51 protein-coding genes, 2 tRNA genes, 1 pseudogene and 1 riboswitch (1 of these 55 running past the window's edge) are annotated in these 57,671 nt (G+C 56.1%); of the genes and pseudogenes, 23 read left to right on the top strand and 31 right to left on the bottom strand.

The genetic code is table 11. From position 1 onward, the window contains the following. On the bottom strand, window positions 1-761 hold the 5' portion of the coding sequence (locus tag WB402_RS03085) for a glycosyltransferase family 39 protein (protein ID WP_424205450.1). The gene continues 427 nt to the left of window position 1, outside the view; the window shows 761 of its 1,188 coding nt (coding positions 1-761); the start codon lies at window positions 759-761; its stop codon lies off the left edge, out of view. A 399-nt stretch (window positions 762-1,160) separates the two neighbouring features. On the opposite strand from WB402_RS03085, the gene WB402_RS03080 reads away from it, so the two are divergent. Then, window positions 1,161-2,330 carry a glycosyltransferase family 2 protein gene (locus WB402_RS03080; RefSeq protein ID WP_424205449.1) on the top strand — a complete coding sequence of 390 codons (1,170 nt, stop codon included), beginning with the start codon at window positions 1,161-1,163 and terminating at the stop codon, window positions 2,328-2,330. 45 nt (window positions 2,331-2,375) lie between these two features. Further along, window positions 2,376-3,056: a methyltransferase domain-containing protein gene (locus WB402_RS03075; protein ID WP_424205447.1), complete on the top strand. Its 681-nt coding sequence runs from the start codon at window positions 2,376-2,378 to the stop codon at window positions 3,054-3,056. A gap of 373 nt (window positions 3,057-3,429) precedes the next feature. Here WB402_RS03075 and WB402_RS03070 read toward each other — a convergent pair whose 3' ends face one another. The 13 genes from WB402_RS03070 to ispB all read right to left on the bottom strand — a co-directional run bounded on the left by WB402_RS03070 (window position 3,430) and on the right by ispB (window position 19,138). Further along, entirely contained in the window at window positions 3,430-4,371 is a 942-nt protein-coding gene (locus WB402_RS03070) for a lysylphosphatidylglycerol synthase transmembrane domain-containing protein (RefSeq protein WP_424205446.1), read from the bottom strand. A gap of 147 nt (window positions 4,372-4,518) precedes the next feature. Continuing rightward, window positions 4,519-5,349 (bottom strand): glycosyltransferase, encoded by an 831-nt coding sequence (locus WB402_RS03065; RefSeq protein WP_424205445.1) that lies wholly within the window; start codon window positions 5,347-5,349, stop codon window positions 4,519-4,521. Window positions 5,350-5,720: 371 nt separating this feature from the next. After that, complete coding sequence (locus WB402_RS03060) at window positions 5,721-6,449, bottom strand: class I SAM-dependent methyltransferase (protein ID WP_424205444.1); 729 nt, start codon at window positions 6,447-6,449, stop codon at window positions 5,721-5,723. Between the two features lie 67 nt (window positions 6,450-6,516). Further along, window positions 6,517-7,377 carry a glycosyltransferase family 2 protein gene (locus WB402_RS03055; RefSeq protein ID WP_424205443.1) on the bottom strand — a complete coding sequence of 287 codons (861 nt, stop codon included), beginning with the start codon at window positions 7,375-7,377 and terminating at the stop codon, window positions 6,517-6,519. A gap of 17 nt (window positions 7,378-7,394) precedes the next feature. Next, window positions 7,395-9,455, bottom strand: coding sequence for a hypothetical protein (locus WB402_RS03050; protein ID WP_424205442.1), 2,061 nt, complete (start codon window positions 9,453-9,455; stop codon window positions 7,395-7,397). Between the two features lie 38 nt (window positions 9,456-9,493). Beyond that, window positions 9,494-11,440 carry a hypothetical protein gene (locus WB402_RS03045; RefSeq protein ID WP_424205441.1) on the bottom strand — a complete coding sequence of 649 codons (1,947 nt, stop codon included), beginning with the start codon at window positions 11,438-11,440 and terminating at the stop codon, window positions 9,494-9,496. Between the two features lie 68 nt (window positions 11,441-11,508). Next, window positions 11,509-13,473: a tetratricopeptide repeat protein gene (locus tag WB402_RS03040; RefSeq protein WP_424205440.1), complete on the bottom strand. Its 1,965-nt coding sequence runs from the start codon at window positions 13,471-13,473 to the stop codon at window positions 11,509-11,511. A gap of 237 nt (window positions 13,474-13,710) precedes the next feature. Beyond that, complete coding sequence (locus tag WB402_RS03035; protein ID WP_424205439.1) at window positions 13,711-14,157, bottom strand: pilin; 447 nt, start codon at window positions 14,155-14,157, stop codon at window positions 13,711-13,713. Window positions 14,158-14,543: 386 nt separating this feature from the next. Further along, window positions 14,544-15,914: a sigma-54-dependent transcriptional regulator gene (locus WB402_RS03030; protein ID WP_424205438.1), complete on the bottom strand. Its 1,371-nt coding sequence runs from the start codon at window positions 15,912-15,914 to the stop codon at window positions 14,544-14,546. Continuing rightward, entirely contained in the window at window positions 15,911-17,578 is a 1,668-nt protein-coding gene (locus tag WB402_RS03025) for a sensor histidine kinase (protein ID WP_424205437.1), read from the bottom strand. The genes WB402_RS03030 and WB402_RS03025 overlap by 4 nt, the downstream gene beginning before the upstream one ends. Window positions 17,579-17,781: 203 nt before the next feature. Continuing rightward, window positions 17,782-18,012 carry a PP0621 family protein gene (locus WB402_RS03020; RefSeq protein WP_424205436.1) on the bottom strand — a complete coding sequence of 77 codons (231 nt, stop codon included), beginning with the start codon at window positions 18,010-18,012 and terminating at the stop codon, window positions 17,782-17,784. A 66-nt stretch (window positions 18,013-18,078) separates the two neighbouring features. Next, window positions 18,079-18,155, bottom strand: a tRNA-Pro gene (locus WB402_RS03015). Window positions 18,156-18,169: 14 nt separating this feature from the next. Further along, on the bottom strand, window positions 18,170-19,138 hold the full coding sequence (gene ispB / locus WB402_RS03010; RefSeq protein ID WP_424205435.1) for an octaprenyl diphosphate synthase: 969 nt from the start codon (window positions 19,136-19,138) through the stop codon (window positions 18,170-18,172). A 157-nt stretch (window positions 19,139-19,295) separates the two neighbouring features. On the opposite strand from ispB, the gene rplU reads away from it, so the two are divergent. The 4 genes from rplU (at window position 19,296) to proB (ending at window position 22,129) form a co-directional block, all read left to right on the top strand. Then, window positions 19,296-19,604, top strand: coding sequence for a 50S ribosomal protein L21 (rplU, locus tag WB402_RS03005; protein ID WP_424205434.1), 309 nt, complete (start codon window positions 19,296-19,298; stop codon window positions 19,602-19,604). Window positions 19,605-19,618: 14 nt separating this feature from the next. Beyond that, complete coding sequence (rpmA, locus tag WB402_RS03000) at window positions 19,619-19,876, top strand: 50S ribosomal protein L27 (RefSeq protein WP_424205433.1); 258 nt, start codon at window positions 19,619-19,621, stop codon at window positions 19,874-19,876. An 80-nt stretch (window positions 19,877-19,956) separates the two neighbouring features. Further along, the gene (gene cgtA / locus WB402_RS02995) at window positions 19,957-21,012 is read left to right on the top strand and encodes an Obg family GTPase CgtA (protein ID WP_424205432.1); all 1,056 of its coding nucleotides are present in this window, start codon (window positions 19,957-19,959) and stop codon (window positions 21,010-21,012) included. Next, window positions 20,990-22,129, top strand: a complete 1,140-nt coding sequence (proB, locus tag WB402_RS02990) for a glutamate 5-kinase (protein WP_424205431.1) — start codon at window positions 20,990-20,992, stop codon at window positions 22,127-22,129. Before cgtA ends, proB begins: the two co-directional genes overlap by 23 nt. A 62-nt stretch (window positions 22,130-22,191) precedes the next feature. Here the strand turns inward: proB and rpsT are convergent, their stop codons facing one another. Next, the gene (rpsT, locus tag WB402_RS02985; RefSeq protein ID WP_424205430.1) at window positions 22,192-22,455 is read right to left on the bottom strand and encodes a 30S ribosomal protein S20; all 264 of its coding nucleotides are present in this window, start codon (window positions 22,453-22,455) and stop codon (window positions 22,192-22,194) included. A 174-nt stretch (window positions 22,456-22,629) separates the two neighbouring features. On the opposite strand from rpsT, the gene murJ reads away from it, so the two are divergent. The 7 genes from murJ to ispH all read left to right on the top strand — a co-directional run bounded on the left by murJ (window position 22,630) and on the right by ispH (window position 30,463). After that, complete coding sequence (gene murJ / locus WB402_RS02980; protein ID WP_424205429.1) at window positions 22,630-24,204, top strand: murein biosynthesis integral membrane protein MurJ; 1,575 nt, start codon at window positions 22,630-22,632, stop codon at window positions 24,202-24,204. Continuing rightward, entirely contained in the window at window positions 24,197-24,613 is a 417-nt protein-coding gene (locus WB402_RS02975; RefSeq protein ID WP_372521532.1) for a DUF2203 family protein, read from the top strand. Before murJ ends, WB402_RS02975 begins: the two co-directional genes overlap by 8 nt. A 93-nt stretch (window positions 24,614-24,706) precedes the next feature. After that, window positions 24,707-25,690 (top strand): bifunctional riboflavin kinase/FAD synthetase, encoded by a 984-nt coding sequence (gene ribF / locus WB402_RS02970; RefSeq protein WP_424205428.1) that lies wholly within the window; start codon window positions 24,707-24,709, stop codon window positions 25,688-25,690. A 61-nt stretch (window positions 25,691-25,751) separates the two neighbouring features. Beyond that, window positions 25,752-28,568 carry an isoleucine--tRNA ligase gene (gene ileS, locus WB402_RS02965; protein ID WP_424205427.1) on the top strand — a complete coding sequence of 939 codons (2,817 nt, stop codon included), beginning with the start codon at window positions 25,752-25,754 and terminating at the stop codon, window positions 28,566-28,568. Next, a complete protein-coding gene (gene lspA / locus WB402_RS02960; RefSeq protein ID WP_424205426.1) occupies window positions 28,568-29,038 on the top strand; it encodes a signal peptidase II in 471 nt (156 codons plus the stop codon). Before ileS ends, lspA begins: the two co-directional genes overlap by 1 nt. Before the next feature lie 141 nt (window positions 29,039-29,179). Then, complete coding sequence (locus WB402_RS02955; protein ID WP_424205425.1) at window positions 29,180-29,431, top strand: hypothetical protein; 252 nt, start codon at window positions 29,180-29,182, stop codon at window positions 29,429-29,431. A 108-nt stretch (window positions 29,432-29,539) separates the two neighbouring features. After that, window positions 29,540-30,463, top strand: coding sequence for a 4-hydroxy-3-methylbut-2-enyl diphosphate reductase (gene ispH / locus WB402_RS02950; RefSeq protein ID WP_424205424.1), 924 nt, complete (start codon window positions 29,540-29,542; stop codon window positions 30,461-30,463). Window positions 30,464-30,506: 43 nt separating this feature from the next. Here the strand turns inward: ispH and WB402_RS02945 are convergent, their stop codons facing one another. The 7 genes and pseudogenes from WB402_RS02945 to WB402_RS02915 form a co-directional block, all read right to left on the bottom strand. After that, a complete protein-coding gene (locus WB402_RS02945; RefSeq protein WP_424205461.1) occupies window positions 30,507-30,935 on the bottom strand; it encodes a type IV pilin protein in 429 nt (142 codons plus the stop codon). Between the two features lie 29 nt (window positions 30,936-30,964). Beyond that, window positions 30,965-31,070: pseudogene (locus WB402_RS02940) on the bottom strand (type IV pilin protein); the annotation flags it as partial. 84 nt (window positions 31,071-31,154) lie between these two features. Next, entirely contained in the window at window positions 31,155-34,970 is a 3,816-nt protein-coding gene (locus WB402_RS02935; RefSeq protein WP_424205423.1) for a pilus assembly protein, read from the bottom strand. A 13-nt stretch (window positions 34,971-34,983) separates the two neighbouring features. After that, the gene (locus WB402_RS02930; protein WP_424205422.1) at window positions 34,984-35,454 is read right to left on the bottom strand and encodes a pilus assembly PilX family protein; all 471 of its coding nucleotides are present in this window, start codon (window positions 35,452-35,454) and stop codon (window positions 34,984-34,986) included. Beyond that, window positions 35,451-36,530 (bottom strand): PilW family protein, encoded by a 1,080-nt coding sequence (locus WB402_RS02925; protein ID WP_424205421.1) that lies wholly within the window; start codon window positions 36,528-36,530, stop codon window positions 35,451-35,453. The genes WB402_RS02930 and WB402_RS02925 overlap by 4 nt, the downstream gene beginning before the upstream one ends. Beyond that, a complete protein-coding gene (gene pilV, locus WB402_RS02920; protein ID WP_424205420.1) occupies window positions 36,527-37,036 on the bottom strand; it encodes a type IV pilus modification protein PilV in 510 nt (169 codons plus the stop codon). Before pilV ends, WB402_RS02925 begins: the two co-directional genes overlap by 4 nt. Beyond that, window positions 37,030-37,701: a GspH/FimT family pseudopilin gene (locus WB402_RS02915; RefSeq protein ID WP_424205419.1), complete on the bottom strand. Its 672-nt coding sequence runs from the start codon at window positions 37,699-37,701 to the stop codon at window positions 37,030-37,032. The genes pilV and WB402_RS02915 overlap by 7 nt, the downstream gene beginning before the upstream one ends. Window positions 37,702-38,048: 347 nt before the next feature. Between WB402_RS02915 and WB402_RS02910 the strand changes: the two genes are divergently transcribed. Continuing rightward, the gene (locus WB402_RS02910; RefSeq protein WP_424205418.1) at window positions 38,049-38,453 is read left to right on the top strand and encodes a Fur family transcriptional regulator; all 405 of its coding nucleotides are present in this window, start codon (window positions 38,049-38,051) and stop codon (window positions 38,451-38,453) included. A gap of 82 nt (window positions 38,454-38,535) precedes the next feature. Next, window positions 38,536-38,611: transfer RNA gene (locus tag WB402_RS02905), tRNA-Thr, on the top strand. Between the two features lie 537 nt (window positions 38,612-39,148). On the opposite strand, the gene WB402_RS02900 is transcribed toward WB402_RS02905, so the two are convergent. After that, a complete protein-coding gene (locus WB402_RS02900) occupies window positions 39,149-39,856 on the bottom strand; it encodes a Crp/Fnr family transcriptional regulator (protein ID WP_424205417.1) in 708 nt (235 codons plus the stop codon). A gap of 674 nt (window positions 39,857-40,530) precedes the next feature. Here WB402_RS02900 and ampD point away from each other — a divergent pair. The 4 genes from ampD to WB402_RS02880 all read left to right on the top strand — a co-directional run bounded on the left by ampD (window position 40,531) and on the right by WB402_RS02880 (window position 43,698). Further along, complete coding sequence (gene ampD, locus WB402_RS02895; RefSeq protein ID WP_424205416.1) at window positions 40,531-41,079, top strand: 1,6-anhydro-N-acetylmuramyl-L-alanine amidase AmpD; 549 nt, start codon at window positions 40,531-40,533, stop codon at window positions 41,077-41,079. Window positions 41,080-41,143: 64 nt separating this feature from the next. After that, window positions 41,144-42,073: a cobalamin biosynthesis protein CobD/CbiB gene (locus WB402_RS02890; RefSeq protein ID WP_424205415.1), complete on the top strand. Its 930-nt coding sequence runs from the start codon at window positions 41,144-41,146 to the stop codon at window positions 42,071-42,073. An 89-nt stretch (window positions 42,074-42,162) separates the two neighbouring features. Continuing rightward, the gene (cobC, locus tag WB402_RS02885; protein ID WP_424205414.1) at window positions 42,163-42,774 is read left to right on the top strand and encodes an alpha-ribazole phosphatase; all 612 of its coding nucleotides are present in this window, start codon (window positions 42,163-42,165) and stop codon (window positions 42,772-42,774) included. A 96-nt stretch (window positions 42,775-42,870) separates the two neighbouring features. Next, a complete protein-coding gene (locus WB402_RS02880) occupies window positions 42,871-43,698 on the top strand; it encodes a cobalamin-binding protein (RefSeq protein WP_424205413.1) in 828 nt (275 codons plus the stop codon). On the opposite strand, the gene WB402_RS02875 is transcribed toward WB402_RS02880, so the two are convergent. Genes WB402_RS02875 through btuB form a run of 3 tightly spaced genes read right to left on the bottom strand, consistent with a single transcriptional unit; the run spans window position 43,695 to window position 46,709 of the window. Beyond that, the gene (locus WB402_RS02875; RefSeq protein ID WP_424205412.1) at window positions 43,695-44,246 is read right to left on the bottom strand and encodes a cob(I)yrinic acid a,c-diamide adenosyltransferase; all 552 of its coding nucleotides are present in this window, start codon (window positions 44,244-44,246) and stop codon (window positions 43,695-43,697) included. The genes WB402_RS02880 and WB402_RS02875 overlap by 4 nt on opposite strands. Before the next feature lies 1 nt (window position 44,247). Beyond that, complete coding sequence (locus WB402_RS02870) at window positions 44,248-44,913, bottom strand: energy transducer TonB (RefSeq protein WP_424205411.1); 666 nt, start codon at window positions 44,911-44,913, stop codon at window positions 44,248-44,250. Continuing rightward, window positions 44,910-46,709 (bottom strand): TonB-dependent vitamin B12 receptor, encoded by a 1,800-nt coding sequence (gene btuB, locus WB402_RS02865; RefSeq protein ID WP_424205410.1) that lies wholly within the window; start codon window positions 46,707-46,709, stop codon window positions 44,910-44,912. Before btuB ends, WB402_RS02870 begins: the two co-directional genes overlap by 4 nt. 141 nt (window positions 46,710-46,850) lie before the next feature. Further along, a riboswitch (cobalamin riboswitch) is annotated at window positions 46,851-47,096 on the bottom strand. A 39-nt stretch (window positions 47,097-47,135) separates the two neighbouring features. On the opposite strand from btuB, the gene WB402_RS02860 reads away from it, so the two are divergent. Beyond that, window positions 47,136-47,504, top strand: a complete 369-nt coding sequence (locus WB402_RS02860) for a hypothetical protein (RefSeq protein WP_424205409.1) — start codon at window positions 47,136-47,138, stop codon at window positions 47,502-47,504. A gap of 161 nt (window positions 47,505-47,665) precedes the next feature. Here the strand turns inward: WB402_RS02860 and WB402_RS02855 are convergent, their stop codons facing one another. From WB402_RS02855 to WB402_RS02835, 5 genes are all read right to left on the bottom strand, one after another. Continuing rightward, the gene (locus WB402_RS02855) at window positions 47,666-50,029 is read right to left on the bottom strand and encodes a putative bifunctional diguanylate cyclase/phosphodiesterase (protein ID WP_424205408.1); all 2,364 of its coding nucleotides are present in this window, start codon (window positions 50,027-50,029) and stop codon (window positions 47,666-47,668) included. A 322-nt stretch (window positions 50,030-50,351) separates the two neighbouring features. Continuing rightward, complete coding sequence (locus tag WB402_RS02850) at window positions 50,352-51,113, bottom strand: ABC transporter ATP-binding protein (protein WP_424205407.1); 762 nt, start codon at window positions 51,111-51,113, stop codon at window positions 50,352-50,354. Continuing rightward, window positions 51,113-52,084: a FecCD family ABC transporter permease gene (locus WB402_RS02845; protein WP_424205406.1), complete on the bottom strand. Its 972-nt coding sequence runs from the start codon at window positions 52,082-52,084 to the stop codon at window positions 51,113-51,115. The genes WB402_RS02850 and WB402_RS02845 overlap by 1 nt, the downstream gene beginning before the upstream one ends. 11 nt (window positions 52,085-52,095) lie before the next feature. Next, on the bottom strand, window positions 52,096-52,749 hold the full coding sequence (locus WB402_RS02840; protein ID WP_424205405.1) for an HAD family hydrolase: 654 nt from the start codon (window positions 52,747-52,749) through the stop codon (window positions 52,096-52,098). Window positions 52,750-52,857: 108 nt separating this feature from the next. Then, on the bottom strand, window positions 52,858-53,880 hold the full coding sequence (locus tag WB402_RS02835; RefSeq protein WP_424205404.1) for a WD40 repeat domain-containing protein: 1,023 nt from the start codon (window positions 53,878-53,880) through the stop codon (window positions 52,858-52,860). A 39-nt stretch (window positions 53,881-53,919) separates the two neighbouring features. On the opposite strand from WB402_RS02835, the gene WB402_RS02830 reads away from it, so the two are divergent. The 3 genes from WB402_RS02830 (at window position 53,920) to soxZ (ending at window position 57,534) form a co-directional block, all read left to right on the top strand. Beyond that, on the top strand, window positions 53,920-54,408 hold the full coding sequence (locus WB402_RS02830; protein WP_424205403.1) for an RNA pyrophosphohydrolase: 489 nt from the start codon (window positions 53,920-53,922) through the stop codon (window positions 54,406-54,408). A gap of 15 nt (window positions 54,409-54,423) precedes the next feature. Next, window positions 54,424-57,132: an efflux RND transporter permease subunit gene (locus WB402_RS02825; RefSeq protein ID WP_424205402.1), complete on the top strand. Its 2,709-nt coding sequence runs from the start codon at window positions 54,424-54,426 to the stop codon at window positions 57,130-57,132. 78 nt (window positions 57,133-57,210) lie between these two features. Continuing rightward, window positions 57,211-57,534 carry a thiosulfate oxidation carrier complex protein SoxZ gene (gene soxZ, locus WB402_RS02820; RefSeq protein ID WP_424205401.1) on the top strand — a complete coding sequence of 108 codons (324 nt, stop codon included), beginning with the start codon at window positions 57,211-57,213 and terminating at the stop codon, window positions 57,532-57,534. The last annotated feature ends 137 nt before the right edge of the window (window positions 57,535-57,671 follow it).

The raw sequence follows: 57,671 nt of genomic DNA, 5'->3' as shown, positions 1-57,671 counted from the left end.
ATCGGAGCTTCCTTGAACTCATTGACTACTGCTGATATCACTGAAGGCAAATCCTTGGAAGTTTCCTCATAGTGGGGGTCGAATCTATATGGAAAACCGTAGGACCGTGGATCGTTCTGGTACATCATGTTGTTATATGCTCCGATGCGTAGTGTCACCGACATCTGGGTATTATCACCCGGAACACCAAGCGTATTTATGTTTCGCGCAATCCATGCCCCATAGAGGAGACTGAAGCCCAAGACAAGCACAACGGCCTTTCGCCATCCGGTTTTCCAGCCCCAGAAGCAAAGCAGAAAAACCGCGAGCGGCAATACATAATAGAGCAGCATGAGATGCGTAAGTGCGGCGGCTCCGAGCGTCAGTCCCGCCAATGCTGAAGCCACAAGATTCTGTCTCTCTGCCGTTTTTGCTAGCGCATATATTGCGAGCACGAGTAAAAAACAGAATAGGGTCTCGCTTAAGAGATAAATATTCATTGTGACCAGATGTGGACTGATGGCTGTGAAAGCCGAAGCAGCGAGCGCAAACGGTAGAGGAAGGACGCGACGCGCAAGCCAGAAAACAAGCAATACCGTAAACGTGCTTATTACCGCCTGGACTCGGGTAATCGCGGCGATGTTTGCGTCAGTGGGTTGCAGGTCTAGGAATAGTGTGAGGAAGAAAGGATAAAATGGGGGACGTATTGCGTCCGGCTTGGGGGTTGCTTGTCCATTCGTGGACAATGTGTCCGAAAGCGAGTAGGTGCCGTAGTTTTTCAAGTTATGCGCGTATAGGACGTACTGGCGCGCATCGGCTCGTACCGGGGTATCGACGACGCTATGGATTACCGACTGAATGCGCAGATCAAGGGCGACAAGAAGAATGATGGCAAGGACATAACTGTATCGAGGTATGCGTACAACGGATCTAAACAGTCGGTTTACACCACGAAGTAAGGTTTGCATAACGGTTCTAAGTAAGGGGTAACCCGGAGGCGGGTATTTTATGAGTTCGGTTATAAGGTATTTTTGCGTAGCTATACTATCGAAGTATATGTCATGAGTTGAATGACGGCGTTGATAACACGAGTTGAGGTTGGTATGCGCTGAAATAGCCTGTGTTATTGCCACACGTCAAATATTTTACTTGGTCAAGGTTTATGGTTAGAGGAACCAGGAATGAGTCTGCGCACCGGTGAGATAGAGCTCTCGATCGTTATGCCTTGTCTTAACGAGGCCGAGACGCTGAGTGCCTGCATTAAAAAAGCTAAGAGCTATCTTTACCGTGCAGGCATGGCCGGTGAGGTAATTATCGCAGACAATGGCAGCACTGACGGTAGCCAAGAGATTGCGCGCAAGCTGGGAGCGCTGCTGGTTGATGTCAAAGAGCGCGGCTACGGCGCCGCGCTGACGGGAGGGATCTCGGCTGCGCAAGGACGCTATGTGATCATGGGAGATGCCGACGATAGTTACGATTTCTCGCATCTGGATCCATTTGTCGAAAAACTGCGCCAAGGTTTCGATCTGGTCATGGGAAATCGCTTCAAGGGTGGAATCCTTCCGGGAGCCATGCCACCGCTGCACAGGTATCTGGGCAATCCGATACTCTCAGCTATCGGTCGGCTCTTCTTCTCCAGCAAGATAGGGGATTTTCATTGTGGCTTGCGCGGTTTCAACAAAGAGGCTGTCGAGTGTCTCGATCTGCGAACCACGGGGATGGAATACGCCTCGGAAATGGTGGTCAAGGCGACACTTGCTAATTTGAAAATTACTGAGGTACCCACGACTCTATCACCAGATGGGCGGAATCGTCCCCCCCACCTTCAAAGCTGGCGGGACGGTTGGCGCCATCTCCGCTTTCTTCTTATGTATAGCCCGCGCTGGTTGTTTCTATACCCCGGTTTGGCCCTCATCGCTTTTGGTCTTTTGGCCAACGCCCTGGTTTTGCCGGGACCGTTACAAGTGGGATCGGTGATCTTCGACGTGCATACGCTGATTATCGCAATGGGCGCAATTCTGGTGGGCACGCAGATCGTGATCTTCTTTTTATTGGCCAAACAATATGCCACCAAGGCCAGGCTCTTGCCCTTAAGTCCACGATACGGTTGGTTTTTGCGCATCATGTCCCTGGAGCGAGCGGTCATCTTGGGATTGCTGCTATTGGTGATAGGTGTTGCAGGGGTCGTCAGTGCCGTTGTGTTTTGGGAAACCAGGTCATTTGGCGTACTCGACTACAGAGAGATGATGCGCTTGGTTGTCCCCTCCGTTACGCTGCTGGGACTTGGTGTGCAGTTCATCATGGGTGGGTTCCTCTCCAGCATTCTGGACCTGGGAGTGAGGTCGCGCTGAAGGGGCGTGATGTCTTTATCATGTTCGTATGCGTTCGGAGATCCCTTGAATCAAGAACCTAATGCGCAGTACAACGTCGCAGCCGCTGACTCTTTGGCCGTCAGGGTGGCAACCAGAGTGAGGCGACGCATGTTTCGGCGCTTCCTGCACACTATGTCCATCGATCGACATAAGACCTTGCTGGATGTTGGTGTAACCAGCGACCGTAGCTATGAATCCTCGAATTATCTGGAAGCGTGGTACCCCTACAAGGACATGATCACCGCGGTTGGAGTGACTGACGCAAGTTTCTTGGAAGGCCTCTATCCGGGCGTCACCTTTGTCTCGGCAAACGGCTGTCATCTGCCATTTGCCGAAAGTGAATTTGATTTTGTCCATTCAAGTGCGGTCTTGGAGCATGTGGGCAGCGAGGAGAACCAAAAACGTTTCGTGGCCGAGCTTTACAGGGTTGCCCGCCACGGTGTCTGCATCACTACGCCGAACCGATGGTTTCCGGTGGAATTCCACACGGTTCTGCCTCTGGTGCATTGGTTGCCGAAGCGCTATTTCAGGTGTTTGATGCGTAACAGCGGAAGAGAATTTTTCTCCCGGGAAGAGAACCTGAATCTACTCAGCCGAGCGGACCTGCATCGTATTGTCCTAGAATTAGGTCCTGCCAAAGCTAAGGTAGACAGCATCAAATTATGGGGGCTGACTTCCAACTTGCTGTTGTTTCTCTGGAAATAGCCTGCGTCAAATCGTGGACATAGTGCCAGTAGGTTCCTGCATATATAGCATTAAACCATCGGTTGTCGCTTTTTATGCGAACCGTATTAGTATGATTCGACGCTGTGAGTATCTTGATGATGCTGCGTTCAGGTCCTATCTGAATGAAACGAACTGCCGGTACTTCTATTTACTGGGTTTTGCATGCCCTAGCTTCAGCAGATTCTATTATCCGGCGGATAGGCTTCAGAATTCGCTCAAAGTGTTGAGTGCTGCATGATTTTCCAGCAACGCCAACCTGCCTGCAGGTGTATTGGCTGAATTGGCAGTTCAGTAATAAACGCGTCAATTATTTTGGCTTCCATTGGGAACAGTGGCAGGGTGGAATTATGTGTTATTTTTTTCTTGTACGGCCGAATAACAGGACGAGAGCGCCCGGCAACGCGGATAGCCACAGCACCAGGAGGTACACAAGGGAAAGGCTGATGGCGAGTTGCAGGTTTGTGCCGGCGGCGACCAACATACCGACGAGCGTACCTTCTCTAATACCAAGACCGCCGATTGAAACCGGCACGCTCGCCGCCAGGAATACGGCCGGTATGGCGACGAAATAAGTGGCGACCGAGATATCAAGGCCCAGTCCGCGACCAAGTATATAATAGACCAAAGTAATCAAACTTTGTCCGACGGCAGATAATGCATAGGCAACCGCAATGCGTGATTTCGTGGTGCGGTAGGAGTAGCAGGTAAGGACAATATCCAGGAGCCATGCGCGTACTCGCGTGTGGCGGTATTTCAGTGCCAAGTTCCCGACAAACTGGACACAGCGGTTAGACCACATCAGGCCGACGCTCAACAGCCCGACCGCGAAGAGCGTAATCAGAACCGACTTTGTGTGGCTGGAGATGCCTAGCTCCTCGGAAATAAGTGCGCCGCATAAACCCAAAATTGCCACGCTCGATAACCCGATAGCACGATCCATGATAGTCGAACTCACGAGCGCTTTCGTGCTTATGCCACGTACGCGCAGGTGAAGAATGCGCACGGTGTCGCCCCCGAGGCCTGTCGGTAAAAGGTTGTTGAAGAACACCCCGAGATAATAACTGGGAAACGCTTTGTAGAAAGGTGTGGCGGTATGTGTGTGTCTCAGGAGCATCCACCAGCGGAATGCGCCGAGCAAATAGACCACGAAATGAAGCAGTACCCCAGCTAAAATTGGAATCGCACCGAGCTGCATCAAATTAACCTGCAACGTCTTTGTGTCGACGCTGGAGAACAACCAGTAACACAGCGAAGCCGTGATAGCCAGTTTAAGCAGTATGAATGCGAACTTCATTGCCACAACCCTGGAAGCAGAAATGATTTTTCGACGTCGCTTCCCTTCGCGCCTGATTCTTCTGTATCTGAGCACCAAGTGAAGGGTGCACGACCGGGCTTGAAGCGCATTGCAGATAAGTTGATCTTCACTCGCGCTGAGGCAGGGTCATAAATCATCGCTGGAGGCGCAGACCAGATGCGAGACAAGCTGCTTACGCGCAATGCGCGAGCATAAATTCCTGTCGTAGAAAAGGCGGGCGTTTTTAGCGTAGTCTTTTCTTCGCTCAGGATCCTGCGCGAGAGTGACAATAGCGGCGGCCAGCGCTGCGGGGTCACCGTGTGGCACAGTCAGGAACGGCGCGAAATCCGACTCTTGCAGCATGCGCCTGCTGAACAGGCTGTCCCCGGTGATTATGGCGCGCCCGATGGCCATATATGCATAGTTCTTGAGTGGCCAGACGCGTTGCGCCTTTGAGCCCGTGCCGAAAATTCCCAAGCAAATATCAGCTTTTCGGATTTCTTCCGCGAGGCGCTCACTGTCCACCCACTGAGTTATCCACTCGACGTTCTCCGGCCGCCCACCCGCGAAAATGCGCTCCACGGCGTCCGCCGTTTGGCCGGAACCGATGAATCGAAACTGCACGTCGCGGCGCTCCCGCAGGATAACAGCTGCCCGCGCGATAACGTCTGCCCCCTGCAACGGCACAAAGGTGCCGATGAACAGTACGTTGCACGAGTCGCCGCTCGGCAGGTAGGGGGATGGTCGAAAGACCGATTCGTCGATACTTAGTGGCAGCGCTATCACCTTGGATGGCGTGAGCCTGAAGGTTTCCCTGAAGTAACTGGCGTTCAAATCCGTATCAACGACAATAACATCCGCGATTCGATAGGCGCGGGACTCCAGGGATTTCAGCGCGCGCGCCGCCCAGGAACGGGAAGAGATCAGCCCTCTGTCCGTTACAGCCGTGTCATAGAGGGATATGAAACAGTCCGCCACTATATATGTGGGTCGCCAGGCTTTCGGCAGCAGTGACAGACAAAAAAGCACGAGAACAGACGGATAGGGGATATAAAGCCTGTTTGGGCGCCCATGCCAAAAGTACGCGAGGAAAATACCCAGGTGTGCGTAGGTCAACCGCAAGACAGTCCACAGTAATCGCAGCGGCTTCCATGCGCGTGAACGGTTCTCATGGTGCGATGTCTCAGCGCGAAACGGGAAATTGATTTCTCGCGTCCGCAACTGGGATGATTGTTTCAGGTCACGTATCCGGAAGGTGACGTTAGGATACCCTGTGGACTTGACGTGTACTCCCAGAATTGTGATGTTAGCAGGCTCCCGCTGAATTGACTGTGCGTCTTGCCGCGAGCTCATGCCGGGCGTCCCTTTTGCGCCAAAACAAGAAAGCCGTCGCCTAAATCCGTATGCTTCACGCAGTTTTGCAAGAAATAAAAAGGTCGGAGCAGGTGTGCCAACAATATTGCGCGGGTTCTGCCGATAAGCGGTCGTTCGATGCCGCTACGCTTGGTAGCATCTTCTTTCGATAGATGTTGCCTTCGGCGCGACATGCCGTAATAGAGTTCCCGCAGAGGGTAAAGTAGCTGTGTGATCGGGAAGCCGAAGCACCACAACGTGTCGATGTGAAGACCGCTGGCCGTGAACTTTTCGATGAGTTCGGCGCGCTCGTAACGCCGATAGTGTCCGGCATACTCATCGACGTGTTGCCACTTTCGCATAAAGGCCGGCGCGGAAAAGATGAAGTAGCCGCCGGGAGACAACAGCTCGGAGATGATGCCGAGTGCCGCCTTGTCGTCTCGAATATGTTCGAGCACTTCGCACGCGACGATCAGATCGTAATGTTTTTCTCGCGTCATGCCCATGAAATCACCCGTCATCAACCGCAGACGCGATTTATTGGCGGTGCGTTGACGAAGTATATCCATACAATCGTCAGAGAAATCGAGCAACGTCCCGTCGGCTTCGGGAAAACACTGGCTGAGATATAAACTCGTATCGCCCATGCCAGGACCAATTTCAAGAAAAGACCGAACGCCGGTCGGCAGTCGCATTACCAGTTGTTCGATCAGTGCGAGCCGCATCAGGTAACGCGGCGCGGGCGTCACTAGAAAGTCGAATATGGACCCCTTATTTTCCCCGGACATCTTTTTATTTTTCGCTGTCCTTATAATTCAGGACGGTAATCTGTTCGGAAACCAGCCCGATAAGGAATACCAGTACGGAGGTGATAAACAGCAACGCACTCATATTGGTGAAATGCCGGTAACTGATGAATGTGTAGAGATAATAAAACAGGCCGGTAAAAAAGAACCCAAGGCTGATCGGGAAAAAGAACTTCAGCGGTGCGTACAGGGTGCCGACCTTGAATATAATGAGCAGAAAACGCACACCGTCGTGCACGATGCGAACATGGCTTTTTCCTTCACGCCGGCCGGCGAAGATCGGAACGTAAGTGACAGTAAAACCAGCACGGAAGAAACTCATGGTAATGGTTGTGGGATAGGAAAATCCGTTCGGCAGCAGATAAAGAAACTGACGAAACTTATCAGCATGCACAGCCCTGAATCCCGAGGTCAAATCATCAATCTTTTGCCCAACCATCCAACTCGCCAACCAATTGTATATCTTATTGGCATATGACCTGCCCAGACTCGCCTGTGAATTACTATGGCGCGCCCCTACAACCATGTCATAACCTTCTTGCAATTTAGACAGCAATCTGGGTATGTCTTCGGGGTTGTGTTGCCCATCGGCATCCATGAAGACCAGAATTTTTCCATGGGCGGCGCGCGCGCCAGATTTTACTGCCGCGCCGTTGCCCATACTGTATGGATGTTTCAGCAACACGACATTATGTGTGACACAGACTTTTTCGGTATCGTCCGTCGAACCGTCACTTACCACAATGATTTCTGCGCCGGGGTGGTTTTTCCGCAATGCAGGCAGAAGGAGACACAAACTGGCGAACTCGTTTTTTGCAGGGATAATAATCGATACGTCTTGCGACATAATTTTCTAGACCAAGTTTATTTATCTAATTTATAGCATAAATGCCTCGAGTCTGTCGTATCGGAGCCTTGCTTCAACAAGGCGCTGTAGACTTCCTTCAGCCGGGTCAGTGAAGTCTGATTTGTCAAATTGTTCGTATTCTTTCTCTGTTTCATCTGCTCAAGCTGCTCGATCACAGGCCTGGCTTGGTCAGGGCATCCCAGTTTCAGCAGATATTCCGCTTTTGCAAGCTTATACGACATTAAATCCGGAAGTGCTGCCGAGGCGCGATTCATGTATTCGTACGCCCGCATATTGTCACCAGTGTAGGCGAGAATTTGCGCGGCGTTTGCAGCGAGTATCCCGCGGTAGTCGTGCGAAGTTTGTGATTCATCCGCAGCCAAAATAATCCACTGTGCAGCCATTTCGCGTATTGATATGCACGGATGTGGAGGCATTACCACGCACCGCCGCAGGTTTTCAAGCGAAACAACGCCATGGACGGATACGGGCATTTCGCGAAGCAGCCGCGGAATTGTCTCGTGAGCGGTAAGTTCAGGAGGTATGGATAAGTTAGCGACGGAAATATAATTATACTGAGACGGAAGCAACGCTAATAAGACTTTCAGGTCGATCCAAAATCCGACCTCCCTCGGCGCCGCTTTCAGACCTTGCAGTGTATATTTCAGAGCTTCGCCGATATCGTGGTTTTCTACAAGACTAACACGTGCGGCGAAGTCGTTGGCGCGCTCTGACATGGGATGATGTTGTGCTTCGGTGACGGCGAATGTATGGATGTTTTTCCAGGAATCGGCGCGGACCCACGTGCTGATTCCAAGAATTACTACCAATATTATTGCGCTTCCGTACCACAGTATTTTGCTCGAAGATCCGATCTTTGTGAGCACAATCAGCCCGTACGCGAAAGCGAGGAGTGGGCCTAGGCTTGGCAGATAATTGCGATGTTCGTAGACGAGTTCGAGATCAATAACCGTGGATTCCATGCTGTGTCCGACCAGAAACCACAATATAGCGAATGCGACGAGAGGAATCCGTTTCGCATAAAGTAACGAGAACACCAGCGTAGCCGCAATCCCGCATACGGCAAAAAATGTCGAGAACGGATCGAAAAGACCATGGCTTTGCAAGATGTCGTCGTGGAACAGACTGAGCCGGTTCGTGCTCGGAACAAGCAGAAGACTGACGTAATACCATAAAACGCGTGTTTCCGTCAGTAGCCGTTCGTATGCTGTGAATTGTCTTGTTGAAAATGCGTCCGCAATGAATTTGGGATGGGTGGCAATGTAGGTGACGAAGACCGCCGCCGGTATTGCAATACTGAATGCGTAAAACGCATAAAGATGATGTCGTGTCCGTTTGTCCAGGCCATTCCTCGAAAAAAGTGTGTACTCAATGACAAGAAGATAAAGAGGAATTAATGCTGCATTTTCCTTTGCAGCAATGCCCAGCGTCATACCCCCAATGGCCCCGATGGACATTAACCAAAGCGCCTTCACCGGCGAAGCAGATAATCGCTGTCGTCCCAGCATGAACAGTATCAACCCCAAGAGTATGAACAATGTTGCGAGGCTGTTCATTCGCTGTACTACGTACAATACGTTTGTCAGCTGGATCGGGTGGATGGCCCATAATGCCGTCCCGAGGAGTGCCACAGCCTGTCTTTGAGGTTGCGTCAGTGTTTCACGCGGTCGTGGCGACAACAACAGAAGGTATGCAACGCCGTATACCAGCACGCTGTTGATGGCGTGGATGGCGAGATTGATGACCTTGAAATACCAGGTTGCGTCGAATCCTCCCGCCCAGTAATAGTTCAAGGCGAAGGTCAATGCAGCCAGCGGACGCTTGAGAGGTGCCCGTTCATCGGCGCCCAACGCCTGTCGTATTCCTTCCCAGTTGAGTTCCCTTATCGCGATGGAGGGGTCACGAGAGATATTCTCGGCATCGTCGAGAACGAAAGGGCCTTGCAGCCCGGGCAGATAGGCCAAGTAGACAACGAGCAGAATTGCCGCAAGATAAAAGACGGTAATGAGGCCGCGTCTTATCGCGTGGTTTTCAGCTCTAGGTAAGTTGATCGACATTTAGGCGGTTTCTCGCGACAACAGCAGTCCTGACTTGGTTAAGGCTTTATGCGATTTCCGCGCCTGGCTCGGATTTTTGTGAGAAGGATATCGACGTCATTCATGGTATCCGCTGAGGAGCTATTTGGGTTCCGTTTGATGGGTAGAAGTATTTCTTCAGCTCTCTCGAACTGGCGCAGCGCGATTCTGGCATCGGCTTCCATCAAAGCATAGCTGGGCTCAGCAGGGTCATGTAATCTTGCGGTCACTACGGTATTCAGTGCGGTTGCATGATCGCCCACGGCTGTGCTGATTTCGAAAAGATGGATCACGGTTGCCGCATGTATATCACGTGAGACGTTGGGATTATTCAGTATCGCCTGGTACCACTCGGCGGCGTAGGGATATAGATCATGATATAGGAGCGGTGCTTGTGTGAAGCGTGAAGCCAGGTCGTCGAGGGTAAGCATTGTCGTTGCCGTTGGCGCTTTGCGGGACAAATGGTCCTTAATCTGGTTACGACGCTGAGTCGAAAGTATGGCGTGTAATTGACCTGGTTCGACGAGGCTTGACATTTTTCCGCTAGCATTCGTATCGAGAGATGATATTTTCACTTCATTAATCAGCATTCTGATGGAATAGCTGATTTCGTTGGGATCAAGCGCGGCCGCGGCCTCGTAGTATCGTTGAGCCTGGATCAAATCCCCTTTGCGTACGGCGCACAGTTCTGCAAGCATTGCCTGTGCGCTGGCCGAGCGAGGATGATTTTGGGCTATGGTTACGATTAGTTGTTCTTCGCCGGCCCACGTCTGAGCACGAAGAAACGTGACGCTTGCCAGAGCGATCGTTAGTGTCGCGCACACTGTTAGAAATATCCGATTCCGGCCAGAAAAAGCGGCGCCCAGCGCATAAACAGCGGCCATTAACGGCCCAATGGCAGGAAGATAATTGCGATGTTCGTGCGCTATCTCGAGCGGCAAAAAACTCGACTCCAGGCTGTGCCCAACGAGGAACCACAGCACCGCGAAGCTGAATATCGGATATTTCTTTCTCCCCACGAAGGCTGCCGCGGTCAGGGCTAGCAGCGTCAAGATGGCCGGTAACGTGGTCCACGGTGTGAACAGGCCGGTACTGATCGGAATATCATCATGAAAAAGACTGAACTCGGTGATGTTAGGAATAAATAATAGGTATAGGTAATACCACAATACCCGCGGCTCGGTCAGCAGCCGCGCCGTCATATCGAAGTTCCGTATCTTGTAAGATTCCTGGACAAGCTCGGGATGCGTAAGCACCCAAGCCAGTATCGCCAGCAATGGCAGGATGATTGCTAGTCCATAGAAGGCACGCAGGGGCATCCCAGCGGCAGTGCGGAAATCCGTACGGGAAAAGAAGATGTACTCTGTTAGCGGAATGTACAGGAGTATCAATACGGCAGTTTCTTTTGCCCCCGTACCAAGAATCAGCCCCGTCAACCACCCACCCACGATCAGCGCCATCCCGTATTGTTTCTGTTCATGTACACGCTGGCGTCCATGGAGGAACAAAATCATCCCCAGGAGCACGAACAGCGCAGACAGGGAGGTCATCCGCTGTACCACGTAAAGCACAGAGGTCAGGTTTAACGGGTGGAGCGCCCACAGAGCTGCGACGAGTGTCGGCAGCCAGCGTGTGCTGATTAACGTCGGATTTATTTTCACCGTCTGTCTCAGCAGGAGCAGAACGAACCAGTACACCAACGCTGCATTGGTTAGGTGTATCGCCAGGTTTGTAAGTTTGAAGGCGAAAGTATTCGATAGATCTCCGGCGATGAAGTAGTTAATAGCAAAACTGAGTACTGCCAGCGGCCGGCCAAGTCCGTTGCCTGGACTGTTTGCCACCGCATCGTATAGCGATGACGGGTGGAGCGTGGAAAGCTGAATCGCGGAATTGCGTACGATATTGGGAATGTCGTCGAAGACAAAGGGGCCATGGAGTCCCGGAGAGTAGGCGAGCGTCACTGCCATGGCGATTATGCCGCATACACCAAGAGTAGCTATTAGCACTCGTATTCGATGCCAGCCAATCACGGTTCTCAATTGTCCTGTCGCAACGGTAGCGTACGTTCGCGAATCAATGATTCAAGTTTTTCAACTTCCCGCGTCTTGGGATGGGGAACACGCTGATTGGCTCGTTGAATTTCAGAGATGATGATTTTGGCATAATCCATCCGTCCGAGCTGAATATACATATCCGCTAACTCGACTAGCGGGCTGATGTAATATGGATCGAGCTCGTATGATTTTCGGTATGCATCGACGGCATCGTTGATCCTACCTTGCCCAATGAGTGTTCGCCCGAGCAGGTGATAATAGTACGAACGGTCCACGGAGCGTATGCTCTGTCTCTCTATCAGGGCTTTCAGCCATTCTTCCATCAAGGGTTGGAGCGTTTTGCAGGCGTCGAAGATGCAGTCGGCAATATTGTTAATTGCCCATCCGGTAGTCGCCGTGAGGGGCTTTGAACGGAGGCGACGCAACACTTCTTCGTGGTCGGCAGGATTAAGTGGCCGGTCGTGGCGGGCAGCGCTCATTTGAAGGTTGATCAGTATCCCTGGTTCGTCAGGATTGAGTTCCGCGGCGCGACGGTAGACCTGCATACCGTGATCGTACCCCCCTTTCTCCATGAGAAGCATAGCGAGCCCCATCTGCGCGCCGGCCGAGCGCGGATGATGACTGGCTTCGAAGAAATAGAGACTTTCCGAGCTTGACCACTGTTGTGCGCGTAGGAATGTCGTTCCGCCGGAAACAAGGGCCAGGCCGGGCAGAATCCACCACCAATTGCGTTGCGTCGTACGCTGAGTAAGCAGGTGAACGGCGCCTGCGACGACCATAAGAACGCCAAGGGACGGAAGATAATTCCGATGCTCATGCATGATTTCGAGTGGATATATCGTGGACTCCAACATGTGCCCACCGAAGAACCACAGGATGCCCAGGCTAATAAGCGGATATTTTTTCCTCCACAGTACTGCCGCAACTGGTGATCCGGCGACCAATAAAAGCGCCGGCGCGGTGGTCCATGGGGTGATCAACGATCTCGAAATGGAAATGTCGTCGTGGAACAGGGCGAACTGATCTATCCGGGGAACCAGGATTTGCGCGATATAGATGAGCAGTACCCGCCCTTCCGTCATCAGTCTTTCGATCAGGGTGAAATTGCGAATTTGATACAGCGGCAGCACTATGTGGATTACGTATGCACCGAGTGTTGCCAGCATAACGGCGGCGCCCCCTAGAACCAGGCGCCTCACGGAGAGACTGAGATTCTGCCAGTGGCGCCACGGGAGTTCATCCACGAACAGGATATATTCGAGGATCAGGATAAATACAGGCAGCAATAACGCTGTTTCCTTGCTGTAAATTCCAAGGCAGCCGAAGCCGAGTGGCCCCGCTACGGCGAGCCAGACTCCGATTTTCTTTCCGGCGAGCATCGCCTTGCGCCCGCTCAGGTAACAGATCAATCCGAGCAGGGTGAACAGGGTGGCGAGTTCGGTCATCCGCTGAACGACATAGAGCACGCTGGTTAGCTGAATCGGATGTATCACCCAAAGCAAGGCAATCGCCCCGGCCAGCAGTGTAGGCGCATGAGGCGTATCTACTGCGCCTGCAACGTGCGGGCTGCGGTAATAAACCTGCGCGATTCGGGCCAGTACGAGACGCATGAACCAAAAGATCAGCATCCCGTTGACGGCATGCAAGATGATGTTAGTGAGTTTATAGGGGACAGAGGGAGAGAATGAACCGGCAAAATAGTAATTGATCGCAAAGCTCGCCATCGCGATCGGACGATGCAGCGGTCCGGATGCCAGGGAGTAAGAAGCGAGCCGGAGTGAATCGATATCGATAGAACGGATACGCAGATAAGAGTTGACGAGCAGGTTCGAATAGTCGTCGAAAACATAAGGCCCGGAGACGCCCGGCATAAAAATCAGCGCACTGAGTGCGACAACCAACGCCAGGAGAGGAACGAGAAGCCGTTTGTTATTCAGCCGGATCATGAAAGTTCCCTGAATGCGCCGTGGAGATAGCATAGGCCAGTTGGCGGGGCGATGCGGTCCAGATTCCTTATCAAGCTTTGCGATCGCCTTATGTTATGGGAAAGTTTGTGCCGTTACGTGAACCTTGGCTATAAATATAGTTATTTGGAAATGCCGGCGACTTGAGCACTTTTTACGGCACCAAAACCAAGGGCGACCGAAGTCGCCCTTGATGGAAAGAAAACCTATTGATTATGATTAGGTCTTCGGCCGGTACTTGGTTGGTGTCGTACTGGAGTTTGAGACAACCCACATCAGGTTTCCACCGTGATCGCTCGGTGTATACTGCAACATCGTACCTGCCGCGGTACCCATACCCAGATTGCCACCGCTTCTCAAGCCCACCTGCACGACGCCGGCGCCTAATACGGACACGTATGACACGTACTTGGCGTTATAGCTAGTGCCCTGCGTTAGGCCGTAGCTTGCGTTGCCGGTTGTCGGGAGCGAAGCGAGCGGAACACCTTCCGCATGCAAGACGTCAACGGCGGTTCGCGCAGCGCCCGCCAAGCTTGCGGCTTCCGACACGCGCGACCGGATCGTATAGTCCTGATACGCTGGCACCGCGATGGCAGCCAGAATGCCGATGATCGCTACCACGATCATCAATTCGATAAGTGTAAAACCCTGTTGCAGCTTTTTCATAAAACCTCCAATTGGATATTGCTGTTACGAGGGTGCCTCGGAAATAACCGGCCCTGTTTCTCCTTAAACGGGGACCGTTTGCTAGCAAGGGGTCCTGACTTCCAGTCAGGCCGATGCTTTCCGCGACATCCTCACTTACCTACTTAGCAGAGCCCCTCCCGAAGTCAATTCAGCAGGGGCGCGGCCAGATTTACATACGTCTGGGCATTAATGGTGCATGTTCTATGCCAATCCCCACCCGTCGGTTACCGGTGGGGCGGCTAACGTGACCCATTGAAATATAATATATTTTTTTAAAATTACCACCTTTAATTATAGTTTTCCAGAGCCAATTTTTATAGCGGTGCTGCCATTTTTGGGCAAAGCTGCCCAAGCCTGTCATTAAATTATTCAATTCCCAGCTTCTCCAGCTTGTAACGCAGGGCGCGAAAGCTGATGCCCAAGAGCTTGGCGGCCGCTGTTTTGTTCTGGTGGGTCTGGGTCAGTGCCTTCTCAATGGTAGCCCTTTCCACGCGTTCGAGATAATCGTCCAGCGATTCCTTGCCGCCCATGACCGTGTCTTCGTTGTCCATGTCGGGGGCATCGGCCTGTAGCTGCAAATCCTGCGCCGATATCTCTGTGCCATTACACAGGGTCAGCGCCCGTTCCAGAATGTTTTCAAGTTCGCGCACGTTGCCCGCGAACGAATATCGCTGCAACGCTTCACTGGCATCCGCGGTCAGGCTTGGCGGCTTCATGGCCAGATTGTCGGCAAGTTTGCGGCACAGCGCTTCCGCGAGCAGGGGAATGTCCTCAGTGCGTTCGCGCAACGGCGGAATATGCAGTTCTATCACGTTCAGCCGGTAATACAGGTCCTGGCGAAATTTCCCCTGCGCCACCAGATCCTGCAAGCCTTTGTGGGTGGCGGAAAGAATGCGCACATCCACCTTGATCTCGCTCTGCGATCCGACCGGACGGATGGATTTTTCCTGGATCGCACGCAGCAGCTTGACCTGCATGGAAAGCGGCAGATCGCCCACTTCGTCGAGAAACAGCGTGCCGCCGTCGGCGGCCTTGAACAAGCCATCCTTGTCCGTGACCGCGCCGGTAAAGCTGCCTTTCCGGTGACCGAAAAATTCGCTTTCCATGAGGCTCTCGGGAATGGCACCGCAGTTGACCGGCACGAAAGGTTTTTCCGCACGTGGGCCGAGTTCGTGGATCAGCCGAGCGGCCAGTTCCTTGCCGGTGCCGGACTCGCCGGCGATATAAACCGGTGCCTGGCCGCGGGCGAGGCGCTCGATCATGACCCGCACTTTCTCGATGACTGCCGATTCGCCCAGCATCTTTCTGGCTCCATTGCTGGAGGATTCGGTGTTGCTGACAGTCGCTTTTACGGCCGGCGTCTGGCCCACACGCAGGGCGGCACGCACGATGTTACGCAGATCGTTGAGATCGAGAGGTTTGGAGACGAAATCAAAGGCACCGGCCTTGAGTGCTGCGACCGCCGTTTCCATGTTACCAAACGCGGTGATGACCGCCACCGGCAGGTAGGGATATTTTTCCTGAATATGACGCACGAGTTCGATGCCGTTACCGTCCGGGAGGCGCATATCGGTCAAGCACAGGTTGAACTCGAATTCCGTCAACAGGTGACGCGCTTCCTCCAGGTTGGGGGCGGAACGGGTCTCGAGATTCATGCGCCCCAGAGTAAGTTCGAGCACTTCACGAATGTCCGGTTCGTCGTCGACAATCAAAATCTGGCTTTTCGACTTGTTCATAGCGTCCCTAGTTCAGCGCAGTCTTCCGCGCGCACAAAAGTTACCCGAAAACGGCTGCCCACCCCGCCCTCACCTGGATAGTAGTTTAGCGATGCACCATTGCCTTCACACAATTCCCGCGCGATGTACAGCCCGAGCCCGGTTCCCTTGGGAGTGGTAGTGAAGAAGGGATCGAAAATATTGTCCGCAATGTCCGGATTGACCCCCGCCCCCCAATCGATCACGTCCACGAGCGGCCTATCTTCGCCGTCCCGGCCGCCTTGGAATTTGATCAGCGGTGTGCCGGTGAAGGGCGGACTGTGGCGCAACGCGTTCTGACACAGATTGGAGATGACTTGGTAAAGCTGATCCGGGTCCACGCATACTTTAATATCATGGATGTCATCAGCGACAAATGCATCACGCGGGACGGACACGGTTTCGGAGTATTGGCGCAGGAAGTCCTCCAGCCAAGAATCAAGTTCGAGCTGGACGGGATTGATACGGTCGCGCCGGCTGAGCTGCGTGACGTTCTGCACGATCACATTCATGCGTTTGCTTTGTTCTTCAATGATTTTGACTAGCCGCTTTTCCTCGGCGTTATCGGTATCCATTGTCTCCCCGAGTAACTGGGCGGCGTTAGTGAGCGCACCCAGGGGGTTGCGGATTTCGTGGGCGATGCTCGCGGTAAGCCGCGCAAGTGCTGCCATTTTCAATTGTTGCGCTTGCTGTTTCAGAATCGCCATGTCTTCGAGGAAGATCAGCTTGACTGCATTTTTGTCGCCCAGGGAAACAAAGCGCGGCAGCAGGGTATAACCGACAGGCGAGGTAAATACCTTGCGACCGCGGTTTACGGCATTGTTTCCCAGCCACTGAAACAACTGGATGGCCAGATCTGGAGAAATCTCGTTAAGCGAGGATTTTTTATCGGCCTCGTTATGGATGCCGAGGTATTTCAACGCTGACTGGTTGATCAGGCGTATGCTCCCTTGCGGGTCGCAGATAACAACACCGGATTGCATGCGCTGAATGACAAGTTCGTTGAGTTGAGTAAGGTTGGCGACATCCACGCCGCGGCGCTGGGCGAGTTCCTCGGTGGCGCGCAAGCGCGTTGCAAGCAGGTAACCGAAAAATGCCGTGGCATAAAGGCCGATCCCGAACAACCCAACCTGCGGGAAACCCTGCATCATTTCGTTTTCGGCCCCGCTGGCGCCCGTTAACCAACTCCAGGAATGTTCCAGCAGCACGGCGATGGTGGCGAGCGACGCGTAGAAAATGGTTAGACGCTTGCCGAGCATCAGGCTGGTGCCGGCAATAGCCACCACCAGCATCAACCCCAGGCCACTGGCCAGGCCACCGCTCGCGTGCATGACGATGGTCAGCAGCGTGATATCGGAAAACGAAAGCAGTGTGGCTTGGCTCTCGTAGTCCGGTTTGCGCCAATGGATGGCAAAAACCGCCGTCAGGCTGATAATGGCGTACACCACGCTCGAACTGAGGAACAGACCCGGGTGCACCTCGCCAAAAGGCGAGTATTTCCCAATGAAAACGGCTATCGCCGACGCGGCGATAGCAATTGCCAGGCGGTAGAAATTGAAGTATTTAAGAAGCTTCCAGTTTTGGGCTTCAACCGTCGCCTGGCCCTCTGCTTTACTCAGTCCAGGCGTGGGGAGCGCGCTTTCCATAGCTGTCATACCTTATTGAAATAGCACAGATTTGGAAGGGCGGCAAAATTTGTCAGTATATTATTTTTCCCCGCATGGCTGGTTTTTGTGCAGGGGAAAGGGAAGACACGATCCTTAATCCTTAATATAGTCGCAGGGAGGGCCGACTCTAAGGCAAGAGCGGGGGTGATTTTGCCTACAGCAAGATCCGAGACGCGCTAATTCTAGCGATTCTTCGAGACTTTTAGATGCTCTTCACAACAATAGTACTTGCCGTCTTTCTGGATGGCTTCCGATTCCGGCAGGTGCACACCGCAGTGGGCGCAGGCAATCATGCTGGCTATGGAAGGCTTTCGAGAGGGATGCTTTTCGTGGGTAGACAGAGCCCGCTTGATGATTTTCAGGACTAGCCACAGTCCGAACAAGATAATGATGAGGCGTAACAGCTGACCCATAAAGTAAGGTATCGTACAGGCAGGGATTAATCTAAATTAACTTCATGTCGTCGTGATACGGCAGATTGGTCGGGGTGAGAGGATTTGAACCTCCGGCCCCTTGCTCCCGAAGCAAGTGCGCTACCAGGCTGCGCTACACCCCGTTGATACCTGAAAACTATCTATTGCGATGGGCGGAAAAATGGGCCAGATCGAGAAGCGCTTGCTTGTAAGGCGAATCCGGTATGGCAGCCAAGGCGGCGGAGGCTCGGGAAGCCTCATCTTCAGCCCGGCGCGCAGTGTACGTGATGGAACCCGTTGATTCAATGGCGTCCATAACCTCATCCATCTGGGCCAAACCGCCTTCTTCAATAGCAGCTCGGATCAACTCGCGCTGGCGGTTGTTGCCCTGGCGCAGGGAGTAGATGAGCGGCAGGGTCGGTTTGCCTTCGGCCAGGTCGTCGCCGATGTTTTTGCCCAATTCATGGTTATCGCGCCCATAGTCCAGCGCATCGTCGATCAGCTGAAACGCCGTGCCAAGATGCATGCCATAAGCCGCCATGGCCTTTTCGATTTCATTGCTTTGATTGCTGATGATGGCGGAAAGCTGGGAACCGGCCTGGAAAAGCTTGGCGGTCTTGTTTTGAATGACCTCGATGTAGCGCTCCTCGGTGGTTTCGGGGTCGTGGCAGTTGAGCAACTGCATGACCTCGCCCTTGGCGATGGTGTTGGTGGTGTGGGCGAGGATTTCCATTACACGCATGCTGCCCACTTCGACCATCATCTCAAAAGCGCGTGAATACAGAAAATCGCCAACCAGCACGCTTGCCTCGTTGCCCCAGATGCTGTTGGCAGTGGTATGGCCGCGGCGCATCTCCGAGGCGTCGACGACGTCGTCGTGCAACAGGGTGGCGGTGTGGATGAATTCAATGATGGCCGCTAGCTGGATGTGGGCCGATCCCTCGTAACCCAGAGCGCGGCTGCCCAGCAGCACCAGTACCGGCCGCAGGCGTTTTCCGCCACTATGCACGATATAGGAGCCCATCTGGTTGATCAGGATGACGTCAGACTGCAGCCGCGCTTCGATTTCGCGGTTTACGGCCTGCAGATCGTCGCGGGCCAGTGCCTTGATGGCTTCATAATCCATGGAAATAAGGGGTGGTCGTGGTCCGGGCGCATGCTAGGGGGACGAAATACGCGCGTCAAGCCGTTTGACCTGTTGCCCGCCAATCGTTAGAATTGCCGGCCTTTTAGCGGGTTTATCCGCCTATTCCGGCCCCACGGGGCATTCAGGAGTCGAATTTATGTACGCGGTGATTGAAAGCGGCGGCAAGCAGTACCGGGTGTCCCCGGGCGATGTCATTCAGGTAGAGAAGCTGGATACTCCCGAAGGTCAGACTGTCGACTTCAGCCAGGTCCTCATGGTGAGTGACGATCAGGGCGTGCGCGTCGGTAATCCGGTACTGTCAGGCGCGACGGTAACGGCCACAGTGAAAAGCCACGGGCGCAACGACAAGATCAAGGTATTCAAAATGCGCCGGCGCAAGCATTATCGCAAGACCCAGGGCCACCGCCAGTACTACACCGAAATCGAGATCACCGGTATCAAGTAGCAGGGAGATTTTCCATGGCACATAAAAAAGCAGGCGGCAGTTCACGCAACGGCAGAGATTCCCACGCACAGCGGCTGGGTGTGAAGCGCTATGCCGGCGAGCAGGTGCTGGCGGGCAATATTCTCATCCGTCAACGCGGCACTGAATATCATCCTGGCGTGAATGTCGGCATCGGCAAAGACGATACCTTGTTCGCCAAGGTCAATGGCCAGGTGAAATTCGAAATCAAGGGACCGAGCAGCCGCAGGACCGTCAGCATCATTCCGGGCTGATCCCGCTACGCAGGCGTCGCAAAACCCCGCCCTGGCAACACGGCGGGGTTTTTTATTTTTATAACCGGTAATCTTGTGACATGAAATTCGTTGATGAAGCCACCATACGTGTCGAGGCCGGCAACGGCGGCAACGGTGCGCTATCCTTCCGGCGCGAGAAATTCATTCCCCGCGGCGGGCCGGACGGCGGTGACGGCGGTGACGGCGGCAGCGTTTATCTCGTTGGACGGGAAGGACTCAATACGCTCGTGGATTTCCGTCACACACGTGTCTTCCGCGGCGAGAGCGGTGCCAAGGGTGGCGGGAGCAACTGCACCGGAAAATCCGGGAAGGATCTTTCTATACCGGTTCCTCTCGGCACGCGGGTGACGGATGCGGAAGCGGAAGAGCTCATCGGGGAAATCACCCGCGATGGCGAATCGTTGCTCGTGGCCCACGGCGGCAAGGGCGGATTGGGCAATACCCATTTCAAGTCGAGCACCAATCGCAGTCCGCGGCGCATGACACCGGGCAAGCCCGGCGAGCGCCGTGAACTCGCCCTTGAGCTACAGGTGCTCGCGGATGTCGGTCTGCTCGGCTTGCCAAATGCCGGCAAGTCGACTTTTCTGCGCGCCGTGTCGGATGCGCGTCCCAAGGTGGCGGATTATCCGTTTACCACGCTGCATCCGCATCTGGGCGTGGTGCGCATTGAAGAGAGCCGCAGTTTCGTGGTGGCCGACATTCCCGGCCTTATCGAGGGCGCGGCCGAGGGTGCGGGTCTGGGTCATCAGTTTCTGCGGCACTTGTCGCGCACGAATATACTATTGCATCTGGTGGACATGGCGCCGCTTGAGCCGGATGCCGATCCCGCTTCCGGTGTGAAGGCGATCGAATCGGAACTGAAAAAATTCAGTCCGGCGTTGGCCAAGCGGGAGCGCTGGCTGGCGCTGAATAAAATGGACCTTTTGCCCGAGGAGGAGCGAGAGAGACAGACCAAGCGTCTGCTGAATAAGCTGAAATGGAAGGGTCCAGTGTATAAAATCTCCGCGATCAACCGCGAGGGTTGCCGTGAACTGGTCATGGACCTGATGCGGCGGCTGGAGCAATTGAGAAAGAAAACGGAAAAAACCACTCATGTCCGGAAACGCCAGCCATAGCCCACGTGCGTCGCTGAAGAGCGCGCGCCGTGTCGTGGTCAAGATCGGTAGCGCGCTGCTGACACGTGACGGTCAGGGACTGAACAACGACGGCATCCAGAATTGGGTCGGACAACTGGCGCAATTCCGCGCCCGCGGCGTGGAGATGGTGCTGGTGACTTCCGGTGCCGTGGCTGCCGGCATGCAGCGGCTCGGCCGCCGTCAGCGTCCGCATGCGCTGCACGAACTGCAGGCCATGGCAGCCGTAGGCCAGATGAATCTGGTGCAGGTTTATGAATCCGCGTTTCAGCGTCATGGGCTGCACACGGCCCAGGTGCTTCTCACCCACGACGACCTCGCGAACCGCAAGCGCTACCTCAACAGCCGCAGCACCTTGCGCACCTTGCTCAGCCTGGGTGTCGTCCCCGTCGTCAATGAAAACGATACCGTGGCCACGGAAGAAATCCGTTTCGGCGACAACGACACTTTGGCCGCGCTCGTGACCAACCTCGTCGAGGCCGATCTGCTGCTCATTCTCACCGACCAAAGAGGTCTCTATGATCTAGATCCACGCCAGCATCCGGACGCCAAGCTGGTGGAAGAAGGCATTGCCGGCGACAAGCAGCTGTTGACCATGGCCGGCGGTTCGGGCGCGCTCGGGCGCGGCGGCATGCGCACCAAGTTGCTGGCCGCGGAAAAGGCCGCGCACTCCGGCGCGTCAACGGTGATCGCTTCGGGACGCGAGGAGAACGTGATTGTGCGCGTACTGTCCGGTGAAGTCGTCGGCACGCATCTTAAAGCGCAGCAGGGACGGGTGGCGGCGCGCAAGCAGTGGCTGGCCGGTCATGCGCATGCTGCGGGCAGTCTCAAGCTCGATGCCGGGGCGGTCAGGGTCATCCGCGAGAGCGGGAAAAGCCTGCTGCCCGTCGGCGTGAAGGCCATTGAAGGTACATTTACGCGCGGTGAAGTTATTTCCTGCCTTGATCCGGAAGGCCATGAGATCGCGCGCGGGCTGGTGAATTACAGTTCCGAAGAAGCGGCGCGCATCATTGGGCACGCCAGTGACAAGATCGAATCTATCCTTGGCTATGTGGATGAGCCGGAGCTGATTCACCGGGACAATCTGATCGTGCTGTAGTGCAGCGCACAAACAAAAAAGCCGGCTTACGCCGGCTTTTTTGTTTGTGCGAGACGGATGATTTACACCAGCGAGCGTAAACCCTGGTTGAGGCCACTCTTGTAGCGGGCCGCTGTATTCTTGTGGATTAGCCCCTTGCCGGCCATACGATCGATGACGGAAGTAGCTTCACGGAACGCCAGCTGTGCCGCCGGCTTGTCTTTGGCCGCGATCGCGCTGCGGACTTTCTTGATGCGGCTGCGCAGCTCGGTGCGCTGGCCGACGTTGCGGGCGCGGTGGTTTTCCGCCTGACGCGCGCGTTTCTTTGCCTGTGCTGTATTGGCCAAAACGGTTCTCCTGGGAATGCCCTGAAAAGCGCGCAACTATGCTGATTTCGGGCGGATTTGTCAATCCCGCCGGTCCTGTCGGGTGCTTTCCCGTGGAACCCCACAGGCTTCGGCGGCCGTCGAACATCCTGCTATCATCCCGGCCTTTATGGCATCGCTCCCTGAAAATCATCCGTGAGCCGCAAGCTGCTCAAATCCACGGCGGTGACCGGTGGCATGACCCTGCTGTCACGGATCAGCGGGCTCATCCGCGACATGCTGTTCGCGAGCCTGATCGGCGCGGGCACCGGGGTGGCCGCCGACGCTTTCTACGTCGCCTTCCGCATCCCCAATTTCCTGCGTCGTATCTTCGGCGAAGGTGCGTTTTCCCAGAGCTTCGTGCCGGTGTTCGCCGAATACAAGGCCAAGTACACGGCGGCGGAAACGCGCGCATTCGTGGATCACATGACCGGCATACTGGGCGCGATTCTTTTTGGCGTTACGCTGATGGGTGTCTTCGCCGCGCCCATCCTGGTCATGGTCCTCGCGCCGGGCTTTCTCGATGAGCCGCACAAATATGGCCTGACAGTGCAGATGCTGCGCATCACTTTTCCCTATCTTTTCTTCGTCTCGCTGGTGGCGATGGCGGCGGGCATTCTCAACACCTATGGCCGTTTCGGCGCGGCCGCCTTCACGCCGGTACTGCTCAACCTGAGCATGATCGGCGCCGCCGTCTGGCTCGCCCCGCACATGGACGAGCCGGTGCTGGCGCTGGCCTGGGGTGTGTTCATCGCCGGCGTGACGCAGTTGCTGTTCCAGATTCCGTTCCTGCGCGGCATTAAAATGTTGCCGCGCCCGCGGCTGCATGTGCGCGAACGCCATCATGGCGTCATGCGCGTCTTCAGGCTCATGCTGCCGGCGATCTTCGGTGTCTCCGTCGCGCAGATCAACATGCTGGTCAACACGTTGCTGGCCTCGTTCCTGGTGACCGGCAGTGTCTCGTGGCTCTATTATTCCGACCGCCTGATGGAGTTTCCGCTCGGCGTGTTCGGCATCGCGCTCGCGACCGTCATTCTGCCCAGCCTCGCGCGCCGGCACGCACGTAACTCGCACGATGAATTTTCCCATCTGCTCGACTGGGGCTTGCGTTGGGTTTTCCTGATCGCGGTTCCGGCCTCCGTGGCGCTGGTAATTCTTTCGGCGCCGCTGCTGACCACGTTTTTTCACTTCGGCGCGTTTGGCGCCAATGACGTACGGATGAGCGCTAACGCGCTGATGGCATTCTCGTTTGGCCTGCTCGGTTTCATATTGATCAAGGTGCTCGCGCCGGGCTTCTATGCGCGCCAGGATACCAAAACGCCGATGCGTGTCGGTGTGATCGCGCTGGTGGTTAATATCTTGTTGAGCTTGGCGCTGGTTATGCCGCTCAAACACGTGGGACTGGCGCTGGCGATATCGCTCTCGGCATTCGTCAATGCCGGGATGCTGTTCTTCATGTTGCGACGGCACAACGTGTATCGGCCGCTGCCCGGCTGGAGATTGTTTCTGGCGCGGATTGTTCTCGCCAGCGTCGTCATGGGCGCGGTTCTCTACTGGGGCACGGGCGATATGGATTCCTGGCTGACTACGCCCGCCCTGCAGCGTGCCTATCGATTGTCAATATGGGTCACCGTCGGCGTGGCGGTGTATTTATTGACCGTTATGGCTTTCGGTGTACGATTGGCACAGTTACTGCTTAAGAAGGGGCAGGGGACGCCAACCGATGACTAGCGCAGCTCAGATTTACCAGATTTCGGCCTGTAACAATCCGCGCGCGTTCACGCTGACGGAGGCTGAGGAGCTGTTTCCGCTGGTATGGAAAATCACCGAAGAGGCCTACCGTGAACTCGAGCCGGTGCGCCGCGCGCTCGAGGCGATGTTGCCGAGCAATCCTCAGACCCGGAAGGTGGAAAAGGACTACGAGACAATCGTGCGGCGCTGGATGGGCAAGATGGAACGGCTTGGACTCGTGGTCAAAGGGCTGTGGTTGGCGGATTTCGACACCGGCGATGGCTATCTCTGCTGGAAATTTCCCGAATTGCGCATCGGTCATTATCACAGTTATCAAGAGGGCTTCGGCGCGCGCCGTCCGCTGCACGATATCATCGAAGAACTCGATCCGGATTGGGCGCATCTGTAGGAATCCCCGGTTTTCCCTCATCCCGCGGCTTGTTCTCGCGTGTCCGAGACGGTAACCTTCACCGTTTCTCTACGTTGAATCCTGAACGGCCCCATGGAGTTCATACGCGGGTGGCATAACCTGAAGCCGCAGCATCGCGGGTGTGTCGCCACGATCGGCAATTTTGACGGTGTGCATCTCGGTCACCAGGCGGTAATCGGTCAATTGGCGGAAAAAGCCGAAAAGCTCGGTCTGCCCACCCAGGTCATCCTGTTCGAGCCGCAACCGCAGGAATTCTTCCAACCGGACGCCGCCGTTCCGCGGTTGACGCGCCTGCGCGAAAAACTCCAGGCGCTGCGGCGCTATTCCGTGGATCGGGTCTTGTGTCTGCAATTCGACGCCGGATTCGCGGCCATGGAACCCGAGGAATTCATCCAGCGCCTGCTGGTGGACGGACTGGGCGTGCGCTATCTTGTCGTCGGCGACGATTTCCATTTTGGCCGGAAGCGACGCGGGAATTTTGACATGCTCGCCGCGGCGGGGCGGCAGCACGGCTTTCAGGTCGTGAACATGCACACCGTGGCAATCGACGGGGAACGCGTCTCGAGCACGCGCATCCGCGCGGCGCTGGTGTCCGGCGATCTGGTGCAGGCCGAGAAGCTTCTGGGCCGGCCGTACCGCATGTGCGGGCGCGTGGCGCATGGCGACAAACTCGGCCGCACTCTGGGTTTTCCGACCGCCAACATTTATCTGCACCGCAAGGTGACGCCGATCAAGGGCATCTTCGCCGTGGAGGTGTTCGGCCTCAAGACCGAGCCACTTGCCGGCGCGGCCAATATCGGCACTCGCCCGACCGTCGGCGGCACCCGCACGCTGCTCGAGGTGAACCTGCTGGACTTCAGCGAAGACATCTACGGCGCCTATGTGCAGGTGAATTTCCTGCACAAGCTTCGCGATGAGAAGCGGTTCGAGTCGTTGGAAGAGTTGCGTCGCTGGATAGAAAAGGATGTCGCGGACGTGCGTGCCTTTTTCAAAAACTATCACCCAAACTACTCAGCGCAGAGACGCAGAAACGCAGAGAGCGCAAGGAAAGTTTAAAAGATTCTCGAGTTGCTCAGGTTTTCTTTGCGCCTCGACCTTTAGTTTTAAATGAAATCTAATGACGAACGACTATAAAAATACACTGAATCTGCCGCAGACGGATTTCCCGATGAAGGCCAATCTCGCCGTACGCGAGCCGGAATCCCTCAAGCGCTGGCAGGAAATGGATCTCAACAAGAAACTGCGCGAGCAGGGCCGCGGCCGTCCGAAGTATATCCTGCACGACGGCCCGCCCTACGCCAACGGCGACATTCACATCGGGCATGCGGTCAACAAAATCCTCAAGGATATTATCGTTAAGTCCAGGGTTCTGAGCGGTTTCGATGCGCCTTACGTGCCGGGTTGGGACTGTCACGGCCTGCCCATCGAGCATGCCGTCGAGAAAAAGATCGGCAAGGCGGGAGTTCAGGTGGAACCCTCCAAATTCCGTCAGGCCTGCCGCGAATACGCGCGCGCCCAAGTCGACCGGCAGCGCGAAGATTTCATTCGTCTCGGCGTGATCGGTGATTGGGAGCATCCGTATCTGACGATGGATTTTGCGTTCGAGGCCGGCATCATCCGCGCGCTCGGACGCATCATCGCCACTGGCCATGTGGTGCGAGGCCACAAGCCTGTGCACTGGTGCAGCGATTGCGGTTCGGCGTTGGCCGAGGCGGAAGTGGAGTACATGGACAAAACCTCGCCGGCCATCGACGTGCGGTTTGCCGTGGTGGATCCGGAATCGTTCCTCGCCCGCGTCGAGCACGCCCCGGGGCGTGCGGGCGAAGGTCCGGTGAGCGTGGTGATCTGGACCACGACGCCGTGGACCTTGCCGGCCAACCAGGCTGTCGCGCTGCATCCCGATCTAGAATATGTGTTGCTGCAATGCACCGGACCCCAAGGGCATGAACGTCTGCTCATCGCCGAACCCCTCGTCAAGGCAACGATGGGGCGTTACGGAATCGAGGATTACCGCGTCGTGGCAAATTGTCGCGGCCGGGATCTGGAAGGCGTGAAGCTCAGGCATCCGTTTTACGCGCGCGAGGTGCCGGTGATTCTCGGCGAGCATGTGACAACCGATACCGGTACTGGCGCGGTGCACACGGCGCCGGGACACGGTCTTGAGGACTACGTGGTCGGCGAGCGCTATGGACTCGCGGTGGACAATCCCGTGGGCGAAGATGGAAAATTTCTTCCCGGTACGGAGCTTTTTGCCGGCGAACATGTGTTCAAAGCCAACGATCATGTCATCGAAGTCCTCAAATCGCGTGGCGCGCTGCTGCATGTGGTCGCGCTGAACCACAGCTATCCACATTGCTGGCGCCACAAGACGCCGATCATTTTCCGCGCCACCTCGCAGTGGTTCATCAGCATGGAGCGACTGCGCGAGCCGGCATTACGTGCCATCGTCGGCACCCAATGGATCCCCGACTGGGGCGCGGCGCGCATCCAGGGTATGGTCGAAAACCGCCCTGACTGGTGTATCTCACGGCAGCGCTCGTGGGGTGTTCCCATTCCGCTGTTTGTACACCGGCAGACCGGCGAGGCACACCCGGACACCGACCTCCTGATCGAGAAAGTGGCCACTCTTGTCGAAAACCATGGCATCAATGCCTGGTTTGACCTTAAGAAGGAGGAACTCCTGGGCGCGGATGCTGCCAACTACGAGAAAGTGGGCGATACCCTGGATGTCTGGTTCGATTCCGGGGTAACCCATGCCTGCGTGCTGGAACGCCGGCCGGAGTTGGCGTTTCCCGCCGATCTTTACCTCGAAGGCTCGGATCAGCACCGCGGCTGGTTTCAGTCGTCGTTGCTCACCTCGGTGGCGATGCACGGAACGGCGCCATACAAGTGTGTGCTGACGCACGGCTTCACCGTGGACGCCAAGGGCCGGAAGATGTCCAAGTCCCTGGGCAATGTGATCGTGCCGCAGAAGGTAATCAAGGTCATGGGCGCGGATATTCTGCGCCTGTGGGTGGCGGCGACTGATTACCGCGCGGAGATGAGCATTTCCGACGAGATTCTCACACGCATGGCCGATTCCTACCGGCGTATCCGCAATACCACGCGCTACCTCCTGGCAAGCCTTTCCGGCTTTGAGACGGCAGCGCTTATGCCGGCAAAGGACATGCTGGCCCTGGATCAGTGGGCGTTGCAGCGGGCGCACGATCTGCAAAAGGAAGTATTGCAGGCTTACGAGGAATTTCAGTTTCATCTCATCTATCAGAAGTTGCATCAGTTCTGCGTGGTGGACATGGGCGGTTTCTATCTCGATGTTCTCAAGGACCGGATGTACACCATGCCCGCCAACAGCCGTGGACGCCGCTCGGCACAGACGGCGATGTTTCATATTCTGGAGGCGCTGGTGCGCTGGCTGGCGCCGGTGCTGACCTTCACCGCTGAGGAAATCTGGCGCCACATGCCGGGGAAACGGAGTGAATCGGTGTTTCTGGAAAAGTGGCACGCACTGCCGGAACTCCCCGAGCGTGCACTGGACATGCCATTCTGGAATGAAGTGATTGCCGTGCGTCAGGCCGTTGCCAAAGAGCTGGAAAAATTGCGAGTGACCGGCGACATCGGTTCCGGTCTCGACGCGGAAGTGGACCTCTATGGCGATGACTTCTGGCAGGAACGGTTGCGTCGGCTGGGCGACGAGTTGCGGTTTGTATTTATAACATCCTATGCGCGGGTACATGGCTTGAATGAGAAAATATCTGGTGCCGTGGAGACGGAGGTCAAGGGGCTGCGCGTGCGTGTCGCGCCTTCAAGCTATCCCAAGTGCATCCGCTGCTGGCATCACCGCGAGGACGTGGGTGCAAACCAGGAGCATCCGCAGATTTGCGGCCGCTGCGTGCAAAATGTCACCGGTTCTGGCGAAACGCGGAGTTATGCCTGATGTGGCGGTTTATGTGGATTGCCGTGGTTGTTCTTTTGTTTGATCAGCTGACAAAACTCGCTGCCACGGATTATCTGGCGCTGCATGGCGAGATAAAGTTGGCTCCTTTCCTGAGTTTTGTGTTGGTCCATAACACCGGCGCGGCATTCGGTTTTCTGAGTGGCGCGGGTGGCTGGCAGAATGTTTTTTTCATTGTCGTTGCCTTGAGTGCGTGTGTTTTCATTCTTTGGATGAGTTGGCGCCTGGAAAGTAGGGATATGTTTCTTGTCATTGGCCTGATGCTGGTGCTGGGCGGTGCACTCGGCAACCTCACCGATCGCTTGTTCCATGGTTATGTGATTGATTTTATTGACGTCTACTACCACGTTTGGCATTGGCCGGCGTTCAATGTTGCGGATTCGGCGATTACGATCGGAGCAGTGATATTGGCACTGGATGCCTTGCAACCGGGGTCGCGCAAGACTCGTTGAGCGGCAAGTTTTCGACGCCGGGCGGTTTTCGCTGGCGAACAATCATTCCGGGACTAGACTGAAAATAACCTACCGGCGTGGCGCCGGGGTCGTATCATCTGATTCGAATTGCAACTTCCCAAGATCAAGGAGTTCATGGCAATGCGTACTGTTATCAAAGTTTGTGTTTCTCTTGCAGCCACCGGTTTTCTGTTCCTTTCCGCTTATGCCGGGGCGGCGGAGGGCTCTGCCAAGACTAATGACAAAAAGATGTATGAGTCGGTGAAGGCATGCCAGCAGAAGGAGTGCAAGAGCAAGAGAAAGGACATGAGCGCAGAAGCCTATGAGGATTGCATGTCCAAGTGCTGGAAAGATAATCAAAAGGACCAGATGGATCCTTCAAAAATTAAATAAACCTTCTGGTTTTGGATGTAATACAAACGCCCGGAATTCCCGGGCGTTTTTTTGTTCCAAGATTGCGGGACCGGTGATCGCAGTTCCAAAACAAGGTATCATTACAGTGTGCAAGTCTATCTAGCCAATCCCCGTGGTTTTTGTGCCGGTGTTGACCGTGCTATTGAGATCGTCGAACGCGCGCTCGAAATGTTCGGCGCGCCGATCTACGTGCGCCACGAGGTGGTGCATAACCGGTTTGTGGTGGACGATCTGCGCGCAAAGGGTGCTGTGTTTGTCGATGAGCTGGATCAGGTGCCTGCGGGGGCCACAGTGATATTCAGCGCACACGGTGTCTCACGCGCAGTGCGCGAGGAAGCCACCCGGCGGGGTCTGCAAATCTTCGATGCCACTTGTCCGCTGGTGACCAAGGTTCACATGGAGGTGGCGCGCCACCGGAACAACGGCACGGAATGTGTCCTGATCGGTCACGCCGGTCACCCCGAGGTGGAGGGCACGATAGGGCAGGCCGACAGCGGAATGTATCTTGTCGAAACAGTTGAAGATGTTGCCAAACTGCGGGTAAATGACGATACCAACCTGTCGTATGCCACCCAGACCACCCTCTCCATGGACGATACCGCAAAGATCGTCAATGCCCTGCGCGCGCGATTCCCGAATATAAAGGGACCGAAGAAAGATGATATTTGTTATGCCACGCAGAATCGTCAAGACGCGGTCAAGGCTTTGGCGAAATCTGTCGATGTAATGCTGGTGGTCGGCTCCCGCAACAGCTCCAATTCCAACCGTCTGCGCGAAGTGGCGGAAGGACAGGGTATACGTGGCTACATGATCGACGGGCCTGAAGATATCCGCCGTGAGTGGCTGGAAAGTGCTCACAGGGTGGGATTGACGGCTGGCGCTTCGGCACCGGAAGAACTGGTGCAGCAGGTGGTTATGCGATTACGCGAATGGGGTGCGGAAATCGTCGAGGAACAGCAGGGAAAAATCGAGACAATATCTTTTCCCGTCCCCAAGACGTTACGCGCGTAAAGATACCGTCTGAACCCCATCGGGGCTAAGCGGCTAGACAGTATTATTTATCGGTCCATTTAGAGCCAAACATGCCGGTGGTGCCGCTGGGTGAATTGCTGTTTGCCTTGTCCCAGCTCTTGTTCCCCTTCGAATCAATCCGGAGCCTTCCGTTGCCCACCTGCAGGCCGGTCCCGGTCAGGGTCCCATCGGTGTTGGCTTTTGTGGACGGCGTTGCTTGCAGGATAAAGCACCTGTCGATGGGACAGATGCCGGTGCTGGAGGTGGGTGCCACCATCGAAATCACGTAATGCTGTCCTGGCGAAAAAATGGTCGCGGAAGCATTGTCGTTCATGGCCAGGATTCCATCGTTGTAATTATTTGCCAAGGTTCCGCAAGCGCGGGTGTTCTTGACCCCGTGCGGTATCTGTGCGTAATGGCCGCAGTCTGAATAGAATCTCTCCTGCAGTGCGGCCGCCTGCGTAAGAGCGATCTGTGCATCCGAGCGGCGCGACTGGACTGTGTATTTGGTGTAGCTAGGGTAGGCGATAGCCGCGAGCACGCCGATAATCACTACCACAATCATCAGCTCGATCAGGGTAAAACCAGAAAATCTAATTTGTTTCATACCGATGTGCTCCGCGCAGATTTGTCTTTGAAAAAGCCCCCTCCTCCGCACGGAAGAGGGGGCTGTTGCTGCGACTAATGTTAGCTATTCGTCGTACCAGTATGTCTTGTATCGCGGCAGACCGCCGCCGACATCGATGCCCGCCGCGCCACCGCTGGTGCCCACCAGACCGGTAACGCCGCCGTCGCGGATAACGATGACGACTTCGGACGGGATACCGCCGCCGATAGTGTTGAACCTGTCGACCGAGCCATCATTATTCTGGTCGTAAACACCCTCGCCGGTCAGGTAGTTGAGCGCGTAGGCACGGGCATCGCCTTCGTTGGCGTTGCAGGCAGACGCCAGGGTGGATTGGTTCGCCGGCACGAACGTGGTGGCATAAAGCACCCCGCCGAACACCAGCGTCTTGGCCAAGACTTTTTCCCCAGCCCATGTGGAACTCAGGCCGTTCAACAGCGTGACCGCGCTGGGTTCGACAAGGTTGATGTACCAGCCCTTGCTGACTTTAATGTCATCGATTGCGGCCTGTTTTATCGTTGGATCACTCGAAGCCAGTAAATTAGCTGTCGCGTCGTACATCTCGAATTCCGAGAGCGGGGTCGTGGGTATTGTCGCCGGGATACCCGTCACGTAGTTGTAATCCCGGAAGGCATAGATCCGGTTATGGACCGGGTAATCCGCGGTGGGATTCGAGGTCAGCAAGTCCAGCGGGTCCTCGCGATCGCCCGAGCCGATGGTCACAAGATCATAGTTCTCGCTGCTCGAATAAATCGCGTCCTTGACCGGTGCCACGTCCGGCGGATAGAAGAGCTTGCGCAGGCCCTGCTTGGTGGTGCTGACCGGGCAGTCGCCGGTGGCGTCGTGGACCCGCCGTGTCGAGCTGGTGCTGTCGCAACCGATGTCGGCAAATACATATCCGTTGGATCCGCCGCCAGTGCCGTCACCGATCTGGTCTCCGAGATCAATGCGCCAGAGTTGCCCGCCGGTGTCGCCGACATACAGACGGTCAACCGACTTATCGCCGTCCGTGTCCACGGCAGTCACTTCCGACGGTATGCTGTAGTTCATCTTGGCCAACGGTAGCGAAGAGCTGGCATCAGTGCTGGCCCACCATATCCGCTGCCCGGTAAACGGATCGACGATGTAAATGGCGTTGCCCATCGTGTCCGGGCCCGACGGGATCCCGCTGTCCTGGTTGGTGTCATAACCGCCACCGATGATCAATACCATTCTCGACCTGCTGTCATTCGTACTTGGATTGCCATCGTCGCAAACGGAGCTCGGATTGCATTGTGCACGGATGCGCGCGATCTTGGGGCGTGACCAGGTCTGGCCCAGTTTCGCAAAGTCGCCGGTACCGCCTTTAATGACCCACATCAGCTTGGGTGTGACTGTCTGAGTTTGTGTCGTCAGTTTCGCAGGCGGCGTGACATCGAAGGCATAAATGTTGCGGCCACCACGGCGCATGCCGATGTACATGTATACCTTGTCGGTCGCAGGATCGATGATGCCGTCATTGTTGACGTCATTCACCAGGAAGGCCGGCGAATCATCCAGTCCGTAAATGTGATCGCCGTTGTCGTTCTGCGACAGGGCGTATTGCTTGTTCAGCATCTCGTCCGGGATGAAGGCCCATTCTTCCTCGCCAGTGCTGTTATTGATGATGCGCACCATGCCATCGTTGGTGCCGATGAACAGCTTGATGACGGGGGTGGAACTGGCGGTGCATGGACCGCTGCCAACGCACCCATAGGTGAACGCCACTGGGCGGCTGTGCAAGGGGTCGGCAAAGTTCCATGGCCGGGTTTCCGTGGTGTTGCTGTTGGTATCCTCGTCATAGGCATCTTGGCCACGCATCCAGTTGACCAACTGAGCAACCTCGGCGCTGCTTGCCGTTGACGGCAGCCCCAGGATCGTGGGGTCGGATACCGCTGCATCGTAGACAGTATTGCCCGAGGTGGCCACGACGGAAACGGGTGTTGCTGGCGCCGTGGAAGACAGTCCACTATAGGAACCGCGGTAGGTATAGAGAGTGCGCGGTACCTTGGCGTCGTCCGTAATTTTTGCGCCCGCGCCGCCCAATTTGACGTTCGATCCGTCATCGACCGCGCTCCAATAACTTCTTGCGGTGTCTTTGATTTTATTGGGCACCTTGCCGGTGGTCGGGTCAATTGTCGTGTTAATGGCAGCAACATTATTCACGTCAATGATCTCTCCGAACGTGCACGCGGGGGTTTCCGTGCCATTGCACAGCTTGAACTTCTTGAGATTGCCGTCCCACGCCTGGGTAGAAGAGGGATTGAACAAGGCGAAATAAATGTCGTCGCGATTGTACAGCCGGTTGAATGCATTGACCGACAAGCTGGGCGCGGAAAACGACGTGGTGGTCTCGAGGATTTTGTTGAGTACTGTTTGAAGCGCGATCGTCAGCTCGTTTCCGTCTACGGCCGTCAAAGACAATCCACCGCCTTTCGATGCTGCATCTTGCAGTAGTTGCAGACCGGAAGCTGAAATGCCGTCGCCGAGCGGGACGGTGTAGGTGGTGACAGTCTGCGGATCCGGCAGGCCGGTGTAGATATCATGGGTGTGCATATACCCGGCCATGTCATCCAGGCAGCTTGTGCCGTCGCAGCTCGATCCCGTCAGAGTGGCGATATTGCTGTTGGCCGCCGTGTCGCTGGTCGGATCGCCGTCCGTGACATAGATGATGAATGCCTTCTGACAGCCGTACGTGAACGGAGAGATATAGGTGCCGTCGTTGTAGGCAGAGTTTCCCGCAGCAATGGCGTCGTAGTAACCGCCGTTGTTGCAGGCACTGTTCGATACATTCTGCGCGCAGGAATCCTGGTGGGGTGTCTCCGTCGTGGGATTGCCGTAAGTGGCAGTCTGCCCACTGAAATAACGGTAGGCCTCCCACAAGGTTTCGGCCAGCGGGGTGTTGGTTTCCGCATCGATGCTGTTGACAATATTCTTCATGGCGGTGCGGCGCGCGCTGTCCATGTTGGCGATCCGCATCAGCACCCGCCCGCCGTTCGGGGTTGAATTATTATCATTAAAGACCATCAGACCGAAACGCACGGTCGTGTACGTATCAATCAGGCTTCTCACCGCCGCCTTGGACACATCCATGCGCGTTAGATTCTTATAGAGATAGGTATTATTCCGATAGTTCATGTAGTTCGCGTTGTAGAGCGTCGGTGAGCTGACGGATTTACCACCACTGGTGGGATTGAAGCCTGTCCAGCTGAAGGCCTGGCTTGACGTGGAGGTGTAGGCGACGGTATTAGAGCAGCCTCCTGATGAACCCGAGCATCTCGGAAACGTATTATCCCCCGCGGCTTGACCGTTTGTGGTGCCATCCTGCTGGCAGTCCACGTATGTAATAGTACTATTGTCCTTGCCGTTCAGTGTTTTCCAGCCGTTGCCGCTGCCGCTTCTCCAACCCGCAATTTTCGTTCCGGCATACTTGCCGGCGGTACTCAGGGCCGCGGAGGGATTACGAGAGGCCAGGCAATTATTTTTGGACGAATCAAACCACTGCGTGGTGTTAGAAGGCGGTGGGTTGTTGTTGAACGACCAGTAGATGCGCGTGCTGCTGGCGCAGGGGCTGGGTTTGCCGGCATTGGGAGTGGTGATATCAGGATAAAGGGTATCGAGATCGGCGGTGCAATAATCAACGGTAGGATCATATTCCGGAGGACCGCTGAGAACATCGGTCATACTGCCCGAGTTGTCGAGAATGATCATCACGTTCGGCTTATCGTCCGTGGTGGTGGACGGGGCCAGCAGATAGATATCCGTGTCCTTGGCGTTGACCGGCGCGAGGCCCGGAACAACGATCAGGGCGATAACGGATAAAACATATATCAGCCGATTAGAGAGTTTTTGGAGAATATTCATATTGCTCACCTGCTCAATTAGATTTGGGTACTATTTGGGCCACTCCCTGGTGGATGACAGCTTTGGCGCCAACGCCGGTGGTTCCGGTGCTGGCTTGATCGAAATTGGCCGCCTCAACGGTGTTACCGTATCCGGAGCCGCGTCTCGGCGGTGAATTCTGGACGAATAGCGTGCTAACCGAGGCGCTGGCATTCATGGTGGTGTAGGGGAAAACAAGCGGCGGAGTGCTGGGAGTACTGTTCAGGTCGAGGCTGCCAGGGGTGCTCAGGGCCTGATTCAAGCCGGATTCCGCCACCTCGAATGCGCGCGTACCCTCTTGTGTGTTGCCGGACATTTTTTCCTCCAGCGAGGCAGTGCTCATGGCCGTGATGCCGAGGATGGTAAGGATCATCAGAATCACCAGGCTCATGATAAGCGCGGTGCCGCGTTGGCGATGACAGGCGGCCGAAGAAGGTTTTGGTAAATGACAAGGCCGGCGTTTCATAATGCGTTTCTCAACTGTACGACGTATTGGAATATGCGGCGTTTGAAATGGTCCCCGGGATTGCTGAGGTCGACGTTACCGTCCCCGTCTATGTCATAGTTACCGGTGTCAATGTCGGTTTCTTTCGCTCTGCCAGTGGCGGAGTCGCTGAGCGTCCTGGCGAGTATGCCGATACGCACGCTCACCACCTTTGTCCAGTCGCTGACAGCGGAAGCGTTTCTGTAGACACTAGGCACCCAATTCGACCGGTTTGCATCCGACGGGCTGGCGGTGTACTCACCGTACTGGATTCTCATATTTTCAATGCCATCTACCAGCTCGACAGCTGTGCCATTGTTATCCTGTCGGAACAGCGCCGGGTTACCGCTGGCACCAGTCCCGATGAAATACCGGCGGGTCCAGAATTTCATGACCCTTGTTCCGCCCGGACCCGTGGAAGGGCTGTAGACCTTGCTCAACGTCTGGGTGGAGTTGCTCGGATTTCCAGAACCCGGCGCATGCAAGATCTGCAGGCCGCTGAAACCCGTCACATTCATGATGTCGGTGCTTGCGCAATCCGATACCATGATAATGTCGCCACTGCTGATATCACTGACGGAGTTGACAGTGAGCCCATCGGTTTTGTTCGACATTTCATTGGTGAGAAAAATCGAGCTGCCGGCATCGGCGACGCGAATCGTAATAGCGTCGGTGCCGGAAACGATACCCGAGGGCAGTGTGGTCGATGCCGATGGGTACCATGTTCCGGTCCCGTGATTCAGGCCTTCCAAGGGGACCTGTGCGTTGTAAGCAAAATCAGTGCTGTTATTCAGCGTGCTGTAGACGGAATCCGGGGCAATATCGCTAATGCAGCCATAATATCCCGCCAGCCGCAGGTCCTTGGTCAGGAACTGCATGGCAAAGCGTGCATTTTCCTGTAGCCGCGCCAGGCTATCCTGCGCTGTATAAGTTTTTTTGCTGCCGACAAACAGCATGGATACGGCGGACAGGATGATCAATCCGATAGTGAGCGCCACCATCAGCTCCACCAGACTGAAGCCCCTATTTTCCGTCATGTGCTGACGAAACGATTTCATAATTGCACCACCCAGGTTTGACTCATCGACAAATCGCGTTCCAACCAGCGAATAGTGATCGTTACACTCTTGGTAGAACTTATATTGATCGTCGGCGGAGTCGTAGTAGCGTTAGGAAGCGTGGCGACGGCTCTGTCATACCATTTTTTGACATCGTAATTCGCCAGTTCGGCACTTGTGCAACTGGATGTATCGCAATTGACGGTATAAGTTACTGCGCTTGATGTTGGTTGGTCATAGCCATTGCCGTCCGAGTCGACAATCGCAGTACTGTTAGCGCGCATGCGGTCGATGATGTCATAGGCTAGAAAAGTAGCCTGGGTGCGGAAGTAGGATCCGGTGTTGTATTGCATGGATGTTGTTTGCAACGCCGCAAGCCCCAGTAGCCCTATGGACAAAACGAGTAGCGCCACCAGGACTTCGACCAGGGAAAAGCCCCGACTCTGGGTGTTGTTTTTAACTCCGCAGGCAGTTTTCATCAGTGTCATGGCGGTAATCTTCAGCATGTTCCGCTGGATATGGATGTCTGGCCGACAACCGTAATGTCGGCAATCCGAGACTGGTGTTGTTTCGAATCGCATAGCGAGAATTTGTATGTATATGCCTGGGAGGAAAAGGCGCCGCTTTTGCTGTAAGTCACTGTGTCGACGGAAGAGTCCGTATTGGTGCTGACATCCGTTCGTATCGCCGCCAGTGTATTGCTCCCCGTCAGGGCTTCATGTGTCTTGACTGTGACTTTCGTGCCCACGGTGCAGGTCGAGTCGGTTGCCGGGCAAACGTAGTAAACGAGCCAGCCGTTCGCCCAGTTCCCGCCAGCGGTGCAACTGGTACCGGTGGTCGAGGCGCAGATCCCCGCATTCGTATTGCGTTTAATGGCTACGCTTCTTGTCGTACTGATGTCAGCCAGCAGATCGTTTACCTGTGTGGCAAGTCGGTTGCTAGCGACAAATTTCTGTATGCTTGGGGCAGCAAGAGTCGCGAGAACACCCGCAATGGTCAGCACAATTATCAATTCAACGAGGGTAAACCCTTTATTGCAGACAGACGGTATATTTTTACCGACTAACGGTTTAATGAGCGGCATGTCTGTAACGACGAACGGCATTAATTGGCAGATAAAAGGACATGCCATTTTTGAGGAGCCGACGGAAATTCGATAACGATAATGCATGGTCCTAATCATTTCAGCTTTAATTCAAGGTGAATATGAGTATTTACGTATTACATATGAATTAAGTTTAATTGCGGTTAGAAACTCTGCAATTGCCGCAATATGTCACCATTATGGATATTTACGATATTCGATGAATAATTCAAAATTCTATGGGGGGACGATTGGTAAGTAATGACCGACAGACGGTATGCTCCTCATTGAGCCGCGATACTCGGATTCCAGAAAAAAATGAAGTCATTTATGACCTTGCTCTCGTATTATGTTGGAGCTTCTCTAAGGCGAACATTAGACTTTATGGAGTGTCTATTTTAAAATCATTCTAAATGGATCCTTTACCGAAAGTTATGTCCGATACAGATGTTGTTGCGCTGCTGCGCAATCATGGTATTCACCCTACAGCTCAGAGGGTATTAATTGCGCGTGTCTTGTTTACTTATTGCACCCATCTTTCCGCCGAGGATGTTTATCGGCTGGTGAATGCGGATAACCGCCGTGTTTCCAAGGCGACGGTGTATAACACGCTCGGGCTGCTGGCGGACAAAGGGGTGGTCAGAGAAGTAATCGCCGACCCGACCCGCATTTTTTATGATCCGAACACGGCACCTCACCACCATTTTTTCGATGTTGCCACCGGCGAGCTGACGGACATCAGCGCCGAGCAGATACATGTCAGCGGATTGCCGCCGCTGCCGAATGGCGCTCAGCTTGAAGGAGTGGATGTCATCGTGCGAATGCGTGCCGCGAAGTAGTTGCTGTATCTGTATATCAACCCAGAGTATTGGTTCGTTAGGAAGAACAGCTTATACTCCCGGCCCGCTGGCAGTGCGAGTAGCCGGTGTAGCTCAGTTGGTAGAGCAACTGATTCGTAATCAGTAGGTCATCGGTTCGACTCCGGTCACCGGCACCATTCAATCAATGAGTTAGAGAAGCCCGCCCTGAGCGGGCTTTTTCATGTAGACGCTGTGTAAACACTTCAGGCGCTCAAACGTACGCACGTTCTTTCCGGAATAGCGCCGTCGCCCCAGCATTCTCCGAGCAATTTGGCGAGTGTGGTGAAGGCATGGATAAGGAGAAGCAGCAGCGATCTCATCGCCTCGATACTACCGATCGATGGCGACGACGCAAGACTGCGTAATAGTTACTGGTTATTATTAAGTAATGATAATTCGCCATGAACACGGAATCGATTCCTTTGTCGAACGTGGCGGATCTCGGTGTAAAGGGTACTAATGATGTGCAAGCGGATCTCGCAGCCGGGGTTGCAAGATGAGCACAGAAAAACTGGTTAAGTTAATACCGCCCTTGGGAACATTGCCCACGGCTCTCAGCCCCGGACAGGTTTCCTCTGCACTTGTCAGCGCCGGCAAGCAGCGATTACTACCTCCCATATCCGTCCGTGCGATTGCATGAATGACTTGAGCGGGGCGGGCGGGGAAATTCCCTTCTAAGCTTGTGCCTTGGTATAGATGTCTTTGACAGTTTTATAACACCCGCACGCAGCGGCTACGAGGCCACTATGGTCGAGGATGGTGATGGTGCCGCGGCGGTAGCCGATGAGCTTGCGTTCCTGCAGCTTGCCCGCTGCCACGGTGACGCAGACCCGCCGCACGCCCAGCATGAGCGCAAGAAATTCCTGCGTAATGCGAAACTCGTTGGAGTTAACGCGGTCGCGGGTCATCAGCAGCCAGCGGGCCATGCGCTGTGTCACTACATGGAAGCGGTTGCACGCCGCGGTCTGCGCGATCTGGATCATCAGCAAGTGGGTAAATAGGAACAACTCTCGCCGCAATGCAGTGCTGTTGCTGAAATTGCGGCGAAAGTCCGCTATCTTCATCCGCATTGCCGTGCCGCCGCCTTGTACCACGGCACGAAAAGGCGAGGCAGCGATACCCAGTGCCACGGGAACCCCGATCATGCCTTCAGAGCCGATGAGTCCGACCTCCGCAGCCCGGTCGTCATCCACGGTAGTCAGCATTGAGACGAAGCAATCGTTGGGAAAGTACACGTGCCGAATCTGGGCGTGGGGTTCATAGAGAACCGCCTCAAAGGCCATCTTAACCGGTTCGAGGACGGGCAGCAGTTTCTGGTAATCCTTGCGGGGCAATGCGGCTAGCAGGCGATTCGGAACCGAGACTTGTTTTGCGCCCAGCATGAAACTTCCTCAGTGTGCAGTCTTTGCAACTCCTTTGTCGGGAGCCACTCTTCGAACTTCGGAAGGTCGATCCCGGACGGGGTTGAATCGAAGGCTTCGAAGGAAGCACGAAAGTATAATTACTATCATAAAAACAAGCAATTATGTTCGCAATCATACATAGAGCCATAAACTATGTCCTTTAGCGAACATAGTGTGCCGGCGCAATTTCAGCAGGGAAATTAGGCAGTCAGGCTCGAAAGACCGGACTTTGCGGAGGACGGCGCGCTTTTTACCTTGTCCCTGGCGAATTTGTAATCACGCCGCCACCGGCATCTGATACCACCTGTGACTGACCTTTCCTATCCCTCGTGCCTCCTGTAGATTCGGATTCCGATTGCGACCACTCTTGCGCGGATTTGACACAGTACCTGGCGAATCGTGGCTGTCTGTTATGGGCTGCTGAAACTCATGAAAACTCGTGTGAAATTACCCAAAAGTCGGCAATTTAAGAGACACGAAATGGAGTACATTAGGTATTATTTTTCAAGACGATAGGGCATCATCGGCTAAACGTTTCGTAATCAGTAGGTCATCGGTTCGACTCCGGTCACCGGCACCATCTTTGAAAGGGGGCTATCAGCTACAATTTCTTCATGACCCCACCTCGGATTGCAAAGGAGTGGCACAGTGTCATGCAGATTGATACGGCGAGCGGACTCATCCATGGCGCGTCGTATGTGGCATCTCCTAATTGTGACGCACGCCCGGATGGGGCGCCGATAGATATCCTGGTTATACATTCGATCAGCCTCCCGCCGGGAAGATTCGGAGGGCGAGGTATCGAGCAGCTTTTCTGCAACACCCTGAATCCCGACGAACATCCGTATTATCGTGAGATCCAGAATCTGAAGGTCTCTACCCATGTCCTGATACGTCGCAACGGTCAGCTTGTCCAATTCGTTCCATTGCACAAGCGTGCTTGGCACGCGGGTTTGTCTTATTGCGAGGGGAGAAGCCGTATTAACGATTTTTCCATTGGTATCGAACTGGAGGGGGCGGACGATCTTCCGTTTGAGGAAGCCCAGTACCAGTCGCTGACCAAGCTTACCCACGTTCTCCGGCAGGCTTATCCTGCCATTACGCCAGAGCGCATATATGGCCATTGCGATATTGCGCCCGGACGCAAGACCGATCCGGGTCCGACGTTCGACTGGAAAAGATACCTGGATAGTTGCGCCTAGGACTTGCCTTGTGACACGCGTGGCTATTACATTTACATGTAAACAAGGATGAAAAGCGTCTGGCATGAGTGAAATTCTGATTGTGGTGTTGTTGGCGATCACGCTGGACCATCTGATTCCCGATCGCCAGGGAATCAAGCCCTTTGTCTGGTATCGCGATTGGGCGGAATCCATCGAAGAACGATTCAACGGTGGCAAGCGTGCGCACGGTGTCGGTGCTGTCATGCTGGCGACGCTACCCATTGTTGCTGGCGTATTTCTGCTTCACTACGTTCTCGGGCAGCTCGCCTGGATACTCCGATTAGCCTTCGATGTCATGGTGCTCTATTTGTGTGTCGATGTTCATCGCTCAGGAAAAACGGCGAATGCGATATCGATTGCCCTGGAATCCGGTGATCTCGATGAAGCAAGCGAGAAATTGCAGGAATTGACCGGGAAAGGCGCCACTGAGAAAAATGAAGCCGACATCGCGCGCGCCGCGGTGGAAGGCGTGCTCAAGCAGGGTAATTCATTAATCGTCTCGCCGATTTTCTGGTTCATGTTGCTGGGTCCATTCGGAGCGGTATTGCAACGGCTGAGCTGCATTCTGGATTCTCTCTGGGGACACCGTTACGAGCGTTTCGCTGAATTCGGCTGGGCGGCGGCCCGCTTCGACGATCTGCTGGGATGGATACCGGCGCGCATCACCGCGCTTTCCTACGCATTGATGGGTAGCTTTGAAGATGCTCTGCACTGTTGGCGTCGGCGCGTCGGGGTCTGGTCGGATATCAACAGTGGTCCGCTGCTGGCCTCCGGTTTCGGTGCGATGCACATGCAGATATGCGAGGCTCAGGAAGAGGATGAATATACCGAAAGATCTTCCGATTTCTCTGTCATTCCGGATGCCGGCCATGTGCGCCGCGTCGTCGCCCTTGTCTGGCGGGTGCTGTTGTTGTGGCTCGTCGTCGGTATATTGATGACGGGGGCGCATCTGGCTGGCCTGTTCTCGGGCTAGTCCACCTCTACAGACTCTCCCGACATAACCGGCGGCCCGATTCCGTTGCAGTACGCCATGCGTAAATATGGATTTCTCCTCCGCGCTTCATGTCCCGGCAGCCGATAACCACCATCGATTTGATGCGCCACGGTGAACCCGTCGGTGGACGCAGGTATCGCGGTCAGACGGACGACCCGCTCAGTGAAAAAGGTTGGGCGCAGATGCGAAATGCCGTGGGCTATCATTGCCCGTGGCAGGCTGTGATCAGCTCTTCCCTCTCACGTTGCGCGGATTTTGCCCGGGAACTGGCCAAGCGTCACCAATTGCCGTTGGACATCGACGCGCGCCTGATCGAGCTGGGTTTTGGTGCGTGGGAAGGGCGTACTCCCGACGAGTTGACCGCGGCGGATCCTGAAACTCTCAATCGATTCCGACATGATCCGGTGGCGCATGCGCCACCGGGCGCCGAAACGCTTACGGCATTTCGTGACCGGGTTATTTCTGCCTGGGACAGCCTGCTTGAGCACCATGCAGGAAAGCATGTGCTGGTTGTTGTCCATGCCGGTGTGATTCGCATGGCCGTGGCGCATGTACTGAATGTACCGCTTCAGCATCTGTTCCGCTTGCAGGTGCAGAATGCCGGGATTACCCGCATCCGCGTCGAGATACATGGCGGACAGCTGTTTCCGCAGTTGCTGTTTCATGGCGGCAATTTGTGATCCCGCATGAATAAATTTATTCCGATATTCCAGCGATGGTTTCGACTGTGGCTGGGATGCCTGGCGATTGTCTCGACTGCCCACGCGGAAATTATCGTGCCTGATGATGCAGGCAGGACCCTGACACTGGCTTCTCCCGCCCGGCGTATCGTCAGTCTGGCGCCGAACGTCACGGAACTGCTGTACGCGGCAGGTGCGGGAAATTTTGTAGTCGGTGCCGTGGCGTACAGCGATTATCCGGAAGCGGCGAAAACCATACCTCGCGTGGGCAGCGGAGCGGGTCTCGATATCGAGGCGATCGTCGCGTTGCATCCCGACCTTGTCATCGCCTGGCAGTCCGGAAACCCATCGTGGCAGGTCGAGCGACTGATCGCGCTTGGGATGCCTGTTTTTGAGACCGAGCCGCGCCATCTCGATGACTTGGCAGACTTGCTGGAACGACTCGGCAGGCTCGCCGGGACAGAAGCGATTGCCGGCAAGACTGCCGCGGATTTTCGCCGGTACCTCGCGCGGCTTCGTGCCCGGTATTCGGGCCGGCCGGTTGTTCCGGCGTTTTATCAGATTCTGGACAGTTCTCTGCTTACGGTAAGTCGTCGTCACCTCCTCAACGATGTCATTCAGCTATGTGGCGGACGAAATGTTTATGCCGATTTGCCGGGATTGACGCCGCGGGTAGACGTGGAATCCGTGGTACAAAGAAATCCGGAAGTTATTCTGGCCAGTGGCTACGATGCGCTGTGGCAGGAATGGCGCGACCGCTGGCGGGCGTTGCCCATGCTTACCGCTTCCATGCGCGACAATCTGTTCTTCATACCACCTGATTTGATCGAGCGCCAGAGCCTGAGAATTCTTGATGGATCTGCGCAAATATGTACCGCGCTCGAACAGGCGCGGGCAAAAAGAAAAGTGCCAGGCAATCGTTAACGGTTCTTGCCGGGTTGCCACAGAACATCAGTGCGTCCGGCATAAACGTTCAGCACGCGCGCGAGAACAAACAGCAGGTCGGACAGTCGGTTCAGGTATTTTGTTGCGGCAGCGTTTATTTTTTCCTCTTCTCCAAGGCGGATCACACGCCGTTCCGCGCGGCGACACACGGACCGCGCCAGATGACACACGGCCGAGGCTTCAGATCCCCCGGGAAGTATAAATTCCTTGAGTGGCGGCAAATCCGCATTGAATTTGTCCAGTATCGTTTCCAGACGATTGACCTGTTCCTCGCTGATGGCAGAACGGTCGGGAATGCTGAGTTCTCCACCGAGGTCGAATAGTTCGTGCTGCACATCGGTAAGGCTGACGCGGATTTCATCCGACATTTGATGGGCGAGCAGCAGCCCTAGGAGGCTGTTCAATTCGTCCACTGCGCCGATTGCCTCGATACGCCGTTCGGTTTTTTTTACGCGCGATCCGTCTCCGAGTCCGGTGGTGCCATCATCGCCGGTGCGGGTGTAGATTTTCGAGAGGCGGTGTCCCATATCAGTTCTCCACCAGCCGGTAGATCACAGGCAACTGAATGTCGTGGCTGCGGCCATTGAGCCAGGCAACGGCTTCGCTGATATAGCCCAGCCGGTTGACAGAGTTTAACGCCGATCGGTCCAGAACGGCATAGCCAGAACTATTTTCAATGTGTACCTGGTCAAGGCGCCCGTCGGACTCCACGCGCAATCCCAACAGCACGGTACCTTGCCAGCCACGCGCCCTCGCGACCAGCGGATAATCGAAGTAGCGCGCCAGGTCGGCGAGTAGCAGGGCACGGATGCGCGCCTGTGATGCGCCGCTATCTTGGCCGGTTCCGTCGTTCACGTCGCTAGTTACCGCCGTCGTGGTCGGCGAGGAGTGCGATGGAACAGCCTGTTCTGCCGTGATAGAAGCCGTATCCGTGCGTTCAAGCAGAGGACGCGCGTTATCCGCGGATGACGTCACCGCCGGTGTTGACTTGTAGTGCGGGGAGAGCCGGGCGGGACGCGATTGGCGCGTATCGGGCACAAGCGATATGGAAAGCACGGTCTCGTGCTGACCGGTTAATCTCGGTGCGAATGGCCAGGGTGCGAGCAGGGCCAAGTGTAACGCGAGCGACAGTGCCGCACATCGCACAAGGCGCGCGTTGGTGATTTCAGGGGTGGCGTTGACGTTGCTGTTCATCGTTGCGGCTGGTATGACACGCCCATGAAATAACCACGACCTGGCGAGTTGTAGTTCGCCACGGTCTGGTAATCCTTGTCGAGCATGTTTTCAATGCGCGCCTGGATCTGCCAGTCGCGCGCCATATAATAACGGGCGCGCAGGTTGATCAGACCGTAACCCGCGATTGGCACGTTGTTGGAGGCATCATCATAGCGTGCGCCCTCGGCGATGGCTTCTACGCCGACCTCGATTTCTTCCAGGCGCCGGTCCACGGAGAAGTGCGCGGATCGGCGGCTGCGGCGGGCTAATACGTTACCCGTGGCGACATCGCGCGGGCTGGCCAGGGTAATCGATCCACTCAAGCGCCAGGCATCGAGTACGGTGTTTGCTTCAGCTTCCATTCCATCTATACGTGCCTTGTTGACGTTCTGGACAGTGTTGGTGGCGACATCGTAGCCGATGAGATTGTCGATATCGGTGCGATAGGCCGACAACTGCCAGTTTGTCTTTCCGTTATTGCCTTTCAAACCGAGTTCACTGCTCTTCGATTCCTCCGGCTGCAAATTGGGGTTGCCTTGAAAGAAAGGGGAGCTGTAGTACAGATCATTGAATGTCGGAGCGTGGAACGCCGTTCCATAGGAAGCGTACATACGCAGGTTCTTAGCCAGCTTGAGACCCCAAGCGATGCTGCCGGTGTCATGGTTGCCGAATTGTTCATTGTGATCACGCCGGTAGCCGAGATTAAGATCTTGGGCGCCAAAGCCGACCTGATATTGGCCGAATGTGCCATGAGTTTCGCGACTGGTTTGGGTATAGGTGGTGGTGCTGGTTACCTGATCTTCGTAACGGTCGTAACCAAGCGTCAGCAGCTGTTGTGTGCCTATCGAGAAGTCATTCTGCCATGAAACGCTGCGTCGTGTGGTCATAAACTGTTCCGGTGCGCTCAGGCCATCGGCGCGAAAACTGTTTCGGTCGTCAAGGTTGTGACCCAGAGCGACGGTGCTGATCCACTCCTGAAACGGCTCAATACGCAACTTTGCGCCGGCGATCTCCTGGGTAAAGTGGTCTTCGTTATTGAACCCCGGGTAACTGTCGTACTCGGTGTCACCGCTGGCGTGCGAGCCGTTTATATCGAGTTCGATATGTTCGGCCAGGCGCTGATCGAGTCGCAGACTATATGCGTTATTGTGATAACCATCTCGGTCTGGTTCATCGAAACCGATGGCCGGCTGGGTGGCATTGATACCGCGCGTGGCAAGACGGCTGGCTGAGAGGTTATAACGCGTTCCCTGGCTGGCGCCGGATATCCCGATCGTGGTGTCGTTGAATGAATGCGAACCGGCCGTCAACGATGCGCGCGGCTGCGTGGTTGTTGTTCCTGAGCGTGTAAAGATCTGGATCACTCCGCCGATCGCCTCCGAGCCGTAGAGCGCCGAACGCGGGCCACGCACGATTTCGACTCGCTCAATTTCATCGAGAGGCATGAATTCCCATGCAACACTACCGCTGGTGGCGTTACCAACCTTGACCCCATCTACCAATACGAGCACATGGTTGGAGTTTGTCCCGCGCATGAACACCGAAGTGAGCTTTCCGTCACCACCCTGGGTAGCGACGTCGATGCCGGCCACGTCGCGGAGCAACTCGGGTACCGAGTGAGCCTGACTGCGCTGCATGTCCTCGCGTGTGATCACCGTAACCGCGGCGAGCGCCTCATCGACGGTCTGGGCGGTGCGTGTCGCCGTGACTATCACCGCATTCAGGTCAGGCTCTTCCGCTTCGGCGGGTGTTGAAAAATTGTTGATCGCCAGCAAAGCGGCGAGAAAGCAGGGTACCGGTTTCACTTTTTTCTCCGCAAACCGCGCGCACCCGCGCAGGGGTTGGTGTAAATGTGCGGAGGAAGGGGAGAAGCGGAAGGCGCGAGGCCATGGCCGCCCGCGCCGCCCTCCGCGACACCATATGGGTAACCTCAGGCCGGTCTCCGGGCTCACGAGTGGGTTGACCCGGCGAATCGCCTTCCCGTCGGACCTTAATCGCACGCGATTGAGGTCGTACAGTGGCGCTTGATTCGCCTTAACTCGTTTACCGTTGCGGGGGCAGCGCCGGAATAGTCCGCCGAAATTTCTCGATGGGCGCACCGGCTTCCCGTTTCATCTCCCGGAATGAAAATTCCGGGAAACACCTGAAGCTATTGAGCTACATGCTCTCGTGCAATATATGAAGCGGCGGAAGATGTGTCAATGATTGACGACACTTGTAATTATGGCGCGGATATGCAGGAAGCGATGAAACCATGCCGTAATGTTTTCGTTCACGACGCGGAAATAAAAAAGCCGGCCCGAAGGCCGGCTTTTTATATGCAGCTGATAACTGAATCTTGTCAGCCTTACTTCTTCTCGGGGGCAGCAGGAGCAGCAGGGGCCGCCGGAGCAGCTTCCGCCGGTTTGGGAGCATCTGCCGCCGGGGCAGCCGGGGCCATTGGTGCAGGTGCCGGGGCGACAACCTTCTGTTCCTTTTTCTCACAGGCAGTTACTGCCGTCATGGCCAACAGTGCGGCAAGCAGAATCGAGTACTTTTTCATAAAGTTAAGCTTCCTTGTTAAGATTTAATTAAACCGTGAATGGTAAATGGTAATTCAAGACAACATCAAGCAGCCGGGCGCCTATTCTTCTCAAATTGGAGAAACTTTCCATCGTTATTATTGCATATAAAGATCAATGATTTTAATTGATATCGTCCAAAATGTCACTGGTAGATAACCAGGGCAGGATCAGGAAACCAGACGCGGAGCGCCATAGAACAGGCCCTGGGCATTGCAAATCCCGATTTCCTGAAGCGCGTGTTCAGTCGCGGCGTCTTCCACGCTTTCAGCGATGGTTTGCATCCCAAAGGAGGAGGCCAGTTCGTGAATATGGGTCACAATCTTGCGGTCGGCTTCGTTTTGCATCATGCCGCGCACGAATGAGCCCTCGATTTTGAGGTAATCCGGTCGGAACTGGTTGAGGAAGTTATACGTGGAATAACCGCTGCCGAAATCGTCGAGCGCCAACTTGCAACCGAGGGCGCGCAGGGTCTGGATATCCTGATGCAGACTGTCGCACAAGGGAATGGTCTCGCGTTCGGTGATCTCGATGGTAATCGAGCGTCCATCGGCACAGGCCGGTTTGAGCAACTTGCTCAGATCCTGCACAAATTCCTTGTCGTTGAAAGAAGAGATATCCACGTTGAGAAACAAGGCATGTTCCGAGGGCGTTAGCAACAGCGCCTGACCGATGACGTGCAGGTCCACCTCACGCGTCAGTCCCAGCTCCTCCGCCACCGTGATGAAGTCCTTTGCCTGGATCACCAGACCATTGACACGCATGCGCGCCAGGACTTCGTAGGCCATCGGAACTCCGTTCTTGAGATTGCAGATAGGCTGAAAGGCGGGATGGATGTGTCCCTGTTCGATCGCATTACGCAACTGGAACCCCTGGCTGAAGATCGACATTACAGCCCGGCTGATATCCGGTGACAGCACCTCGATGCGATTGCGGCCTCCGCGTTTGCTGTGGTAGAGCGCGACATCCGCGGCGCTCACCAGGTCCTGGGCGTTGGCTCCGTGCGTCGGTGCCTCGGCCACGCCCATGGAGGACTGAAGCTGCATGTGCCCCACCGGCAACGGGATGCGCGTATCGCCGATGCAGTCGTGGAGTTTCTGCGCGATTCGCGTGGCGTTTTCGATGTCGGTGTTCTTGAGCACCATGGCGAATTCATCGCCCGCCAGGCGCGCGATGTAGTCGTTGCGCCGCACCTGCTGCTTGAGCAATTGGGCGGTGGTGCGCAGCACCTCGTCGCCGAAAGGATGGCCGTAGGTGTCGTTGATGAATTTGAAGCCGTCGAGATCGATGAGCAGCAGACACACCGGCATGTTCTTCGGCAAATGATCCGACAAGATAACTTCCAGCTGGCTGTCGAAGTGGCGGCGGTTGTAGAGACCGGTCAACGGATCGGTGACAGACAGGTGATACAGCTCGTCCTGATACCGGCTCAGCAGGTGGTTGAGTTCAACACTCCTGGTGATATCACTGAACGTGCCGATGATACCGGTAAAATTTCCCGCCGAGTCAGTTTGGGCATCGGCATCGAGACTCATCCACAAGTGCTTGCCATTCGCCGAGCGCAGCGAGATCTCGCGGTTTTTCTCGTGCAGGCGCGGGAGCGCGTTGGCCTCGAAGTCGCGGATGGCGTCCTCGCCCAGAAGAAAATCGCTGAAAGATTTTCCGAGCGATTCTTCCGCGGCAAAACCGGTCAGGGCCTGCCAAGCCGGGTTGAGGAAGATGATGCGGCCGTCGGCATCGAGCTCGAACAGGATTTCGTGCATGCTGTTGACGAGTTTTCGCAGGCGCGTTTCACTGTATTCGAGCAGCTCGCGTGTTTCTTCGAGGCTTTGAATATAGTGCCGCATCGTGGCCGAGCCGTCGGTGAACGCCTGGTTGAGTTCCTGGATTTCACGGCTGCCCGACTCGATCAGTTTCACGCGCGGATGCCAGTTACCGTGGGCGAATTCGCGCGCCCATTCCATGAGCGGCCGGAGCGGCGCGGTAAAACGGGTTAGCAGCAGATATGCGAGCAGGAAAGCCACGGCCAGCACGATCGCGGTCAACGCGCTGCCGACAATGATCACGTGCCGTATGCTTTGATTGAGCGGTGCGTACGATAGCAGTGCTTCGAGGCGCCCGACCCTTACGCCGTTGACGGTAATTTCCGATTTGAGCAGCGGGCTTGCGCCGGAAACACCCGCCAGTATCCGCGACATCCCGCTGGCCGGCTCCATGTCACCCTGATGCTGGTACAGCAGGGAGCCGCCGCTTTCGTCGACGATGCGGATCGAGGCGATCGCGGGGTCGGCGGCAATTTTTTGCATGTAATTGTCCAGCCCCGTGACATCATAATTTGCCACCATGCCACGCACGGCCGGCTCGACGAACACCATCAGGTTCTGGGCCAGTTGTTGTTGTGCCTCAAGATGGGTGTGGGCCGCCTGGCGCGCGAAAGCGAGAGTGACGACGGCGGCGGTAAGCAATAAAAGGATGGAGAAGGAGGCGGCGATCCGCGCACGCAACGTTCGTGGGAAAAGCCGTAGACGCATCATAGGTACGTCACCGCCGGGAAAAGGAGATGCAAAGGACGGACAGGGAGCCCATGCCCCGGCGCGGATTCAAGCAGACGACTCAATCCCAATGCGCGTGCCCCATCCTCTATTATTAAGTACCGCTGCGAGTGGCCGGAAGTATAACGGCCGGCCCTTTTTTAATCCACTTTGGCACTAGCCGCCGGATCCCGAGGCGCAGGGCGACTCCCTTCCGAGGCGAAGCTCCTTCGAAGGGAGTACGCCGGGCCGTCACATGAGGCAACGTTCAATGAGTCGCACCGGCCGCCACCGCCGAAAGAGCATGCGCCTCGGACACTGGGCGTTAGTCGGGCAGATACCATCGGGCGCCATCGGCGTGAATTTCGCGCAGGCGGCAGTGATACAGCCGCTCGAGGTTCGGGCGCGCGAGTATGTCGCCCAGCGGTCCATGGAGGCATTCGCCATCGTCGAACAGCAGGATGCCATGGGTGCCAAAGCGCGCGGCGAGATTAACGTCGTGTAGAACAATAATGTTCAGGTGGCCTGGCCGATGTGCACGGCTGGCCAGCATTTCCAGCATCCGGATCTGGTGACGCAGGTCGAGGTGGTTTGTCGGCTCGTCCAACAGGCAAATGGGCGCATCTTGGGTAAGCAGGGCGGCTATTTCGACGCGCCGCCGCTCGCCGCCCGACAGGGTGGCGAGCGGCCGCTGGGCAAAACCGGCGAGTTCGACGGTCTCGAGCGCGGTTTCGGCCGCGCGATAATCCTCCGCGCTTTCCCACTGCCAGCGTTCCAGGCGCGGGTAACGACCGGTCAGCACGGTCTCGAGCACCGTGGCCGGGAATGCCGATTCGAAATCCTGAAACAGCACGCCCAACCGTCGCGCGCGCTGACGATGCGGGATAGCGCTTACGGGAACGTTGTCGAGAAGGACGTCACCTTGATCCGGTTCGCGCAGGCCGGCGAGCGCGTGCAGCAGCGTTGTCTTGCCGCTGCCATTTGCTCCGAGGATTACCCAGTTCTCGCCGTCGTTGAAACCGACATCGAGCCGATTGCACAGAGTGCGATCGGCGATGCGCAGTGTCAGGCGGTCTGTGCGTAGCATCAGCGCGTTCGGGCGAGAAGAAAAAGAAACACCGGGACGCCCAGCAGGGCGGTGAGCACGCCGACCGGGAGCTGCATGGGTGCCGCCCCACTGCGTGCCAGGGTATCGGCCACCGTCAGAAATCCGCCGCCGAACAGGACGCTCGCGGGCAGCAGAAAACGGTGATCGGAGCCGCCGGCCAACCTTAATATATGGGGAATGATCAAACCCACGAACCCTATGCTTCCCGCCAGTGTGACCGCCATGGCCGTCAGCAGCGAGGCCAGGAGATAAATCATAAGGCGCAGCCGCGCCGGATTCTCTCCCAGCGTGGCGGCGACATTTTCGCCGCGCATGAGCAGATTGAGCGGGCGCGCGAGCCACAGGGACACCGCGAGACCGATCACCAGGGCAGTAATCGCCACTCCGGGTTGAGAAGCGTAACTCAGATCGCCGATCAGCCAGAAGAGCATTCCTTGAACCTGTGCTGCCGGCGCCACGGCCAGAATCAGGCTGATCACGGCGCCCCAGCCGGCGGCGACCACCACGCCGGTGAGCAGCAGACGATTCTGCGTCCAGGCGGCACCGGCGCGGCTTAAGCCGAAGACGATGAGCATGGAAAGCATGGCGCCGAGGAAGGCGTTACCACGCAACCATCCGGCGCCGAGACCGGCCAGCATCGATAGCAGCGTCGCGACCGCCGCGCCGCCCGAGATGCCGAGCACATAGGGATCCGCGAGCGGATTGCGCAACAGCACTTGCAGCAATGCGCCCGAGAGCGCCAGCAGTCCGCCCACGGCGAAAGCCGCGAGCGCGCGCGGGAGACGCAATTCGTGTATGACCAGATACACCGTGGCGTTGTCGTGGTTGCCGAGCAGCGCCCGCCACAGTTCCGTCGCCGCAATGTTCAGGCTGCCCTGGGACAGAGCAAACCACAGGCTTAATGGCGCCGCCGCCAGCAGCAGGAGCGTGATCGGCAGGCGGCGGTTCATGGGCGATTCACTCAGCGCAGGGGCAGAATCTGCCAGCCGCGCTGCTGCGCCTCGCGCCGCAGGATATCGTCGGGATTGACCGCCACCGGGTGGTCGACGATGGAAAGCAACGGCAGATCGTTGTGCGAATCGCTGTAGAACCAGCTGTCCTGCAATGTCTGCCCCTGTTCCTGCATCCAGCTCTTCAGCCGCGTTACCTTGCCTTCGCGGTAGCAGGGCGTGCCCGCGACCCTGCCGGTAAAGCGCCCGTCGCGCTCCTCCGGTTCGGTGGCGATGAGGTGCGGAATATTGAACTCCCATGCGATCGGTTCTGTGACGAAGCGGTTGGTCGCGGTGATGATGACGAGTGTATCGCCGTGAGCGCGGTGCAGGTTCACGAGCGCGCGGGCGGCGGGTGTGATCATGGGCAGAATCTTGGTCTGCATGTACTGCCGGTGCCAGCTATCCAGGCTGGCGCGGTCGTGGGCGGCGAGCGGTTTCAAGGCGAACGCGAGAAACTCCATGATATCGAGCGTGCCCGCCTGATACTGGGCGTAGTAACGTTCGTTTTCGCGCTCGTACTCCGCGCCATCGACAACGTGATTCTCGATCAGGAACCGTCCCCACGCGTGATCGCTGTCGCCGCGCAGCAGCGTGTTGTCGAGGTCGAAGATAGCGAGGCTCAAGATTAAATCCTGTTTAATAAAATTAAACCGCCAAGACGCCAAGGGTATCGGGAGAATTCTTGCGAGAGATATTTCATGTTTCTTGCTTTCTTGGCGGTGCAATATATTTTATTTTGAGAAGAAAGTCTGTTCCGGCAGCGGGTGCTGCAGGTCCCAGATGTATACGCTCGCGTCGTCGGAAGTGGAGGCGAGATAGCGCCCGTCGGGCGAGAGACGCACGACACTTCCGCACAGTTCATGCGGCTGAAAACGCTTCAGCACGACGCCGGTCTGGGCATCGAGCAGGTATACCGCGCTGTCAGTTTGACGGCCGATGCTCGCCAGCGTCCGGCCGTCGCGACTGAAGCTGATCGACTTGACGATGCCGTGATGCACCGTCGGTAGTATCTGCAGGCCACCGTTATCGAGCTGCCAACGGAACAGATTGAACCAGCCGCTACCCATGAGAAAAGTCCCGTCGGGCGCGAAGGCCAGGTCCTGTGCGTCCGTGGGTGGAGAGGGCAATGGGCGCGGTTCCTCGCGTGCTCGCCAGTAAAACACGCGTCCATCGGTTCCGCTCGAGGCCAGTTGGTTGGTGGCGGCATGATAGGCCACCGCGCGCACCGCACCGCGATGTGGATGCAGGTCGCGCAAGAGAGAAAGATCCGCGAGCCGCCACAGGCGTACATGTCCGTCGCTGTGTCCGGTAACGACGAGATTGGCGGCTTCATCCGCCGCCATGCTGGTGACCGGTGCCGGTGTGTTCAGGCGTTTCAGCAGCGTTCCGTTGCGCGTCCAGCGTGCGAGTGAGCCATCGTAGGCGGCGGAGAGCAATTCGCGGTCGTGGTCGAGAAACACAAGCCCCTGCAACGAATCGGTGTGCGCTTTCCAGCCGGAGAGTTCCTTCCCGTCCGGCAAGCGCCACAGGCGGATGCGGCCCTCCGATCCTCCGCTCGCCAGGGTTTCCGAGCGGCTGTCGAAGGCAAGTGTGTAACCGTTGTTGTGAACATCCCGCAGGACGATATTGGCGGGGATACGGGGCGGCGAAGCGCAGCCGTAGAGACCCAGCGCGCCGGTCAGCAGCACGATACCGATGCAACAACCGCTTATGCGCCCAGCATTGCCGCCGCCGCGGCTTCGTGGAAAAATCACCCTAAGTTCTCATCGTATTTCGGTTTTTGTGGAATTGTAATGATAGACGAACACGGTTACCGCCCCAACGTGGGCATTATCCTGTGCAATGGCCACAACCAGGTTTTCTGGGCGCGGCGCTGTGGCCAGGACGGCTGGCAGTTTCCGCAGGGCGGCATCCGTCTGAAGGAAGCCATCGAGGCCGCCATGTACCGCGAGCTGCGCGAAGAGGTCGGCCTCGTTCCGTCGCATGTCGAGATACTGGGACGAACCCGCGACTGGCTGCATTACGATATTCCCGACGATTATCGCCGCCGCAACCCGAACAGCGCCTTCCGGGGCCAGAAACAGATCTGGTTCCTGTTGCGTCATCTGGGGTGCGATGCTGACGTGCGGCTCGATCTGTGCGAGCGGCCAGAATTCGACGAGTGGTGCTGGATCGAATACTGGAGACCGCTTGAGCACATCATCAGTTTCAAGCGCGAAGTGTACCAGCGTGCGCTCGCCGAGCTCGAGCCTCTTCTGACTCTCGCACGCGCGCAGGATTAAAGGAATACGCGGCGCATGCCCCCGGCCGCCGTTCGTCCGTCTTCGCGACATCGGTTGCTTGTTGTCCTCGCCACGCTGACTGTTTTGTTGTCGGGATTTTTCGCGCTCGGCCGTCTTCCGATCGATCTGTTGCCCGCGCATGAGGCGCCGCACTTGCTTGTGCGGGTTTCGGTACCGGGCGTGAGCGCGTCGGTGATCGAGGAGAAAATTACTCGCCGTTTGGAACAGATGCTTACCGGGACCGTGGGCGTGTCAAGTATCGAGTCGGTTACCGAGTCGGGTGGCGCCGTCATTGATATGCGGTTGAAACACCGGCGCGATATCGACGCCGCGCAGCAGGATGCGGCTGTCCGGCTCGATCGGGCCAAGTCATTCTGGCCCGCTTCGGTGGAGCCGCCAGGTGTTTCCATTGTGGACGCATCGTCCATCGCAGCGGAATTTGTCGTAACGTCGAACGCGCGCGACCCGCTGGCATTGCGTGATTGGGTCCAGGATGAGTTCGCCAGAAAGCTCCGCGAGTTGCCAGGCGTGTCCACGGTTGACGTGCAAGGCGGCGCGGTGCGCGAAATCCTGGTGATGCCGGATCAGCGGCGGTTGGCGGGATACGGGCTTTCGTTCGGCGATCTGTTGCAGGCGATCCGCAAGCCCCCCGCGACGGATACCGCGGTTCGGCGTCCGCCGGCAAAGAGCCACGGCCGCCACGTGGCGATGCAATCGGGTGGTGCCGCCGCCGTGGCGGCGCTACCGGTGATCCTGCCTGACGGCGAAAGCGTCTCGCTCTCCGAAATCGCCACGGTAACGCTCGGCGAAGGGGCGAGGCCAGAGCATTTCCATTTTGACGGCAGAGAAGCCGTTAAAGTTACTGTCCACAGTCAGGCGCGGGCGGTCATGTCGGACGTAGTCGAACGGATTCAGGCGCATGGAGAATGGATGCGCGCGAACCGGTTGATTCCCGAAGACATCGAGATCCATCCTCTCTCGCCGAGACTTCTTCAAGCGCGGCAATCACTCGGGCGTATCGCCTTGGCGCTCGTGGCAGGTGTCGCACTGGTGCTGTTTACGGGGTACCTGTTGTTGCGCAGCGGACGACGTAGCGTACTACTTGGGGTTGTCATCGCTGCCTCGTTGCTGGCGGCTTTTGTATTGATGGCGCTGTTGAGATTTACGCTCGATGTGATGACGCTCGGGGGGCTGGTGATGGGCGCGGGTTTGTTCGGCAGCAGCGCCATCCTGCTGTTCGAAAACACTCGCCGCCCTGCGGACCACGGTGCCATCACGGTAAGTCCAATTATGGCCATGGTGGCTGCTCTTCCCGCCGCGCTGTTACCGGTTTTGTTCGTGAGTGGCGGAATAAACCTTGTGTTTCGGGAGTTTGTCCTCGTTATTGGCGCCGCCTGGCTGCTCTCCGCCATGTTCGCCCTGATGCTGGTTTCGGCGTTCGACAAGCGCCGTCGTCATGGGAAGGAGCATAGAAAAGGCCCCGTCGGTCACTGGATCGCCGGAATACGCCAATCGTACGATAACCTGTTACGGCGGCTGCTGCGGAAACCCGCAATTGCGCTGATCTTGGTAATTATTCTGGCGGCCCTGATGTTGACGGTATTTTCCCTTAAACGACAGGAAGCTTCGCTGACCGACGATGCGGGAGCCGTGGTAGTGCGCATTCAGGGAGCCGATCGTGAACGCTTGACCACGTATGCCGACGATATCGCACAGCGACTGCGTTCCATGCCGGATTGGCGCGAAGTAAGGCACAGCTTGCAGGCTTCACACGAGGAACTCAGTCTGCGCATGGATGAAGATCGTGCGCGAGAACTGGGAATCGAAATCACCGATGCCGGGAGAGCACTGGCGATTGCGCTCTCCGGCATACCGGCCGGGGATTTCCGCGACGCCGAGCATCGCTATGATATTCGCCTGCGCCTGCCGCCGGAGGAATCCAGTAACGCCGTTGCCTTGGACCGGATTCTGCTCCTGGGCGAACTGGAAGACCGGCCAGCCGTGCATCTGGGCGATGTCGCCCGCGTTGAACACGTTCCTGCTCCGACGCAGATTCGACGACGCCATGGAATTCCGGAAGTCGAGATCATGGCATCGCCTGCCAAGGGTGTATCGCCAGAGCAGGCAGGGGAACGGATACACGCAATGCTTGAAAAATACAAACTTCCCGCCGGTTACCGGTTCTCCTTCGCAGACTCCGGAAATATGGTGGAAACAAACCGAAGCCAGGATTCCGCCATGTTCGGATTAGCACTGTTTTTTTTGTTCATCATACAGGCGTTGTTGCACCGATCATGGCGTGCCGCGACGATGATTGCCTTGACCGCCTTCAGCGTCGCGGCAGGAACAGGCGCGGTATTACTGCTGTCCGGCATGCCGCTGTCACCGGCGGTATGGATGGGCGGATTAATCCTGATCGGCATCACGGCAGGGCAGGCGGCGATATTCGCCGCATCCGTTTCCGGAGTGAGTCGGCAGGATCTGTCATGGCAACAGAAACTGCGACGAGTTGCCAAATATCAATTCCGCCCGTTGTTTGCGCTGAGCCTGGTCACCGTCACTGGCATGATACCGCTTGTGTTTACCAATGGCGCCGTGGCTGTCTTGCATCCAGTAATTATTACCGTCGGAGTGGGTTATTTGTTTTCATTGCCGGCGATTTTGTTTCTGGTACCGGCGCTAACTGTATTTCTTGCACGCAAGGAACAAAGCCGCGGACAATGAAGTCTATCATGACTGGTATTGTTGCCCGCGAGAGATTCGTTTCGTATTATTAATTGTTAACGGTTGAGGATTGATTCAATGGCAGATCGCAAAATGAAAATGCGCACCCGCTTGCAGGATGGCGTGGTGGAGTTGCAGATACTGATCACGCACCCGATGGAAACCGGACTGCGCACCGATAAGAACACCAACACTAAAATCCCGCCGCATTTCATCCAGAAGGTGAATGTCGAACTCAACGGCAAGGTGGTCGTGGTGGTAAGTACCGGCACTGGTATTTCTGAAGACCCGCTGCTCGGATTCCGGCTCAAGGACGCCAAGAACGGCGACAAGCTGAAAGTTTTCTGGAGCGACAACCTGGGTGAGTCCGGGTCGATGGAAGGGGTGGTGGACATTTCGTGAGGCAGAGGCCGTATTCCCTCAGTAAAAAACCGCCCGAAAGGGCGGATTTTTTATGCCGCGTGGCAAGGACTGAAGGCGGACGTTTATTGGTATATTTTGGTCACGATCCCGGCGGCCAGCAGGGCGGAGCCGTAGGC

This window comes from Sulfuricaulis sp., from assembly GCF_049587675.1.
In the GTDB taxonomy this organism is placed as follows: domain Bacteria; phylum Pseudomonadota; class Gammaproteobacteria; order Acidiferrobacterales; family Sulfurifustaceae; genus Sulfuricaulis.
Note: the sequence above shows the minus strand (reverse complement) of the source record. Positions and strands in the feature narration are given on the sequence as shown.

What these genes read in the sequence shown, in the direction of transcription:
- WB402_RS03080 (WP_424205449.1), top strand. Translation starts at nt 1,161, where the DNA reads ATGAGTCTGCGCACCGGTGAGATAGAGCTCTCGATCGTTATGCCTTGT.
- WB402_RS03070 (WP_424205446.1), bottom strand. Translation starts at nt 4,371, where the DNA reads ATGAAGTTCGCATTCATACTGCTTAAACTGGCTATCACGGCTTCGCTG.
- WB402_RS03060 (WP_424205444.1), bottom strand. Translation starts at nt 6,449, where the DNA reads ATGCGGCTCGCACTGATCGAACAACTGGTAATGCGACTGCCGACCGGC.
- WB402_RS03055 (WP_424205443.1), bottom strand. Translation starts at nt 7,377, where the DNA reads ATGTCGCAAGACGTATCGATTATTATCCCTGCAAAAAACGAGTTCGCC.
- WB402_RS03050 (WP_424205442.1), bottom strand. Translation starts at nt 9,455, where the DNA reads ATGTCGATCAACTTACCTAGAGCTGAAAACCACGCGATAAGACGCGGC.
- WB402_RS03045 (WP_424205441.1), bottom strand. Translation starts at nt 11,440, where the DNA reads ATGGCAGTGACGCTCGCCTACTCTCCGGGACTCCATGGCCCCTTTGTC.
- WB402_RS03040 (WP_424205440.1), bottom strand. Translation starts at nt 13,473, where the DNA reads ATGATCCGGCTGAATAACAAACGGCTTCTCGTTCCTCTCCTGGCGTTG.
- WB402_RS03035 (WP_424205439.1), bottom strand. Translation starts at nt 14,157, where the DNA reads ATGAAAAAGCTGCAACAGGGTTTTACACTTATCGAATTGATGATCGTG.
- WB402_RS03030 (WP_424205438.1), bottom strand. Translation starts at nt 15,914, where the DNA reads ATGAACAAGTCGAAAAGCCAGATTTTGATTGTCGACGACGAACCGGAC.
- WB402_RS03025 (WP_424205437.1), bottom strand. Translation starts at nt 17,578, where the DNA reads ATGGAAAGCGCGCTCCCCACGCCTGGACTGAGTAAAGCAGAGGGCCAG.
- WB402_RS03020 (WP_424205436.1), bottom strand. Translation starts at nt 18,012, where the DNA reads ATGGGTCAGCTGTTACGCCTCATCATTATCTTGTTCGGACTGTGGCTA.
- ispB (WP_424205435.1), bottom strand. Translation starts at nt 19,138, where the DNA reads ATGGATTATGAAGCCATCAAGGCACTGGCCCGCGACGATCTGCAGGCC.
- rplU (WP_424205434.1), top strand. Translation starts at nt 19,296, where the DNA reads ATGTACGCGGTGATTGAAAGCGGCGGCAAGCAGTACCGGGTGTCCCCG.
- rpmA (WP_424205433.1), top strand. Translation starts at nt 19,619, where the DNA reads ATGGCACATAAAAAAGCAGGCGGCAGTTCACGCAACGGCAGAGATTCC.
- cgtA (WP_424205432.1), top strand. Translation starts at nt 19,957, where the DNA reads ATGAAATTCGTTGATGAAGCCACCATACGTGTCGAGGCCGGCAACGGC.
- proB (WP_424205431.1), top strand. Translation starts at nt 20,990, where the DNA reads ATGTCCGGAAACGCCAGCCATAGCCCACGTGCGTCGCTGAAGAGCGCG.
- WB402_RS02975 (WP_372521532.1), top strand. Translation starts at nt 24,197, where the DNA reads ATGACTAGCGCAGCTCAGATTTACCAGATTTCGGCCTGTAACAATCCG.
- ribF (WP_424205428.1), top strand. Translation starts at nt 24,707, where the DNA reads ATGGAGTTCATACGCGGGTGGCATAACCTGAAGCCGCAGCATCGCGGG.
- ileS (WP_424205427.1), top strand. Translation starts at nt 25,752, where the DNA reads ATGACGAACGACTATAAAAATACACTGAATCTGCCGCAGACGGATTTC.
- lspA (WP_424205426.1), top strand. Translation starts at nt 28,568, where the DNA reads ATGTGGCGGTTTATGTGGATTGCCGTGGTTGTTCTTTTGTTTGATCAG.
- WB402_RS02955 (WP_424205425.1), top strand. Translation starts at nt 29,180, where the DNA reads ATGCGTACTGTTATCAAAGTTTGTGTTTCTCTTGCAGCCACCGGTTTT.
- WB402_RS02935 (WP_424205423.1), bottom strand. Translation starts at nt 34,970, where the DNA reads ATGAATATTCTCCAAAAACTCTCTAATCGGCTGATATATGTTTTATCC.
- WB402_RS02930 (WP_424205422.1), bottom strand. Translation starts at nt 35,454, where the DNA reads ATGAAACGCCGGCCTTGTCATTTACCAAAACCTTCTTCGGCCGCCTGT.
- WB402_RS02925 (WP_424205421.1), bottom strand. Translation starts at nt 36,530, where the DNA reads ATGAAATCGTTTCGTCAGCACATGACGGAAAATAGGGGCTTCAGTCTG.
- pilV (WP_424205420.1), bottom strand. Translation starts at nt 37,036, where the DNA reads ATGCTGAAGATTACCGCCATGACACTGATGAAAACTGCCTGCGGAGTT.
- WB402_RS02915 (WP_424205419.1), bottom strand. Translation starts at nt 37,701, where the DNA reads ATGCATTATCGTTATCGAATTTCCGTCGGCTCCTCAAAAATGGCATGT.
- WB402_RS02910 (WP_424205418.1), top strand. Translation starts at nt 38,049, where the DNA reads ATGTCCGATACAGATGTTGTTGCGCTGCTGCGCAATCATGGTATTCAC.
- WB402_RS02900 (WP_424205417.1), bottom strand. Translation starts at nt 39,856, where the DNA reads ATGCTGGGCGCAAAACAAGTCTCGGTTCCGAATCGCCTGCTAGCCGCA.
- ampD (WP_424205416.1), top strand. Translation starts at nt 40,531, where the DNA reads ATGCAGATTGATACGGCGAGCGGACTCATCCATGGCGCGTCGTATGTG.
- WB402_RS02890 (WP_424205415.1), top strand. Translation starts at nt 41,144, where the DNA reads ATGAGTGAAATTCTGATTGTGGTGTTGTTGGCGATCACGCTGGACCAT.
- cobC (WP_424205414.1), top strand. Translation starts at nt 42,163, where the DNA reads ATGTCCCGGCAGCCGATAACCACCATCGATTTGATGCGCCACGGTGAA.
- WB402_RS02875 (WP_424205412.1), bottom strand. Translation starts at nt 44,246, where the DNA reads ATGGGACACCGCCTCTCGAAAATCTACACCCGCACCGGCGATGATGGC.
- WB402_RS02870 (WP_424205411.1), bottom strand. Translation starts at nt 44,913, where the DNA reads ATGAACAGCAACGTCAACGCCACCCCTGAAATCACCAACGCGCGCCTT.
- WB402_RS02860 (WP_424205409.1), top strand. Translation starts at nt 47,136, where the DNA reads ATGATTGACGACACTTGTAATTATGGCGCGGATATGCAGGAAGCGATG.
- WB402_RS02855 (WP_424205408.1), bottom strand. Translation starts at nt 50,029, where the DNA reads ATGATGCGTCTACGGCTTTTCCCACGAACGTTGCGTGCGCGGATCGCC.
- WB402_RS02850 (WP_424205407.1), bottom strand. Translation starts at nt 51,113, where the DNA reads ATGCTACGCACAGACCGCCTGACACTGCGCATCGCCGATCGCACTCTG.
- WB402_RS02845 (WP_424205406.1), bottom strand. Translation starts at nt 52,084, where the DNA reads ATGAACCGCCGCCTGCCGATCACGCTCCTGCTGCTGGCGGCGGCGCCA.
- WB402_RS02830 (WP_424205403.1), top strand. Translation starts at nt 53,920, where the DNA reads ATGATAGACGAACACGGTTACCGCCCCAACGTGGGCATTATCCTGTGC.
- WB402_RS02825 (WP_424205402.1), top strand. Translation starts at nt 54,424, where the DNA reads ATGCCCCCGGCCGCCGTTCGTCCGTCTTCGCGACATCGGTTGCTTGTT.
- soxZ (WP_424205401.1), top strand. Translation starts at nt 57,211, where the DNA reads ATGGCAGATCGCAAAATGAAAATGCGCACCCGCTTGCAGGATGGCGTG.